58 protein-coding genes and 1 tRNA gene (2 of these 59 only partly in view) are annotated in these 55,285 nt (G+C 61.3%); 22 read left to right on the forward strand and 37 right to left on the reverse strand.

Going from position 1 to position 55,285, the window contains the following annotated elements; translation table 11 throughout:
- From ACMDCR_RS15385 to ACMDCR_RS15395, 3 genes are all read right to left on the reverse strand, one after another.
- Window positions 1-982, reverse strand: partial view of a glycosyltransferase gene (locus tag ACMDCR_RS15385; RefSeq protein ID WP_413993344.1) — the 5' portion only. Its footprint begins 830 nt before the window's first position; only the first 982 of its 1,812 coding nucleotides appear in the window; the start codon lies at window positions 980-982; its stop codon lies off the left edge, out of view.
- 29 nt (window positions 983-1,011) lie between these two features.
- Entirely contained in the window at window positions 1,012-1,401 is a 390-nt protein-coding gene (locus ACMDCR_RS15390; protein WP_413993345.1) for a DUF3224 domain-containing protein, read from the reverse strand.
- 100 nt (window positions 1,402-1,501) lie between these two features.
- Window positions 1,502-2,203 (reverse strand): ArsR/SmtB family transcription factor, encoded by a 702-nt coding sequence (locus tag ACMDCR_RS15395; RefSeq protein ID WP_413993346.1) that lies wholly within the window; start codon window positions 2,201-2,203, stop codon window positions 1,502-1,504.
- Window positions 2,204-2,321: 118 nt separating this feature from the next.
- Between ACMDCR_RS15395 and ACMDCR_RS15400 the strand changes: the two genes are divergently transcribed.
- Complete coding sequence (locus tag ACMDCR_RS15400) at window positions 2,322-3,458, forward strand: MFS transporter (RefSeq protein ID WP_413993347.1); 1,137 nt, start codon at window positions 2,322-2,324, stop codon at window positions 3,456-3,458.
- On the forward strand, window positions 3,458-3,682 hold the full coding sequence (locus ACMDCR_RS15405; RefSeq protein ID WP_413993348.1) for a hypothetical protein: 225 nt from the start codon (window positions 3,458-3,460) through the stop codon (window positions 3,680-3,682). The genes ACMDCR_RS15400 and ACMDCR_RS15405 overlap by 1 nt, the downstream gene beginning before the upstream one ends.
- Before the next feature lie 99 nt (window positions 3,683-3,781).
- On the opposite strand, the gene ACMDCR_RS15410 is transcribed toward ACMDCR_RS15405, so the two are convergent.
- Entirely contained in the window at window positions 3,782-4,036 is a 255-nt protein-coding gene (locus ACMDCR_RS15410) for a hypothetical protein (protein ID WP_413993349.1), read from the reverse strand.
- Between the two features lie 136 nt (window positions 4,037-4,172).
- On the opposite strand from ACMDCR_RS15410, the gene ACMDCR_RS15415 reads away from it, so the two are divergent.
- On the forward strand, window positions 4,173-4,370 hold the full coding sequence (locus ACMDCR_RS15415) for a hypothetical protein (protein ID WP_413993350.1): 198 nt from the start codon (window positions 4,173-4,175) through the stop codon (window positions 4,368-4,370).
- 37 nt (window positions 4,371-4,407) lie between these two features.
- On the opposite strand, the gene ACMDCR_RS15420 is transcribed toward ACMDCR_RS15415, so the two are convergent.
- The 3 genes from ACMDCR_RS15420 to ACMDCR_RS15430 form a co-directional block, all read right to left on the reverse strand.
- Window positions 4,408-4,493: transfer RNA gene (locus tag ACMDCR_RS15420), tRNA-Leu, on the reverse strand.
- A gap of 34 nt (window positions 4,494-4,527) precedes the next feature.
- Window positions 4,528-5,697 carry an FAD-dependent monooxygenase gene (locus ACMDCR_RS15425; RefSeq protein WP_413993351.1) on the reverse strand — a complete coding sequence of 390 codons (1,170 nt, stop codon included), beginning with the start codon at window positions 5,695-5,697 and terminating at the stop codon, window positions 4,528-4,530.
- Window positions 5,698-5,732: 35 nt separating this feature from the next.
- Window positions 5,733-5,978 (reverse strand): zinc-finger domain-containing protein, encoded by a 246-nt coding sequence (locus ACMDCR_RS15430; protein WP_284316747.1) that lies wholly within the window; start codon window positions 5,976-5,978, stop codon window positions 5,733-5,735.
- Between the two features lie 96 nt (window positions 5,979-6,074).
- On the opposite strand from ACMDCR_RS15430, the gene ACMDCR_RS15435 reads away from it, so the two are divergent.
- From ACMDCR_RS15435 to ACMDCR_RS15450, 4 genes are all read left to right on the forward strand, one after another.
- Window positions 6,075-6,830 carry an alpha/beta fold hydrolase gene (locus tag ACMDCR_RS15435; RefSeq protein WP_413993352.1) on the forward strand — a complete coding sequence of 252 codons (756 nt, stop codon included), beginning with the start codon at window positions 6,075-6,077 and terminating at the stop codon, window positions 6,828-6,830.
- A 143-nt stretch (window positions 6,831-6,973) separates the two neighbouring features.
- Window positions 6,974-7,831 carry a serine O-acetyltransferase gene (cysE, locus tag ACMDCR_RS15440; RefSeq protein ID WP_413993353.1) on the forward strand — a complete coding sequence of 286 codons (858 nt, stop codon included), beginning with the start codon at window positions 6,974-6,976 and terminating at the stop codon, window positions 7,829-7,831.
- 130 nt (window positions 7,832-7,961) lie between these two features.
- The gene (locus ACMDCR_RS15445; RefSeq protein ID WP_284316750.1) at window positions 7,962-8,174 is read left to right on the forward strand and encodes a DUF3126 family protein; all 213 of its coding nucleotides are present in this window, start codon (window positions 7,962-7,964) and stop codon (window positions 8,172-8,174) included.
- 23 nt (window positions 8,175-8,197) lie between these two features.
- Entirely contained in the window at window positions 8,198-8,728 is a 531-nt protein-coding gene (locus tag ACMDCR_RS15450; protein ID WP_413993354.1) for a gamma carbonic anhydrase family protein, read from the forward strand.
- A gap of 83 nt (window positions 8,729-8,811) precedes the next feature.
- Here the strand turns inward: ACMDCR_RS15450 and ACMDCR_RS15455 are convergent, their stop codons facing one another.
- Both ACMDCR_RS15455 and panC read right to left on the reverse strand, forming a co-directional pair.
- Window positions 8,812-9,450 (reverse strand): transglutaminase-like cysteine peptidase, encoded by a 639-nt coding sequence (locus ACMDCR_RS15455; protein WP_413993355.1) that lies wholly within the window; start codon window positions 9,448-9,450, stop codon window positions 8,812-8,814.
- 280 nt (window positions 9,451-9,730) lie between these two features.
- Entirely contained in the window at window positions 9,731-10,597 is an 867-nt protein-coding gene (gene panC / locus ACMDCR_RS15460) for a pantoate--beta-alanine ligase (RefSeq protein ID WP_413993356.1), read from the reverse strand.
- 118 nt (window positions 10,598-10,715) lie between these two features.
- On the opposite strand from panC, the gene ACMDCR_RS15465 reads away from it, so the two are divergent.
- Window positions 10,716-11,414 carry a DnaJ domain-containing protein gene (locus tag ACMDCR_RS15465; protein WP_413993357.1) on the forward strand — a complete coding sequence of 233 codons (699 nt, stop codon included), beginning with the start codon at window positions 10,716-10,718 and terminating at the stop codon, window positions 11,412-11,414.
- Window positions 11,415-11,566: 152 nt separating this feature from the next.
- Here ACMDCR_RS15465 and ACMDCR_RS15470 read toward each other — a convergent pair whose 3' ends face one another.
- The 11 genes from ACMDCR_RS15470 to ACMDCR_RS15520 all read right to left on the reverse strand — a co-directional run bounded on the left by ACMDCR_RS15470 (window position 11,567) and on the right by ACMDCR_RS15520 (window position 21,378).
- Window positions 11,567-12,136: a chorismate mutase gene (locus ACMDCR_RS15470; protein ID WP_413993358.1), complete on the reverse strand. Its 570-nt coding sequence runs from the start codon at window positions 12,134-12,136 to the stop codon at window positions 11,567-11,569.
- Window positions 12,137-12,665: 529 nt separating this feature from the next.
- Window positions 12,666-12,884, reverse strand: a complete 219-nt coding sequence (locus tag ACMDCR_RS15475; RefSeq protein ID WP_413993359.1) for a LacI family DNA-binding transcriptional regulator — start codon at window positions 12,882-12,884, stop codon at window positions 12,666-12,668.
- A 48-nt stretch (window positions 12,885-12,932) separates the two neighbouring features.
- Window positions 12,933-13,766: a 3-methyl-2-oxobutanoate hydroxymethyltransferase gene (locus ACMDCR_RS15480; RefSeq protein WP_413993360.1), complete on the reverse strand. Its 834-nt coding sequence runs from the start codon at window positions 13,764-13,766 to the stop codon at window positions 12,933-12,935.
- A gap of 33 nt (window positions 13,767-13,799) precedes the next feature.
- Complete coding sequence (locus tag ACMDCR_RS15485; protein WP_413993361.1) at window positions 13,800-14,108, reverse strand: MocE family 2Fe-2S type ferredoxin; 309 nt, start codon at window positions 14,106-14,108, stop codon at window positions 13,800-13,802.
- An 11-nt stretch (window positions 14,109-14,119) separates the two neighbouring features.
- A complete protein-coding gene (locus ACMDCR_RS15490; protein WP_413993362.1) occupies window positions 14,120-15,079 on the reverse strand; it encodes a sugar phosphate isomerase/epimerase family protein in 960 nt (319 codons plus the stop codon).
- Window positions 15,076-16,080: a Gfo/Idh/MocA family oxidoreductase gene (locus ACMDCR_RS15495; protein ID WP_413993363.1), complete on the reverse strand. Its 1,005-nt coding sequence runs from the start codon at window positions 16,078-16,080 to the stop codon at window positions 15,076-15,078. The genes ACMDCR_RS15490 and ACMDCR_RS15495 overlap by 4 nt, the downstream gene beginning before the upstream one ends.
- A gap of 198 nt (window positions 16,081-16,278) precedes the next feature.
- A complete protein-coding gene (locus tag ACMDCR_RS15500) occupies window positions 16,279-17,100 on the reverse strand; it encodes an ATP-binding cassette domain-containing protein (RefSeq protein WP_413993364.1) in 822 nt (273 codons plus the stop codon).
- A gap of 10 nt (window positions 17,101-17,110) precedes the next feature.
- Window positions 17,111-18,109, reverse strand: a complete 999-nt coding sequence (locus tag ACMDCR_RS15505) for an ABC transporter permease (RefSeq protein ID WP_413993365.1) — start codon at window positions 18,107-18,109, stop codon at window positions 17,111-17,113.
- Between the two features lie 10 nt (window positions 18,110-18,119).
- Complete coding sequence (locus ACMDCR_RS15510; RefSeq protein WP_413993632.1) at window positions 18,120-19,070, reverse strand: ABC transporter permease; 951 nt, start codon at window positions 19,068-19,070, stop codon at window positions 18,120-18,122.
- Between the two features lie 222 nt (window positions 19,071-19,292).
- The gene (locus ACMDCR_RS15515; RefSeq protein WP_413993366.1) at window positions 19,293-20,255 is read right to left on the reverse strand and encodes a sugar ABC transporter substrate-binding protein; all 963 of its coding nucleotides are present in this window, start codon (window positions 20,253-20,255) and stop codon (window positions 19,293-19,295) included.
- A gap of 100 nt (window positions 20,256-20,355) precedes the next feature.
- Entirely contained in the window at window positions 20,356-21,378 is a 1,023-nt protein-coding gene (locus tag ACMDCR_RS15520) for a sterol desaturase family protein (RefSeq protein ID WP_413993367.1), read from the reverse strand.
- On the opposite strand from ACMDCR_RS15520, the gene ACMDCR_RS15525 reads away from it, so the two are divergent.
- Window positions 21,377-22,588 carry a LacI family DNA-binding transcriptional regulator gene (locus tag ACMDCR_RS15525; protein WP_413993368.1) on the forward strand — a complete coding sequence of 404 codons (1,212 nt, stop codon included), beginning with the start codon at window positions 21,377-21,379 and terminating at the stop codon, window positions 22,586-22,588. The two genes, ACMDCR_RS15520 and ACMDCR_RS15525, sit on opposite strands and share 2 nt — an antisense overlap.
- 233 nt (window positions 22,589-22,821) lie before the next feature.
- Here the strand turns inward: ACMDCR_RS15525 and ACMDCR_RS15530 are convergent, their stop codons facing one another.
- The 5 genes from ACMDCR_RS15530 to ACMDCR_RS15550 form a co-directional block, all read right to left on the reverse strand.
- A complete protein-coding gene (locus ACMDCR_RS15530; protein ID WP_413993369.1) occupies window positions 22,822-23,112 on the reverse strand; it encodes a hypothetical protein in 291 nt (96 codons plus the stop codon).
- 57 nt (window positions 23,113-23,169) lie between these two features.
- Window positions 23,170-23,685: a MarR family winged helix-turn-helix transcriptional regulator gene (locus ACMDCR_RS15535; protein WP_413993370.1), complete on the reverse strand. Its 516-nt coding sequence runs from the start codon at window positions 23,683-23,685 to the stop codon at window positions 23,170-23,172.
- Entirely contained in the window at window positions 23,682-23,903 is a 222-nt protein-coding gene (locus ACMDCR_RS15540; protein ID WP_413993371.1) for a hypothetical protein, read from the reverse strand. The genes ACMDCR_RS15535 and ACMDCR_RS15540 overlap by 4 nt, the downstream gene beginning before the upstream one ends.
- A 25-nt stretch (window positions 23,904-23,928) precedes the next feature.
- Complete coding sequence (locus tag ACMDCR_RS15545) at window positions 23,929-24,810, reverse strand: NmrA family NAD(P)-binding protein (protein WP_413993372.1); 882 nt, start codon at window positions 24,808-24,810, stop codon at window positions 23,929-23,931.
- Between the two features lie 382 nt (window positions 24,811-25,192).
- Window positions 25,193-26,626, reverse strand: a complete 1,434-nt coding sequence (locus ACMDCR_RS15550; protein ID WP_413993373.1) for an SPOR domain-containing protein — start codon at window positions 26,624-26,626, stop codon at window positions 25,193-25,195.
- Window positions 26,627-27,332: 706 nt separating this feature from the next.
- Here ACMDCR_RS15550 and clpS point away from each other — a divergent pair.
- From clpS to ACMDCR_RS15570, 4 genes are all read left to right on the forward strand, one after another.
- Window positions 27,333-27,665, forward strand: a complete 333-nt coding sequence (clpS, locus tag ACMDCR_RS15555) for an ATP-dependent Clp protease adapter ClpS (RefSeq protein WP_413993633.1) — start codon at window positions 27,333-27,335, stop codon at window positions 27,663-27,665.
- A 10-nt stretch (window positions 27,666-27,675) separates the two neighbouring features.
- On the forward strand, window positions 27,676-30,099 hold the full coding sequence (gene clpA, locus ACMDCR_RS15560; protein ID WP_413993374.1) for an ATP-dependent Clp protease ATP-binding subunit ClpA: 2,424 nt from the start codon (window positions 27,676-27,678) through the stop codon (window positions 30,097-30,099).
- A 145-nt stretch (window positions 30,100-30,244) separates the two neighbouring features.
- A complete protein-coding gene (locus ACMDCR_RS15565; RefSeq protein ID WP_413993375.1) occupies window positions 30,245-30,724 on the forward strand; it encodes a ferritin-like domain-containing protein in 480 nt (159 codons plus the stop codon).
- 116 nt (window positions 30,725-30,840) lie between these two features.
- Complete coding sequence (locus ACMDCR_RS15570) at window positions 30,841-32,025, forward strand: mandelate racemase/muconate lactonizing enzyme family protein (protein ID WP_413993376.1); 1,185 nt, start codon at window positions 30,841-30,843, stop codon at window positions 32,023-32,025.
- A gap of 10 nt (window positions 32,026-32,035) precedes the next feature.
- Here the strand turns inward: ACMDCR_RS15570 and ACMDCR_RS15575 are convergent, their stop codons facing one another.
- The 3 genes from ACMDCR_RS15575 to parE all read right to left on the reverse strand — a co-directional run bounded on the left by ACMDCR_RS15575 (window position 32,036) and on the right by parE (window position 34,997).
- A complete protein-coding gene (locus ACMDCR_RS15575; protein ID WP_413993377.1) occupies window positions 32,036-32,446 on the reverse strand; it encodes a hypothetical protein in 411 nt (136 codons plus the stop codon).
- Window positions 32,439-32,699, reverse strand: a complete 261-nt coding sequence (locus ACMDCR_RS15580; RefSeq protein ID WP_413993378.1) for a type II toxin-antitoxin system Phd/YefM family antitoxin — start codon at window positions 32,697-32,699, stop codon at window positions 32,439-32,441. The genes ACMDCR_RS15575 and ACMDCR_RS15580 overlap by 8 nt, the downstream gene beginning before the upstream one ends.
- Before the next feature lie 171 nt (window positions 32,700-32,870).
- The gene (parE, locus tag ACMDCR_RS15585; RefSeq protein WP_413993379.1) at window positions 32,871-34,997 is read right to left on the reverse strand and encodes a DNA topoisomerase IV subunit B; all 2,127 of its coding nucleotides are present in this window, start codon (window positions 34,995-34,997) and stop codon (window positions 32,871-32,873) included.
- Window positions 34,998-35,248: 251 nt separating this feature from the next.
- Here parE and ACMDCR_RS15590 point away from each other — a divergent pair, with 251 nt between their 5' ends.
- From ACMDCR_RS15590 to ACMDCR_RS15605, 4 genes are read left to right on the forward strand one after another with little or no spacing between them, the layout of a single operon-like run.
- Window positions 35,249-36,145 carry a cell envelope integrity EipB family protein gene (locus tag ACMDCR_RS15590; RefSeq protein WP_413993380.1) on the forward strand — a complete coding sequence of 299 codons (897 nt, stop codon included), beginning with the start codon at window positions 35,249-35,251 and terminating at the stop codon, window positions 36,143-36,145.
- Between the two features lie 43 nt (window positions 36,146-36,188).
- A complete protein-coding gene (locus ACMDCR_RS15595; RefSeq protein WP_413993381.1) occupies window positions 36,189-36,998 on the forward strand; it encodes a phosphatase PAP2 family protein in 810 nt (269 codons plus the stop codon).
- Window positions 36,999-37,014: 16 nt separating this feature from the next.
- A complete protein-coding gene (locus tag ACMDCR_RS15600) occupies window positions 37,015-37,764 on the forward strand; it encodes a glycosyltransferase family 2 protein (RefSeq protein ID WP_413993382.1) in 750 nt (249 codons plus the stop codon).
- A complete protein-coding gene (locus ACMDCR_RS15605; protein WP_413993383.1) occupies window positions 37,754-38,119 on the forward strand; it encodes a lipid-A-disaccharide synthase N-terminal domain-containing protein in 366 nt (121 codons plus the stop codon). The genes ACMDCR_RS15600 and ACMDCR_RS15605 overlap by 11 nt, the downstream gene beginning before the upstream one ends.
- Window positions 38,120-38,835: 716 nt before the next feature.
- Here the strand turns inward: ACMDCR_RS15605 and metC are convergent.
- The 5 genes from metC to ACMDCR_RS15630 form a co-directional block, all read right to left on the reverse strand.
- Entirely contained in the window at window positions 38,836-40,029 is a 1,194-nt protein-coding gene (gene metC / locus ACMDCR_RS15610) for a cystathionine beta-lyase (protein ID WP_413993384.1), read from the reverse strand.
- Between the two features lie 88 nt (window positions 40,030-40,117).
- Window positions 40,118-40,855, reverse strand: a complete 738-nt coding sequence (locus ACMDCR_RS15615) for an amino acid ABC transporter ATP-binding protein (protein WP_413993385.1) — start codon at window positions 40,853-40,855, stop codon at window positions 40,118-40,120.
- Between the two features lie 20 nt (window positions 40,856-40,875).
- A complete protein-coding gene (locus ACMDCR_RS15620; protein WP_413993386.1) occupies window positions 40,876-41,568 on the reverse strand; it encodes an amino acid ABC transporter permease in 693 nt (230 codons plus the stop codon).
- Window positions 41,568-42,305: an amino acid ABC transporter permease gene (locus ACMDCR_RS15625; protein WP_413993387.1), complete on the reverse strand. Its 738-nt coding sequence runs from the start codon at window positions 42,303-42,305 to the stop codon at window positions 41,568-41,570. The genes ACMDCR_RS15620 and ACMDCR_RS15625 overlap by 1 nt, the downstream gene beginning before the upstream one ends.
- A gap of 201 nt (window positions 42,306-42,506) precedes the next feature.
- A complete protein-coding gene (locus tag ACMDCR_RS15630; protein WP_413993388.1) occupies window positions 42,507-43,409 on the reverse strand; it encodes an amino acid ABC transporter substrate-binding protein in 903 nt (300 codons plus the stop codon).
- Window positions 43,410-43,748: 339 nt separating this feature from the next.
- On the opposite strand from ACMDCR_RS15630, the gene ACMDCR_RS15635 reads away from it, so the two are divergent.
- From ACMDCR_RS15635 to ACMDCR_RS15645, 3 genes are all read left to right on the forward strand, one after another.
- Window positions 43,749-44,456 (forward strand): amino acid ABC transporter ATP-binding protein, encoded by a 708-nt coding sequence (locus tag ACMDCR_RS15635; RefSeq protein WP_413993634.1) that lies wholly within the window; start codon window positions 43,749-43,751, stop codon window positions 44,454-44,456.
- A 226-nt stretch (window positions 44,457-44,682) separates the two neighbouring features.
- Window positions 44,683-45,681: a prolyl aminopeptidase gene (pip, locus tag ACMDCR_RS15640; protein ID WP_413993389.1), complete on the forward strand. Its 999-nt coding sequence runs from the start codon at window positions 44,683-44,685 to the stop codon at window positions 45,679-45,681.
- 1,274 nt (window positions 45,682-46,955) lie between these two features.
- Window positions 46,956-48,011, forward strand: coding sequence for a hypothetical protein (locus ACMDCR_RS15645; protein WP_413993390.1), 1,056 nt, complete (start codon window positions 46,956-46,958; stop codon window positions 48,009-48,011).
- Window positions 48,012-48,237: 226 nt separating this feature from the next.
- On the opposite strand, the gene istB is transcribed toward ACMDCR_RS15645, so the two are convergent.
- Window positions 48,238-49,032: an IS21-like element helper ATPase IstB gene (gene istB, locus ACMDCR_RS15650; protein ID WP_413989052.1), complete on the reverse strand. Its 795-nt coding sequence runs from the start codon at window positions 49,030-49,032 to the stop codon at window positions 48,238-48,240.
- Window positions 49,022-50,545, reverse strand: coding sequence for an IS21 family transposase (gene istA, locus ACMDCR_RS15655; protein ID WP_413989053.1), 1,524 nt, complete (start codon window positions 50,543-50,545; stop codon window positions 49,022-49,024). Before istA ends, istB begins: the two co-directional genes overlap by 11 nt.
- Before the next feature lie 114 nt (window positions 50,546-50,659).
- On the opposite strand from istA, the gene ACMDCR_RS15660 reads away from it, so the two are divergent.
- Entirely contained in the window at window positions 50,660-51,961 is a 1,302-nt protein-coding gene (locus ACMDCR_RS15660; protein WP_413993391.1) for a glycosyltransferase family 2 protein, read from the forward strand.
- Between the two features lie 274 nt (window positions 51,962-52,235).
- On the opposite strand, the gene ACMDCR_RS15665 is transcribed toward ACMDCR_RS15660, so the two are convergent.
- Both ACMDCR_RS15665 and ACMDCR_RS15670 read right to left on the reverse strand, forming a co-directional pair.
- A complete protein-coding gene (locus ACMDCR_RS15665) occupies window positions 52,236-53,393 on the reverse strand; it encodes a Gfo/Idh/MocA family protein (RefSeq protein WP_413993392.1) in 1,158 nt (385 codons plus the stop codon).
- Complete coding sequence (locus tag ACMDCR_RS15670) at window positions 53,380-54,348, reverse strand: hydroxyacid dehydrogenase (RefSeq protein ID WP_413993393.1); 969 nt, start codon at window positions 54,346-54,348, stop codon at window positions 53,380-53,382. Before ACMDCR_RS15670 ends, ACMDCR_RS15665 begins: the two co-directional genes overlap by 14 nt.
- A gap of 195 nt (window positions 54,349-54,543) precedes the next feature.
- Between ACMDCR_RS15670 and iolD the strand changes: the two genes are divergently transcribed.
- Window positions 54,544-55,285 carry the 5' end (the start) of a 3D-(3,5/4)-trihydroxycyclohexane-1,2-dione acylhydrolase (decyclizing) gene (gene iolD / locus ACMDCR_RS15675; protein ID WP_413993394.1) on the forward strand. It continues 1,106 nt past the right edge of the window, so only the first 742 of its 1,848 coding nucleotides appear in the window; the start codon lies at window positions 54,544-54,546; its stop codon lies beyond the right edge, outside the window.

The following is a 55,285-nucleotide window of genomic DNA, read 5'->3' on the forward strand; positions in this document are numbered from 1 at the left end:
CGATGCTGAGGCGCTTAGGGGGACGGGCCATGGCGAACTGTACAGAGGCCGCGTCGACCACCACCCGCTCGGACAGGCCGGCAGCTCCCGCCGGTGGCCTTGATAACCGTGGCTTCAGCAGGCGCGCGAGTCCCGACGGATCCAGATCCGCCCGAAGGAAGTTATGGACGAATTGATCCAGAAAACCCGGAAGCTGCTTGTAACTACCGAACCGCAGCAAGACCGCCGGCACCGTGCGGGCAAAGTCCGCCAGATTTTCCCAAGCTGCGCTGGAGAGGGAATGGTCCGGATGCACGGCCTGCTCGAGGAAGAAGCGGAGCTGCCCGGCCGGGATGGGTTCGAGCGCTGGCGCGGCTCCTTCATGAAGCAGCGGTACGAGGATCAGCCCACAGGACGGCTTCTGGGGACGATCGGGCGCCACGGTCCCGGGCCTGATGATAGCTCCGTGGCTGGTGAGCGTGGCATGGACGTGCGCGAATCCGGGCCAGGACAGGATCTTCGGGGCGACTGTCGCATGGGGAGAAAATGCAAGGGCGATGGGTTCGAGCTTGCCCCTGCCACCCGCAACGGCAACCAGATCGTCGGCCAGGAACTCGAAGCCTTGCCCGACCAGCCAGGCGGCGAGCCCGGTCTTGCCGGAGCCCGGCGGGCCGGCGATCAGCACGGCCTTGCCATCGCCTCGCACGGCAGCGGCTCGCAGCAAGGGCTGGGCCGACATCGCCGCGAGGACGCGGCCGATCTCGTCGAGGATCGGGTGGAATGCATCGGGCCAGGTCAGCCCGCGCCAGACCAGCCTGTCATCATTGCAGAGGTCGAAGCAGCTCTCCGCGGCCGAACGCAGGTGCAAGGTCGTGGCAGGCTCGCCCTCCGGAGCTGCGGGCAAATGCGAGAAATAGGGCCAGATCTCCCGGTCCAGCGCTTCCGGATAGCGCAGAATGAAATTGATGGGTCCGAGCCGGAAGGCGATTCTGCAGTCGTTCATGCCGTCGTGTCCGCCGCCCTCCAAGTCTGTCAGCTTTCCGGAAGGCTATAGTCGAATATATAGAAGTGCTGGCCGTCGGTAATCTCGATGGCCAGGCTGCCGTTGAGGCCGGCAAGAGCATCTGTGCCGGAGTCCGGCACGACCGTGATGACGAGGGAAGGCAGGCCGCGATCCATGCTGCCGCTATGCTGCAGGGCGAAGGAGCCTTCTCGCCCTTCGAGCGAGCCCGTCACCTTCTCCATGGCGACATAGCCGGCCGAGCCCTCGACCCCGCCATGCACCGCCAGCATCTCGCCGCTGCTGCTGCCGCTGAGCGGGCCGTGGAAGCGCTTGGCGAGCGACAGACGTCCGACGGGGACCTCCGCGCCGGTCTGCGGCGTCATCGTGACCTCGAATGTGCCACGCACCTGCTGGGTCATGAGCGCTTCTCCTCCACCGATTCCGATCGCCGCAATACGAACGGAAGTCATTCGGGGCCGTCGATCACAGTCGAAGCCTGCGAAACCTCGGGCCAGCGTGTCACATAGGGCAGGGTGGATCCATGCCGAATTCCTGCTTGAGCCAGATCCACCCGGCGGGCGTCACCTCGATCCGGCGCGATTCCTGGCCCCGGCGCATCCAGCCTCTGGCGCACAGAAGGCGCAGGAACTGCACGCCGAGTGGCCCGGCGAAGTGATGCTGGCGCTCCGTCCAGTCGAGACATTGCCGGGCGAGGCCGCGGCGTGTCGGCATGATCGCGGCGACGTCGAGACCCGCGCGGCCGAACCAGGCGACTCCCTTCGGCGTGACGACGAACTGCTTTTCCGGCGCCGCCTGCAGATAGCCATGCGCCTGCAGGCCTTGCGTTACGGCGACGCCAACCTGTCCTGCCAGATGATCGTAGCAGCAGCGCGCAAGGCGCAGCCGCTCCGCCTCGCGGCCGCGGGGCTTCACCCGCACACCCCCAGCCGGTGCAATCGAGGCGAGGATCTCCAGCGCCTGCGCGACCTGCGGACCGGCAAGGCGATAATAGCGATGGCGGCCCTCCGCCTCGACCTTGATGAGGCCGCCGGCCAGCAATTTGGCAAGATGGCTGCTCGCGGTCTGCGCCGTCACGCCGGCGGCATAGGCCAGTTCGCCCGCCGGCTTGGCGCGGCCGTCCGCTAGCGCCATCAGCATGGCGGCGCGCGCGCTATCGGCGATCAGGAAGGCAACCGAGGAGAGGTTTGGGTTGGCGGGCATGGCGATTTCTCCCTGCTGATGCCGATATACACCTGCCGAAGACCGGATGTTTCGCCACGTATCGAAACATCGCCGAAGCGCTTCCTTCATGCTGGCCGGACCGGCAAAGGAGGAGCCAATGGATCGGATGGTTCGCCAGCGGCGCGTCCTGGCCGCGACCAGCATCAGCTACGTCATCGTCATCCTCGATACCTCTATCGTCAATGTCGCGCTGAAGCCGATCGCGACATCGCTCGGCATCGACATCGCAGGCCTGCAATGGATGGTGAGCGCCTATACGCTGACCTTCGCTAGCCTGCTGCTGACCGGCGGCACGCTCGGAGATCGGCTGGGCGCCCGCAATGTCTACGGAGCCGGCCTGGCCGCCTTCACCCTCGCCTCGGCCCTGTGTGGGCTGGCGCCTACGCTAGCGACCTTGATCGCTGCCCGCACGCTGCAAGGGCTCGGAGCAGCCCTGCTCGTGCCGTGCTCGCTGACGCTGATCAACAATGCCTATGAGGATCTGCAACGACGCTCCGGCGCCTTCGGCCTCTGGGCGGGGTTGGGCGGTGTCGCCATGGCGGCGGGACCGTTGATCGGGGGCGTGCTGATCCATCTTCTCGGCTGGCGCAGCATCTTCCTGGTCAATGTCCCCATCGGCGTCGCCGGGCTGGCCATGCTCGGGCAGGTCGATGCGGACAGGCCCGCTACCGGCTCCCGTCATCTCGATCTCGCCGGCCAAGCGAGCGCCATTCTCGCACTCGGCCTGTTCACCGCCTTCCTGATTGCGGGCCCGAGCCTCGGTTGGCGATCCGCGCTGGCCCTCTCCATGCTTGCCGTGAGCCTGGCGGCGGGCGCTGCCTTCCTCGCTATCGAGAGCCGGCAGTTCCAGCCCATGCTGCCGCTGGCCTTCTTTCGCAACGGGATGTTCTCCGGCTCGGTCGCCGTCTCGATGATCTCGGCCCTCACCTTCTACGGGCTGATCTTCGTGCTCAGCCTCGATCTGCAAGAGCAGCGCGGCTTTCCGCCATTGTCAGCGGGCCTCGCCTTCCTCCCCCTGACGGCCCTGATCTCGGTCGGCAGCTTGCTCTCGCGCCGCGCCACTGCCCTGGTAGGGCCGCGGAGACTGGTGAGCGGCGCCTTCCTGATGGCGGCCTGCGGCTTTCTTGGCATGCTGGCAGTCGGCCCGGGGAGCCCGTTGTGGCGCCTGCTGCTGCCGATGCCTCTCATCGGCCTCGCCGCCAGCCTGATCACGCCCGCCGCCACGACGCGCTGATGGCGACGGTGGATGGCGATCGGGCCGGCATCGCCGCCGGCGTCCTCAACGCCGCGCGCCAGACCGGTGCCGCTCTCGGCGTCGCCGGCTTCGGCGCTCTCGCGGCCGCACTTCATCCATTTGCGCGAGGCATGGAAGCGGGATTGCTCCTGGCGGCCGGCCTGTCGGGTCTGGCTGCGCTAATCTGGTGGCGGGCCAAGGATCGACCCGTCTGTTCCCGATAACCACCGCGCTATTGTCGCGATCAGTGGTGGCATGAGAACAAAAGGACCAGCTCGACGATGACGAACTGGGAACCCCGCGAGGGGATGCTTGGCGCACCCTCATCGCGACAGGTAGGTTTCGAGACGCTCGGGCAGTTCTCCCAGCGCTGCAAGAACCTCGCCTTCCTGAAAGTCGCCCAAGTCCAGGTCCCCCGTCCGAGAGAACGCTACGCCGCCCTTTCCGCTGTCCGCGAGGAGGCGGACCTTGAAGCGGGCCGAGTCGGCGCTGCGGACCTCGAGGGCCTTGCCCATGACGAACTCGCCATCCTCGTTCCGCTCGAACGGGACCACCACGAAATAGGTGACACTGACCATCGCTCACGGTCTCCTCGGAGCTCACCGCAACGCTACTATAGCGCAATCCCACTACTAGAACAAGACGTGAACAAAAGACTCGCCAAGCCCGGCCTGTGAGGCTACCGTCTACCGACAGAGCGAACGGAGCCGAGCGATGAAAATTGACCCGAGGGTGTTGTTCTCCAATGAGGTGGTGCCCCCGACGCCCGAGGAATGGGAAGCACTGGACGCCATCATCCGGGATTGCGAGGGGAGCCCCTACAAGGCAGCCCTCACACTCCTGCGCCTCTTCGCCCTGCAGTCATCCATTGTCGAGTCCAAGGAGGCCCGGCGGCGGCGCAACTCGGCCTGAGGGCCGTCCAGGGTGTCGTGAATTGCGTTCAGGTCGTTGGTGCGGACGGCGGGACTCGAACCCGCACCCGGTTTCCCGAAGCAGATTTTAAGTCTGCTGCGTCTACCATTTCGCCACGTCCGCGATATCGCCTCCTTAGGGGGTGAATCGAGCGGGCTCAAGCCGTTTCTGCGGGTTTCCAGCCATAGAGCCAGTCATAGCGCTCCAGCATGCGTCGGCCGCCGAGGGTGGCGAGACCGAGGTCGCGGGCGGTGGAGAGAGGCCAGCGCCAGTGGTAGCGCTCGCCATTGGCGTGGGCCTCGGCCTGGATGCGGCGCACACGGGGCAGGCGCAGGGCGGACCAGGCTTTCAGGCGGGCTATGTCGTCGCCGGGCGTAGCGAGCTGGCAGGCGAGTTCGGCGGCGTCCTCGATGGCCGCGCCGCCGCCCTGGGCCAGGAAGGGCAGCATGGGGTGGGCGGCGTCGCCGAGGAGGGCGATGCGTCCATGGGCCATCGAAGTGCCGGGCCGGCCTTCGTAGAGCGGCCAGGTGCGCCAGTCGGCAACGCCGGCGAGCAGCGTGTGCACCCGGGGATCCCAGCCCTGGAAATGGGAGAGGAGCCCATGAGAGGGCTGCGGCTTCGACCAGCCCGGGCTGTCGTCACGGTCCTGCGTGATAGCCACCAGATTGAGAGCCTCGCCGGCGAAGACGGGGTAGTGCACCAGATGGGTGCGTTCGCCGAGCCACAGGCCGGTGACCTTACCGTTGAAGAAACCCGGCACAGCGTGCAAGGGGAGCACGGCGCGCCAGGCACGCTTGCCGGCAAAGCGGGGCAACTCGCTAGGGATAACGCTCTTGCGGACGGATGACCACAGGCCATCGGCGCCGATCAGGAGGCGGGCTTCGACGTCGGGCTGGCCGGAAGCGAAAGAGAGGCTGACGCCCGTCTTGTCTTGCGCCACCCCGCCCACCTCGTGGCGGAGAGCAAGGGGAATGCCCTGCTGCCGCACGGCGTTGAGCAGCACCGCCTGCAAGTCGGCACGATGGATGACGCCATAGGGCGCTCTCCAGCGCTGCTCGCAGATTTCGAGCGGCAGGCGCTGGATCAGCTTGCCGCTCCTGGCCTGGCGAATGATCACCGCATCCAGCCGCACCATGGTGTGCTCAAGCGACGGGCGAAGCCCAAGGCCGAACAGCACATTGAGGGCATTGGGGGTGAGCTGGATGCCAGCGCCGGCCGTTTCCAGCTTGGCAGACCGCTCATAGACAGCGACCTCCAAGCCGCGGCGATGGAGCGCAAGCGCAGCCGTAAGGCCGCCGATGCCCGCGCCTGCGATCGCAATCGTCATGTCGCAATCGTCATCTTGCAATCATCTTGCCGCCCTCAGGCGGCGTCGGCGATCACCGTGCATTCGGCCGGGTCCGAGGTGCCCTCATGCAGCTTGGGATCATATTTGTAGAGCGTCGAGCAATAGGAACAAACCGCTTCGTCATCTCCTCCGAGATCGATGAAGATGTGGGGATGGTCGAACGGGGCGCTGGCGCCCTGACACATGAACTCCTTCGAGCCGACGCGAATGACCTTCAGGCCGAGATCGTTCTGAAAATGGGGGATGGAATGGCCAGCCATGTTTCAAGTCCGCTATTTGCTGTGCGCGGACCATAGCGGCGCCGCGTGCGATGCGATAGGGCCTAATGGGTTTGAGGGCAAAGGAAAACAGTGCCGATGCTGCGCTTTGATCACAAGGGTGTCGAAATCGCTTATATGGACGAGGGGGAGGGCGAGCCGATCCTGCTCATCCACGGCTTCGGTTCGAACCATGACGTGAACTGGGTGGGAACCGGCTGGGTCGATCTCCTGACGAAACAGGGCCGGCGGGTGATCGCGCTCGACAATCGCGGCCATGGCCAGTCCAGCAAGCTTTATGACCCTGCTGGTTATCATCCCGCCGTGATGGCCGGCGATGCGGTGGCGCTGCTCGACCATCTGCGCATCGGCTCGGCGGTGGTGATGGGCTATTCGATGGGCGCGCGCATCACCGCCTTCATGGCCCTCGAACATCCCCAACGCGTTGATGCGGTGATCCTCGGCGGCCTCGGCGTGCGGCTGGTGCATGGCGACGCCCTGCCGCCGACCATCGGGCCGGCGATGGAAGCACCGACCCTCCACGACGTGGCGGATCCGATCGGGCGCATGTTCCGGGCCTTTGCGGACAAGAGCGGAGCGGACCGGCGCGCGCTCGCGGCCTGCATCCGCGGCTCGCGCGTCCAACTCAACCGCGCCGAGGTCGGCCGCATCCTGCAGCCGGCACTGATCGCGGTGGGAACACGGGACCCGATCGCGGGTTCTGCCAGAGAGCTGGCGGACATGATGCCCAATGCCAGCGTGCTCGACATTCCCAACCGCGATCACAATCCGGCGGTGGGCGACAAGGTCTACAAGCAGGGCGTCCTGGCATTCCTGGTGGAACAGGGTCTCTAAGCCAGGACTGCGTGGCGGTCAGCGAGGGCGGCGTCATTCCGCCTTGTTAACCCGAGTTTGGAGCCCTGCTAAATCAGCATTGGCACTCGCAGGTGCCCTGCGCTAAAACAGCGTAAGGAAGCGTCTAAGAAGCGGATAGGCAGATGAATCAGTCAAAGCGCCTGGTCTCTCATGGGCTCGAGGTCGTGGATCCGATCTGGAGCCGCGTCCGCATGGAAGCGGAGACGGTCACCCATGCCGAGCCTCAGCTCTCCAGCTTCATCTTTGCCAACATCCTGCAGCTGAACTCGCTCGAAAGCGCGATCGTGCAGCGCATCGCCTCGCGCCTAGACCATTCCGACATGCCAGCGACCCTGATCGCCCAGGCCTTCGGCAAGGCGCTGGAAGCCGATCCCGGCATCGCCGCGGCCTTCCGGGCCGATATCGCCGCCGTGATCGACCGCGATCCAGCCGCCAACCGCTATATCGAGCCGATCCTTTATTTCAAGGGCTTCCATGCCCTGCAGACCCACCGCCTGGCCCATTGGCTCTGGCAGGCCGGTCGCAAGGATTTCGCGCTCTATCTGCAGAGCCGCTCCTCGGCCGTGTTCCAGTGCGACATCAATCCCAACGTGCCGATCGGCCGAGGCATCTTCCTCGACCATGCCACGGGCCTCGTCGTCGGCGAGACGGCCGAGATTGGCGACGACGTTTCCATCCTCCAGGACGTTACGCTCGGCGGCACCGGCAAGGAGACGGGCGACCGCCATCCCAAGATCATGCGCGGCGTGATGATCGGGGCGGGCGCCAAGATCCTCGGCAACATCGAGATCGGCCAGTGCGCCCGCGTTGCCGCCGGTTCCGTGGTGCTCAAGCCCGTACCGCGCAACACTACCGTGGCGGGCGTGCCGGCCCGCGTGGTGGGGGAGGCCGGCTGCGCCGAACCTTCGCGCAGCATGGACCAGATTCTGCACGGGCCACTGCCCATCGATGATGTCTTCTGGCACGATGTCGGCCTGTAGGCTCGTCGCGCTGTCCCCCTTTTAAAGCTGATTGGCGCCTGCTTCGGCTTGCGAAGCGGGGTCTGGCGTGGCAAACCGCGCTGATCGCGGGGCGCCAAGCCGGCCCCGCTCAGACAATCGAGGAAGTCACGTGGACAAGAAAGACATGCAGCGCGTCGAATCCTATCTTCGGCGTACCTTCGGCAATGCCACCATCCGCGTGGTGCCGCGTGCCCGCAAGACCGACAGCGCCGAGGTCTATATCGGCGAGGAATCGATCGGCCTGATCTCCGAGGACAAGGAAGACGGCGAGACCTCCTACGACTTCCACATGGCAATCCTCGACATCGATCTCGAGGACTGATCCTCCCTCCTGGAGACGTGGGCATGCCCCTTTACGCGCTCGACGATGTCTCGCCCACCGTGCCGGCGGAGGGTCGCTATTGGGTCGCGCCTGACGCCCATGTGGTCGGGCGGGTCACGCTCGGGGAAGATGCCAATATCTGGTTCGCTGCGGTCCTGCGCGGCGACAACGAGCCGATGACCGTCGGCGCCCGCAGCAACATTCAGGATGGGGCGGTGCTGCATTCCGATCCCGGTTTTCCGCTCACCGTGGGCGATGATTGCACCATCGGCCATTCCGCCATCCTGCATGGCTGCACGATCGGCAGTGGCAGCCTGATCGGCATGGGGGCGACGGTGCTGAATGGCGCGAGGATCGGCGAAGGCTCGCTGGTGGGGGCCAACGCGTTGGTGACCGAAGGCAGGGAATTCCCGCCCCATTCGCTCATCGTGGGTGCGCCCGCGCGCGCATTGCGCACGCTGGAGCCCGGGGATATCGAGAAGCTGCTCCAATCGGCGGCACATTATGTCAGCAATTCCAAGCGCTTCGCCAAAGGGCTGAAGAGGGTGGATTAGCGCTGGGAGCGCGGACGTCCTCGTCCCCTCTTCCTTTAGAACAGGCGCATCGTTTCCAAGAGCGGACGAGGACGTCCAGCAGATCAATCCCCCTTGGACGACACGATAGAGGTCGTCTGCGTGTCGCCCAGTGACACCCAGACATTCTGGTCCGATTGCGACTGGCGCTTCACATAGCGATAACCCGTGGCGCGCCAGGACAGGATCTTCGGTTCCTGGTTGTCGAGCACGAACTCGCCGCGGTCGGTCTTCACCATCAGCACCGCATGTCCCTCGCCCTTCTTGTCGCGGACGACGGTGATCAGGAGAGCGGAGCGCGGCCAGCCGGCATCGATCAGGAGCTTGCGCTTGAGCAGCACATAGTCCTCGCAATCGCCATAACCGTCGGTGGGGTAGGCCCACCATTCGACCTTGCCGTAGTTCTCAAGGTCCGTCATCGGCTTGACGGATTGGTTCACCTGGTCATTGAGGGCAATCAGGTCTTTCCAGGCCTGGCGGGAGAGCACGATGTCACGCGCTTCCTCGGCTCCGGCCTTGCAATCGGATGGGTTGTCCCGGCAGAACTGGAGGTAACCGGAAGGCGGGGTCGTGACATCGCCCACCGGTGCATACACGGGCATCGCGCTGCCGGCCTGGGCCGCCATGGCTACCGAGCCAAGCACAGGTACCAAAGAGAGCGCAACACCGGCAAGTGCTGACTTGAAGTTGATCCGGATGCGCATTGCCATCTTCAGACCCGTTATGCCCTGTTCCGGTTAACGTCCGGAAATTGAGCCAGTTACCCGTTCCCGAGGTCAACTTCGCATAAGGGCAGGGGCCGCACAACGCTGCTGCCGCAGAAAAACCAAGATCGGAATACTCTGGAAATTGATCTAACTTATTGTTATCCCTCAAGTTAACGCCATATTAACCATGGTTTTCCGTTTTCCCTCTTCACGCTTTGGTGAGCGGGAGAGTGGCGATTCTGCCACGCTTTCGTCACGATTCGCGGAGCCATTTTGGTTAATTCCTGGCCGGGGCCAGCGCGATGTTGTCGATCAGGCGCGTGGCGCCCAGCCGTGCCGCGACGAGTAGCCGGCCTGGCGCCGGCCCGATGCCGCCCAGCGGGGCGAGGTTGTCGGCCTGGCGGGCCTCCAGATAGTCCAGCTTGAAGCCGGCCGCCTCAAGGGCCGTCCGGCCTTTCGCCAGCTCGGCCTCAAGGTCTGCGCCGGCGAGTGCCGCATCGGCGATTCCACGCATGGTGCGGTGGAGCAGGGGAGCCAGCGTTCGCTCCTCCGGCGAAAGGAAGCGGTTGCGCGACGACATGGCGAGGCCATCCGCCTCGCGGACCGTGGGATGGCCCACCACTTCGATCGGCAGGTCGAGATCGCGCGCCATCTGCCGGACCACGCAGAGCTGCTGGTAATCCTTCTCGCCGAACACGGCGACATCCGCGCCGCTCATGGTGAAGAGTTTGGCGACGATGGTGGCGACCCCCGCGAAATGGGTGGGCCGAAAACGGTCCTCGAGGCCCGCCACTGCGGGCCCTTGGAGCGTGACGGTGGTGGCGAAGCCCTGCGGGTAGACTTCGCCCACGCCGGGCGCGAACAGAATGTCGCAACGCGCTTCGCGCAGGCGTGCAAGATCGGCTTCCTCGGTGCGCGGATATTTGGAGAGGTCCTCGGTGGCCGCGAACTGGGTGGGGTTCACGAAAAGGGTGGTGACCACTCTGCCAGCCCGCTTTCGGGCCTCCTGCACCAAGGCGATGTGGCCATCATGCAGCGCACCCAGGGTCGGCACCACGCCGATGGTCTCGTCGCCCCTTCGGAATTCCCGCACGGCCCGGCGCAATTCGGCCACCGTACGCGTTATGATGACATCGGCCACCACCGTTCACTCCATACCGACATTCCAGCACCCCTCTCTTGACCACGGACGGCGGAAGGGCCAAGTGGCAAGGAAGCGGCAAGGCTGCTGTTTTCACCGCTCTTTCGCAGATCGGACCGCCGTGGGCCAGTTTATTTTTGGATGCGTGATCCTGATCTGCCTCTGGCCGTTCCTGAAGCCGGGCGCTCTGTCGAAGACGCCGTTTCTCGACAGGCTGATACGCAATGGCGGCAGCTTCCTCGCCTTTTCCCTGGGACTCCTTCTGCTCACCCGTGGTGAGTGGGGCATCGGCATCCCCTTCCTGATTCTGGCCACCGCCATGCGGGGCTGGCTGCCGCAAATGCGCAAGGGTGCGATTCCTGGCACAAGGGCACGCACCGCCTATGTGCGCACGATCGATCTCGTCTTTATGCTCGATGCGGCGAGGCAGCCCGTGGACGGGCAGGTAATCCGGGGGACTTTCTCAGGGCGCCGGCTTTCGAGCATGCAGGCCGCGGAACTGCTGGCGCTGCGCGGTCAGATCGCGGCCGATTTCGTCGGCCGCTCAATCCTTGAAGCTTATCTGGACCGCCGGCTTGCCGGATGGCGTGAACACTTCAAGGACAATGCGAACGCGGGGTACCGCCGCGGGACGACGACCGACGCGATGTCCAAGCAGGAAGCTTACCAGATCCTTGGGGTGCAGCCGGGGGCGAGCCCCGAGGAAATTCGCCGGGCGCACCGCACGCTCATGAAGAAAATCCATCCCGACAAGGGGGGCACGACGCAGATGGCTGCTCGTGTCAACCGAGCCAGGGACATTCTTCTTGAAGGCCATTGACCCCAACTCCACACAACGCGGATGAATCGGATGGGAACAGGCTCGCAGAAGATGGTTACGTAAGGATTAATGGGGCGGTTGAGGCCGCGAGCGTCCGTGGATGGTCCGAGACGAGCTTCGTCGAGATCATTGGCGTGACATCGCTGAAGGATCTATTTTTTTGCCATCCGCACTACCAACAATGCATTGAACAATTGCTGTTTGTCCGGATCTTTCAGGTTATGCTCGCGAATGGTCTTGAAAAAGTCGGTGCTATCGCTCGTCCCGAATGGTCCGCTTTTCAAATCTTGAGCCACCTGCTGCAGAATCTCCTTACTCAGTTCGGCAATCTCCTGGCGTACTTCATCGAGCGGGCGCGGCTGCCAACCCGCCTCAGGTTCCGAAAGCCAATCTGCCTCGTAGCGATACTCAATGGCCTTGGCCGCGTTTATCTGGGCTCGGATCAGTGGCTCCACTGAGCCAGGGTCGAGCCCCAGTTTCTCAGCCTCGGCCTTCGCGCTCGCCAGTACTTTAGCTTCTTGAGCCAAGTCCTCGATTGGCAGGTGGTTTTGTGCTTTGAACCCCGCAACATCCTTCATATACGACAGACGCTGGCTGATCTTTTCCGCCAAGGGAGTGATTTCCGCCGCGAAAGAAGCCTCAGAAATTATGAGGCATGTACTTAGCAATACTGCCAATTGACAAAACGTCGTATGGTTCAGTCTCACAGATGTTCCTTTCACCGTTCCAGTTTGGCGTCCTCCAGTGACAATGCCCGTCGCTAGGATTTGTTTGGACGACCGACAGCGTCTAGCAGTAGTAGGCCATAACTGGACCTTCCGCCGCCACCAAGCTCACGTCTATGCTAGGAGCGTTTTACCTTCAGATCGAATCATCAAGAACTGCAATATTTTGTGATATCAACGCGTTCTTTTGGAGATCCGCCCCGGCGTGAACGCAATTTGCTCAAGGAGGGAGCATTCGCCGCCTGCTTACTCGGACATTTGGCTGAGCGCGATCAACATGACCAATTGAGACTAAAGCAAAATGCGTTCACGCCGGGGGGGGACTACGAAATTAACTTATTGGTACCAAAAGCATTTTGCGATTCTTGGTGTTTCGATCTGAAAGTAAAACGCTCTAGCGATGGATCGCGAGCGAGCTGCGCGAATGTGTAACTGGACTCCTGGGGCTCGATGAAGGGGCTTAATTCGCATGGCGCATGACGCCGGATACCCTTAACTCAGCTGGCGGGAAGGTTTGGAAGATCTACTAGCCGGCTTCGATGAACTCGAGCGAGGCCCGTCGAATCGCTGTCGAATTCAACTCAATTATCGCCATTTTAACGGCGTTTCGACTGTCTGCCCGCACAGCTTTGGCTTTAAGTACACGGTGGACAGTTGCGACGCCGACCTGCGCTTTATCTGCAATTTCCTTAATCGTGCAGAGACGATAAAGCCCAAGCTCGTCGGGTGTGTGTTTGCCGCCCATCAAAGACGTCCTCCCTAAGCTATCGACGAAAGTCGTTCTGCCCGACCCTCAACTATTTCCGAACCCAAGGTCGGCCCTGAAACTTTCGAATTCTTCGTCAACAATCGGCACGACATGCCCAGGTGCCGGATAGGCTCCGCTCTGCACGTCGGCGACAAACTCACCGAAGGCCGCTATGCGCTCCTGCTGCAGCCGTTCGAATTCGGCGGCGAAGTTGCGATAGGTCTTGGCGTGGCGCGGCTTGTGGCCGTCGGTATGGCCAAGCACATCCTCGGCGAACAGATATTGTGCGTCGGCGCCTGGACCCGCACCCATTCCGAGCATGATCAGGGAGGTATTCTTCGAGATCAGCTCGCCTACCCGGTCCGGCACCACTTCGAGTTCGGCTCCAAAACAACCGATGGCCTCGAGTCGCTTGACATCGTGCCAGACGCGGAGCGCCTCCTCCGCAGTCTTTCCAACCGCGCGAAAACCGGTCCAGGTGATGTAGGATGGGATCAGCCCGACGTGAGCAACAATGGGAATGTGGTTGTCGCAGAGCACCTTCTGAATGTCGTAGGAGGCGGCGCAGTAGAAGCAGTCACCCCCCAACTGACTGAAGTGAAAGGCGGCGCGAAGGTAGTCCTCGGCGGTCGCGAGTGGCCGACCCTGAAGGCTGCCCCAGGCGCCGAAAGGCAATCCGACCTGGACGAAGCATTTCCCGGCGGCTATGCGCATCTCCGAGGAGAAGAACCGGCCCTCGATCGACAGCATGTCGATGCCGGCGGCATTCGCCGCCGCGGCTTCCTCAGGCGTAGTGACGTAAAGCATGGAGATCTTCTGGCCGCGCGCTTTCATGGCGCGAATGTCGGCAACTGTCGGGCGGGTGTTCTTGGCGACCATGGCGAACGGACCTCGAAGGATGACGACCTGGATTTAGATCTCGATCAAGACACGACCATTTTCGATTTTGGTCGTGTATGTGCGAAGGTTTTCGCAGGCCGGTGGCGTGTCGACCTCACCGGTGGAGAAGTCGAAGATCGAAGAATGTTTGGGGCACGAGATGGTGTTTTCGACCACGAGTCCGTCGGCGAGGTGAATCGCCTCGTGGGTACAAAGCCCGTCAGTGCAGAAATATTCGTCCTGATGATTGCGATAGATCGCAAAGGTTCGGCCACCGTGATCGAAGCGGCGCGCTTCTTCGGCGTCGAGGTCGGTTGTGGAACAGGCGTCAATCCAGGGCATGGCAGGCTTCTTTAGATGGCTTGGGGTTTGTAATCGGCGGGTGCGGCCGGCATGACGGACTTGAGGAGGGCCACGGATTTCTCCAGCCCTTCGAGAGAATTCAGCACCACGTCTTCGTGCTCGATGCTGAGCCAGCCATCGTAGCCCGCCATCTTCAAGCGGTAGCAGAACTGCCGCCACCATTCCTCGCCATGACCGAAGCCAAGCGTTATGTACGACCAGCTGCGCGCCGGGATATTCATGAGCGAGCCGTTTTCGAGGAGGCTGGTCACGGCCTGCACGGGCGCGTTCAGCAAGGTATCCTTGGCATGCACGTGATAGATCGCGGGACCGAGCGCCTCGGCAGCGATCAGGGGATCGGCTCCCATCCAGAAAAGGTGCGAAGGATCGAGGTTTGCACCGATCACGGGCCCGATGGCATCGCGAAGTTTCAGAAGCGAGGGGACATTGTAGACACACTGATTGCCATGCAATTCGAGCGCGATCCGCTCGACACCGTTCTCCTGGGCCAGTGCCGCTATCTTCGACCAGAACGGCAGGAGCTTTTCCTCCCACTGGTAGCGCAGGATCGCCTGCGTCTCAGGCGGCCAGGAAGAGACGACCCAATTGGGCATCGTGTCAGCGGCACCGCCAGCGGGCAGGCCGGACATGGCGCAGACAGTTCGGATGCCCATCTCGCCCGCAACGCGAATAGTGTCCTTCAGACCTTCGCCCTGCGTCGGGTCGGTTGGATGAAGGGGGTTGCCGTTGGCGTTAAGGCTGATGACTTCCAGCCCGTGATCAGCAAAGGCCTTAAGGAACGCGTTCTGCTTGGCGCCATTGCCCAGCATCGCTTTCAGGTCGAAATGCGGCGCGGTGGACCAGCCGCAGGTATTGACCTCGACGCCGGACACGCCCAAGCGGGCCGCGTGGTCAAGCAGCTTTTCGAACGATATCCCACCCAGGCTGTCGGATACGAACCCTAGTTTCATGCGTAGAACTCCGGTCTGGCGATCATTTCGACGGGTATTTTGCGGCCCTCGCTCAATGCGCGGACCCCAGCCTCGGCCACCACTGCCGCGCAGTAGCCGTCCCAGCTGCTTGAAGCGACCTGTGGGAAGGTGCCGGTCTCGACAAAACGAAGGAAGGCCCGGTTCTGGCGGCGGTAGGCCTCCGCGTAGCGGCTGCGCCAGTCGACGTCATAGCCCGCGGCCTGGCTTCGGCTGTGGTCGAGACGCGTATAGGCCACATGATTTGTAGCGATGGCCGCGTTCTCGCCGACAAGCTCGGCGCGGACGTCGTAGCCATAGGCCGCATTGTTGTTGATCTCGATGTTCACGATCTGCCCGTCAACGGTCTCCAAAACCATGAAGACCGGGGCGACCAGCGCGTCTGAACGCTTCGGCTGCCAAGCAGTGATCGTGGCGTATTCGGTGCCGAGGACATGCCGCGCCACATCGAATTCGTGTGGCGCCGAATTGGTGATGGCCATGGCGCCCGTGAAATCGGCTGCGGGGGTCGCCACGTTGCGGTGAAAGTTGTGCATCATCAGTGCTCGACCGAGCTTGCCCTGCAGCAGCGCCCGCTTGATCTCGATGTAGGACTGGTCGTAGCGGCGCATGAAGCCCAACTGGATGAACTTCTTGCCGGCTGCCTGCTCGGCCTCCATCACCCGGAGGCAATCGGCCGAAGATTGCGACAGCGGCTTTTCGCACAGCATCTTCTTGCCAGTCTTGATGCAAACCATGGACAGGGGGGCATGTGTGAAGTCCGGGCTGGCCACGATCACTGCATCCACGTCAGTGCGGGCGATGGTTCCCTCGGGGTCGGTTCCCGTGTCAGCCGCGCCGTAGGCGTCGGCAACCGTGCGGGCCCGCGTGCCGTCCATGTCACATACGACCTGGAGGGCAGCCCCGGACAGATCCTCCGCCACGATTTTCGCGTGATCCGCTCCCATGAGCCCTGCGCCAATTACGGCGATACGAATTGTCATTTTCATCCTGTTTGATGCTTTTCCAGCAGGACGCCCCGACCCGGTCCAGCGTTCTGGGCACACCCTCTGCGGTGTTCTGAAGGCGGTCTGGGCCGGACGAAATTCCGGCCCAGACCGTCGGAGTGCCCGTCGCACGGGAGGATCGCGTGACGGGGCCGAATAAGGTGATCGAAAGGTCTCGCCCTTGAGAGATTCCCTTCATGAGACGGGTGGCGGATTGCCCGCGTGGCTTTCCATGTAACCTTCAATCGAGGCCTCGAGGTCGGCCATGGTTTCCCCACCCGCCATGAGGTCGGTGATTTCCTCGCGAGTTCTTTCACCCTTGCGAAAATCGGCCGCGATGGCGCCACGGATGAGCACTGCGAAGTGGTCCCCTACGGTCATGGCATGCATCACCTGGTGGGTAATGAAAATCACCGCCAGGCCTCTGCGTTTGGCTTCATTCACGATTCGGAGCACATGGGCCGCCTGCTTGACGCCGAGCGCGGCGGTCGGTTCGTCAAGGATCAGTACCCGGGCACCGAAGTAGACCGCACGCGCGATGGCCAGCGCCTGCCGCTCGCCGCCCGAGAGTCCTCCGACCAGCCGGTCACCGTCGTCGATCCGGGTGATTCCGAAGCCCTGCACGGCCTTGACGGCGATATCGTTGGCGCGCCTGCGGTCGAAGGCCTTGAACGGACCCCAGCCCTTCGTCGGCTCGACGCCGACAAAGAAGCTGCGCCCGATGCTCATCAGGGGAAAGGTGCCCCCGAACTGGTGCACGGTAGCAATGCCCCGCGCTGCGGCTTCCTTCGGACCCTTGAACTGGATCTCCTCGCCGTCCATCAGGATCTTGCCGCCTGTGGGCCGGTGCACGCCCGCCAGCGTCTTGATCAAGGTGGACTTGCCGGCGCCGTTGTCGCCCAGAAGGCAGAGTACTTCGCCCTCATGCACTCTCAGGGAGATCTTGTGTAGCACGTCGATGGGCCCGAAGGATTTATCGACGTCTTGGAGTTCCAGAATAGGTATCTTGCCAGTCATATTCGGACCCTCACTGTGTCTTCTTCGGACCGGAATAGCCGAGCGCCAGCCGTCGGAAAGACTCGTTCATGGCGACGGCGATCAGAAGCGTCGCGCCAATGATCAGGTTCGACCAATTCCGGTCGATGTGGGTGAAGTAGATGCCTTGGCTCACGACCGCGAACGTCAGCGTGCCGAAGAAGATGCCGAGGACGGATCCGAAACCACCGGTCAACAACACCCCTCCAACAACGACGCTGACAATGACGTTGAAGATAAAGCTCATGCCACCCGAGACCTGCGCCGAGTTGAACAGGATCGCCTGGCACATTCCGACGAAGGCGGCGCAAGTAGCCGAGAGTAGGAAGAGAGTAATCGTTAGCCTTGCTGTGGGAATCCCTGCGTTTCGGGCACTTTCCTTGTCGCCCCCCATGGCGAAGATCCAGTTTCCGTAGCGCGATTTGTGCACGACGAATGCAAAGACGATCGCCAGCCCGATCCACCAGAGAATAATGACCTGGTGGCTTTCACCCATCAGATGGCCGAACAGGAACTTCGCCCAGTCCGGTGCTGTCAACGCAACGCTGGCATTGCCGGTCAACAGCACCGACGCGCTCAGCACGATGCCCTGCATGGCGACGAGCGTGCCCAGCGTGATGATCAGGGACGGCACGCTGGTGCGCACGGTCAGAAGGCCATTCACAAGGCCCACCAGGATACCGACGGCGAGTGCGCCCAGCATTCCGACCGGGATGGGCAGCCCATAATAGCCGGAAAGAATTGCAGTCGTCATCGATCCAGCGGGGATCATGGCGCCGATGGAGATGTCGATTTCGCCAGCGATCATCAGGAGACCGACCGGGAGCGCCACGATACCCAGGTTTGCGGCGAAATTCACCCAGCTCGCCGCGCCCACAAGGGTACCGAAATTGACGCCGCCGATGAGCACGAAGAAGGCAACGACCCCGATCAGGCTGAGAATCGATCCGGCTTCGGGACGGCGCATGAAGGTTCCAAACAAACGGTTCATGGTGCCGCCCTCACTGCTTGCTCTTCCGGGACGCGCTCGACGAATAGCGGAGCGCCATCTGCCGGAAGGTATCGTTTGTCAGAACGGCGAGTAGCAGCAATGCGCCTATGATGATGCTTCCCGCATCGGGAGTAATGCTCGTGAAGTAGATGCCTTGGTTCACGACGGCGAAGGTTATCGTGCCAAAAACTATGCCGACGATGGACCCGAAACCGCCCGTCAGGAGCACGCCGCCGATCACCACGCACATGATCGAGTTGAAGATGAATGACTGGCCCGCGAGGACTTGCGCGCTTTGGTAGACCAGAACCTCGCTAACACCCACGAAGGCGGACGCGAATCCACTCAGCATATACAGGCCCATGGTCAGCCCGGAGGTCGGGATGCCGGCATTGCGTGCGCTGACACGATCGCCGCCGAGGGCGAAAATCCAGTTGCCGATCGGAGAGACGTGCAGCAGGTAGTAAAGGACGGCGCAGAACAGACCCCACCATAAGATGGTGACCTGGAACATGCCGCCGACATACTGGCCCAGGATCGCCTTCGCCACGGGGCCCGGCACAAGAGTTACGCCGGTGCTGCCGGCGATCATCACCGTAAGGCCCAGCGTCAGCCCCATGACCCCGAACATCGTGCCGATGGTGATGATAAGGGAGGGGATCGACGTTCGGGTGACGAGATAGCCGTTCACAAATCCGACCACGAGACCGACACCCAGCCCCGCCACGATCCCGACCAGATCCGGGTAGTGGTAATAACCGGAGACGATGGCAACCGCCAGTGACGAGGCCGGGATTACCGCACCCACCGAGATATCGAGTTCTCCCGCGATCATCAAAAGCCCGACGGGCAGTGCAATGATGCCGACTTCGGAGGCAATATTCAGCCAGCTCGAAAACCCCGCGGCGCTCACGAACTGCTGCCCCCCGGCCGCTGCGAAGAAGGCAAAAACCGCGACCATTCCAAGAAACGAGCCGGTCTCGGGGCGCCGGGCCAGCCGGCCGAACGCAGCACCGCGACTGCTCGAAGCGGTGCTGGCTGTGTCTGATGTCGCCGTGGAATGCGTGACCATGGATGTCCCCAGGGTTCGCAACGGCCGTGGGCCGTCGCCAGGAGCAGGTCTGCAGTGGTGGGAACGAAGCTGCCAGTTCCTGCTTGCGATTCAGGCAGCTTCTGGGCTGCCTCAGCGCGTACCCGCCTTCACACCGGCCAGCGTCGCCTCGACATTCGACTTGTCGACGACACCTGGGCCCGTCAGGATCTCGCGGGTCGGGACCGACATGCCGTAGTTTGCATGGGTGTTCAGGATCGAAACGGCCAGATAGCCCTGCAAGTAGCCCTGCTGGTCGATAGCGCAGTCCTGCTTGCCGTCCTTGATGTTGTTCAGGACCGTCTCGTCGAAGTTCATGCCGCAGAGGTGAACCTTGCCCGCCTTGCCCGACTGGGTGATGCCGTTCATCGCCGAGTTCGCGTCGACATTGCCGATGGTAAAGACGGCGTCGATATCAGGATGCTGCAGCAAATAAGCCTTGACGGCTTGCGCGACGGCCGTGGCTGAACCGAAGGAGGTCGCTGGCAGCGGCAGCGCGTCAGATTTACCGCCGCCCTTGGTTTCGCCGTCCGCGAAACCCTTGCAGAACGCCTCGATATTGGCGGCGCCGGGCAGCGTATTGATGCAGACGCCGTTCTTGTATCCGGCCTTGGCGAGGTATTCGCCGGCGGCGACGCCGCCCTTGTAGTCATCGGAGCCGACATAGTTCATCGCGCCCAGACGATCGGCTGCGCCAAGGCCACCTGCGTTATATACCACCAGAGGAATGTTGGCGGCGACAACGGCCTTGAACGCCGGGTCCATTGCTTCCGGCACCCAGTCCGGACCGACGATGGCATCGGCGTGCTGGTCGATTGCCTGGCGGATCAGTTCGGCAGCGTCGACACCGAGATTGTCGTAGTTCTGGGGTCCGAGCCAGGTAACCTTGCCCCCCTGGGCCTCGACAACCTTGCCGGCATCCTCGGCGCCGCGCTTCACGATCGACCAGAACGGATCGTCGGGCTTGCCGCCGATCACGAAAATATTGGCCGCCAAAGCCGCGTGCGACGTGAAGGCCAATGCGGCCGCGGTCGCAAGAATCTTGCTCAATTTCATGTCAGGTTTCCTCTCTGGTTGAGATGGCCGCTCTGCGGCGGGCATCGAAAGCCTGTTTTTTGATGCAGCGCGCCTGGCGATACGCACCTGCTTGTTTGGGTCATTCTGCTGGGGTTGAAGAAGCCTTCCGCCGGTTCAGCCGCTCTTTCTTCCTGCGGAACCGCTCCTTCATTCGCTCGTCGGCTTGCTTGGTGCCGTCGTGCCAGGTGCCGAACCACTTATCGAGCGGGACCACGCCATCGGCACCGTAGTTCACCTCGAAATACTTATGGTGCATGTAGTGGGTGTAGGCGTGGCTGTTCATGGCACGCTCATCGGTCAGTTCGAGCTTGTCGAAGCCGATGTGCCCGACGATCGCGCCGTAAGCGGTGCTGGTCAGTTGGAACATCGCGACGAAAGGGGCCGACGGAAGCAGGAGGTGCCACAACATCTCCGAGAAGAAGATGGCCGCCTCCACCGGGTGCATCGACATTGATGACCACGGGCTCGGGTTGATCGAGTTGTGATGGATGGAGTGGATCCATTTGTAGAGTGGGCCTTGATGAATCAGCCAGTGCCCGCAGTAGAAGTGGACCTCATGGATCGCCGGAACGAGGAAGATCAGAACGGCAAGCCACAGCCAGTGGTCTTTCGGGTCAACCCAATGCGCGTAGCCATTGGCGAAGCACCATAGCGTGAAGACTTCGATAAGCGTCCAGATCGGAATCGAAATCAGGAAGCTGCGCAGGAAATTGTCGATGTTCTGGCTCTTGAACCAGAACACGTCCGAGGGCTTATCGGAGGGGAAGTTGGGGTTATACTTGAACCGCGTGCCCTGGATGCGCTTGAAATAGTAGAAGAACTCGACGGAGCCATACATCACGAAGATGCCGGCCGCGTTCACCGCATAGAGCCACAGACTCCAGTCCCAGGTCAGTTCCTTCATTTTGGTCCAGTCCGGCAAAATGAAGTACCAGTAGGCCAGCGTGACGAGCATGAAGATCGTGTTGTGCGGCCACACATAGGCCACGAGCCATTGGCCGATCTGGTTGAATTTGCCGCTCCAGAAGGGAGCGACCTCCAGAGGCTCGCTGGGCGCCCAGTTGCCGCGCTTATCGCGAATCCCATACTTGAGATCGTCCATGGCGCTTCCCCCTGCCTCGGAGACTGGCTCCGCCTTCTGCACGAGATTTTTTCAACTTTCCGCGCAGAATTTTTATATCATTTATGAAGGAAAACAGAATATATGTTTCGGAGGAATGCTGCATTTCCCTTCTTTTCTATCATTTCGCTGCAGCGCAGAAATGAAAGAATCTTTCAGGGAGGTTTTGATGGTAGGCCGCGCCACAATTGCAGACCTCGCCGAGCAGGCAGGCGTCAGCGTCTCCACGATCGACCGCATCCTGAACGGTCGAGCGAATGTTCGGTCGGCCACGGCCTCGCGCGTGCTGGCTGCTGCCGAGGAGCTCCGGTTCTACGCTCTGCCAACACTGCGGGAACGGCTAAGGACTGACAAGCCAACGATCCGTCTGGGGTTCATACTTCAGCAATCGCATCGAACCTTCTACCAGATGATCGCGGAGGCGTTGCGCCTCGCCGGATCGGAAAACTCCGAGCCGGTCGAGGTTGTGGTCGAACATATGGACGATCTTTCGCCCGAGGCCGTTTCGAACCGGATGCTGCAGCTTGGTGGGCAGGTGCAGGCGCTTGCTGTCGTCTCGGCCGAGCATCCGCGCGTTACCCACGCCATCGAGACTCTTGCAGGCAGCGGCGTGCCCACTTACGGGCTGATTTCGGAGCTGACCGCACCTTGCGGGGTCGGGTATATTGGACTGGACAATTGGAGGGTAGGCCGCACAGCAGCCTGGGCAATGGCGGGATTGAGCAAGAAACCTGGGCGGGTCGGGATCCTGGTCGGGAATCATCGATATCGCTGTCAGGAACTGAACGAATCCGGCTTTCGGTCCTACTTTCGCGAATACGCGCCTCAGTTCACCCTGCTTGAGCCCGTTCAGACCTTCGAGGACAAATTGGTCGCCCGCGAAGTTACGGAACAGCTGCTTCAGCGCGAGCCCGACATGGTGGGTCTCTATATCTCCGGAGGGGGCATGGTCGGAGTACTTCAGGCGCTCAAGGCGTCCGGTCGAGGACCTTCGATCGTGGCAGTCGGCTATGAAATGACGATCCACACGAGGATGGGACTGATCGACCACGATCTTGCGCTGGTACTGGCGCACCCGATTGCCAGGATGGCGGCCGACGCCGTCGCCCAGATGCTCCACGATCTGCGTACCGAAGCGCCTCCAGGAAAGCGCGTCATTGGTTTTGATATCTACACACCCGAGAACATCTGAGGAAGCACCTCAAGCAGCCGGAGCTTCGACGTGTCCGCCTCGCCGGCTAACTGGGCTTTGATGCCTGACATTACCGGCCCGAGAACGAACGCTCCCACATTCCGCCATGGAGCAAATCCTAGCAACGCCTGCGACGAAGCAAAAGTCCGCCAAGGCAATTCAGACGACACGAACCTGGCAATCGGCATTTCGCCTCTGACCGGACCTTTGGCGACACCATTGTCGCCAGGCGCTCACTTGTCCTGAATGAGCAAGCCCAGCGGGCTGAGCGGCGTGACGGGGAGATACTCGTAGGACATGAGCTTTTCTTCAACCAGAGGCAGCGTGTTCAAGATGCTTTTGGCTTCGTCGACAGATGAAACGTTCAGAAGGAAGATTGGGCCGGCGTTTTCGCGAAACCAGAACTGCTCGATCTTGCCATCGAGGTAAAGCTTGAGCGTAGCCGGCACTTCGCTCGGCAAATGCTTCCGTACGTCCGGAGTGGTGACGCCGGCGGGGATCGAGGCGATTGCGAATACTTTCATATTGGGTCTCCCATACAAAGATGGCGGATTGGTTCGATGACAAAAGAGGTTGGCAGATCACTCGTCGGACGTCGCCGTGCCGGCCTCGCCAACTTTTATTTCGGCAAGTTCATGCCGAAGTGAAGCGACGCGCGCTGCACCATTCAACTGCTCGAAGTCCCGCTGCGCTCCCAACCATAGCGGCAAGGCTTCGTCGAAGAGGCCTTGCCCCTGAGGGGTCAGTTCGACAACGCGGCTTCGAGCATCGACCGGGGAGGGCTTGATGGTGACGACGCCATCGCGCTCGAGAAAGCCGACCATCTTGCCCATGGCCGTTCGTTCGACATCGAGACGTTCGGCGAGAAGGTTGATCGTGGTGCTACCCAACTCGTTCAGGGCCGCGATCGTCAGAAATTGCGTGATCTTCAGGCCCGCCGACTGAAGATGATCATCATAGAAGCGGGTGATCCGTCGGCTGGCCTTGCGGAGGGTGAAGCAGTTGCATTGATCGATTCCAACAGGCTTTTTGACCGTCAACATTTCCTTGCCCTCTTCATTCGAGTCGTCCGCCGGAGCCTCGAGAACATGAGTCATATGAAGGGCTCAAGGTACTCTGCGACGAAAGCCACGCGAAGGTGCCACCCGCCATCCGCCACGCTCAAGGACCTGGCGGCGGCGCGATATGTATTGACGACCAGCCCGATCGCATTGCGCCCGACGGCAGGTTCACGCAGCACCGAACTGGTCAGTTCGGCGTCAACAGCCAGGTCATTCAGGAACGAATGACGATCCTCGATGTGCGAAATCTTCAATTCTCCCCATGGTCAGGGACGGCGCTCAGGCAAATACGGCTCGATTGAGAGCAATGAACTGTTCGACGGAGAGTGCAGGCTTCCCGGTGACCTTTTCGACGACGTCGTTCGTGCCCGAGAAGATGCCGTTGCGGTAGTTCTGGGCAACCTCGACCAAATGCTGCGTGAGGAAGGGCGGGAATTTGTAGAGAGTCTCCATCTTGCTTTGGAATGCCTCAATTGAGATCGGCGCATACTCGATCTTCGTATTCAGGACATCGCTCATCACTGCAGCGATCTGCGTATGATTCATTTCGACCGGCCCGTGGAGCGTGTAAGTCTTGCCTGCATGAGCTTGCGGATTGGCGAGGATATGAGCGATGACTCGCCCCTGGTCGCCGCTCGCGATGGGCGCGTGGCGGCCATTCTCGAAAGGAAATTCGATCTTCTTCTTGGCCCAGATCTCTCTCGCGAAATGCGGATAGACGAGCCAGTCTGCAAAAAAAGTCGGGCGGAGATGCGTGGTAGCGACGCCTGACCAGTCAAAAACTCGCTCGGAGATCCAGTGATCCTGTGCGGCATGGCTCGCCGACTCCCGGCGTGCCGAAATCTGCGACATGTTAACGATCGCCGAAACGCCAGCCTCCTTCGCGGCCTGTGCGAAATAGGCGGCGGCGCCGATAATCCCCGGTGCGATCGGATGAAGAAAATAGGCCGAGCGAACACCCTCCATGGCCGCACGAATGGCATCGATGTTGGTGAAATCGCCGATGGCGATCTCGACGCCGCGCTGCCTCAATGCGGCAGCCCTCTCATCCTCCGAACGCACATAGGCCCGTACGCGCCTGCCCATCTTGAGCAGTTCGTCGATTGCAGCCCCTCCGGTACGACCGGTCCCACCGCTGACCAGGATGCTCGCCTCGTTCATGGTTTGGCTCCTTCGATCAAATGAAAGCATATGCTCTTATCAATTGATATGGAAGCATATGCTCTTATATTCAAGTGCCTTCAGCGGCGGGATTGGATGCTTCTCGAAATCATTGTGCGGCTGAGGGCGTAATAGCTCGCTGGCAGGACGAACGTTCAGTGTCTGGCCAGCGTGCCCAGCTTGTGCCAACAGGCGGAAACCTCCGGTCGGACGCCGGTTCTGCCTTCCAGCTCAGACACTCGTTGGCAAACTGATTGCTTAGGCCCGCAATGGGCTCCCATGGTCTCGTTGCGGTTGGCGGAAAACAGACGCCTCACCCAATGAAAAAAAAACGCGGCCGCCGAGGCAACCGCGTCAAATTCCATACGATCCGTTCGAAGGATCAGAGTTTCACAGCCACGCAGCTGAAGGATGCAGCCTTGAGGGTCGAGCAGGCGGTCTGGGCCTGGCGCTGGTCGGCGAAGCCTCCGAAGCGGGCGCGATAGAGCGTGGCGCCATTGCGGTTCACAGTCTCGGTGAAGGGGCGGGCGGAGGCGAGGGCCTGGCTGCCTGCTGCCCTGGCGCTGGAGAGGAGCTGGCGGGCGGCGCCCTCGTTGTCGGTGGCGCCGATCTGGATGATCCAGCCGCTGCGCTGCGGGGAGGCGAGGTCATCGGGCTTGTAGGCGACGGTGCGGACCGTCTGCACGGTGGCGGTGGTGTCGGGGCTGACCTCATCGGCGCGGCCGGCGCGCACCGGCGGGGTAGCCGGAGCGGTGGTGACGGGCTGCGGGCCCTGCACCCAGCGCATCGTCGGGCCGCTCGGTGCGGTAGCGGCAATCGCAGGCCTGGCCGGCACGACTTGCGGGCGGGACTGTTGCGCGGGAGCCGCCTCGGCGTCGGCCTGATCGTCATCAACCGGCTGCGGCGGCAGGGGAGCGGCGACGGGAGCGGCGAGGCGTGATTTCGGCGCTTCGGCTACGACGGCCGGACGCACAGTCGGCAGGCGCTGCGGCGCCATCGCAACGGAAGAGGCGCCGGCATCCTCGTCATCGGTCTGGGCGACCTCAGCCTGGGGCACCGAACGGTCGGCTGCGCCGGCATAGGCGGAAGGCATGTAGGTGTCGATGAGGCGGCGGACCACGACGTCACGCGAGGCGGCGCTGCGCCCCCCCATCACCACGGCAATGAGCTGGCGGTTGTCGCGGCGGACATTGGTCAGGATGTTGAAGCCGCTGGCGGTGGTGTAGCCGGTCTTGATGCCGTCGACACCATCCACCGAGCCCAGGAGATGGTTGTGGCTGCCGATCTCGCGGCCACGGAAGACGAAGCTCTTGGTGGCGAAGAAGCGATAATAGGCCGGAAACCGCTTCTGGATCGCCATGCCGAGGATGGCGATGTCGTGGGCGGTGGTGATCTGCCGGTCATCGGGCAGGCCCGAAGCGTTGACATACTGCGTCCGGACCATGCCAAGCGCCCGGGCCTTGCGAGTCATGATCTGCGCAAAATTGGCCTCGCTGCCACCCAGCGCTTCGGCGACGACCACAGCCGCGTCATTGGCCGATCGGGTGACGATACCCTTGATGGCGTCGTCGACGCGGATGGTTTGCCCCGCGCGCAGGCCGAGCTTGGTGGGCGACTGGGACGCGGCATGGGCCGAAACGGGCAGGGGGGTCGCCATGGTGATGCGGCCGGCCTGGAGCTGTTCGAACAACAGATAGAGCGTCATCACCTTGGTGATGGAGGCGGGATGGCGCAGAGCTTCAGGCGCCGCCTCATAGAGAGTGCGCCCCGTCTTGACATCGACCACGATCGCCGCGTAGCGCGGATTGCTCATCATGTCCGCCGGCAGTCCGCCCGTTGACTGTGCCGCTGCGCGCACCCGCTTGCCGCGCAGGTGCTTTACAGACTTGCTCTGGGTCGTTGCATGATGAACGCGGCGCCTGGCGTCCGCATCTCCAGGATGAAAGGTCATTGTGGCCGTGAATGCTACAATGCCGGCTGCAACCATTGTGGTGGTCCGGGCAAATCCGCCCCCGATCCATCGCGATAGCATGCAAAGTCCCCAATACTCACCGGCGCGAAAGACGCCGTCCACTTACCTGTACCCGCTTGGCCGGCGGCCATGCTCGCCCTTCGTCTCGGGGCTTATCCCTTTGTCGCAGGACACCGGGCTGATCACGCCGTGCCGTGCAGGAACGACACAGTCAACAAACCTAGAAGGACGCGGTTACGGATCGGTTAAGTGCCGGATGCGATCATGCTCGAAGATTGTCCTTCCTGCGGCATTTTAGCCGCACTATGGCCTGAAAGCCTAGGGGCCCTCGAACCAATGGGTTTCACGACGTGTTCAGATCTGGGAGCCTATAATTGCGGCTTGTTGCACTAGCGAAATACAGGGGGTGATCCTAAATTGAGGCAATGGAAGCTCTTTTCCCCCGCGCATATCGTGTTAGGCTGCAGAGACTGCGGTTGTCGAAATGGAAGATTCACCAATTTCTAATTCTGAGAAAATGGCCGCGCGGGACGAGGGCGTCCTGATCGGCATGGCGCGCGAGCCGCGGGCCCCAGGGGGCGGCGACGGAACAGGCGCTGCCGTCATTACCAAAACCAAGCCCGTTACCAAACGCCCCAAACTCTACCGCGTTCTGCTCCTGAACGACGACTACACGCCGATGGAATTCGTCATCGAGGTGCTGGAGCGTTTCTTCAACAAGGACAGGGACGGCGCCACGCACATCATGCTGCATGTTCACCACAATGGTGTGGGAGAGTGCGGCGTCTACACCTATGAGGTCGCTGAGACCAAAGTGACACAAGTTATGGATTTTGCACGTAAGCACCAGCATCCGCTGCAATGCGTTATGGAAGAAAAGTGAGGAACTGATCGTGCCATCCTTTTCAAGACACCTCGAACAGTCCCTCCATCGCGCCCTGGCGGCTGCCAATCAACGCCACCACGAGTACGCGACCCTGGAACATCTGCTGCTTTCCCTGATCGAGGATCAGGACGCGGCCGCGGTGATGCGCGCCTGCAATGTCGATCTCGACATTCTCCGGCGCAACCTCGTCGAATATATAGACACCGAACTCGAGAACCTGGTTTCGGATGGGCGTGACGACGCCAAGCCGACGGCCGGATTCCAGCGCGTGATCCAGCGCGCCGTCATTCACGTTCAATCCTCCGGCCGTGAGGAAGTCACCGGTGCGAATGTGCTGGTGGCCATCTTCGCCGAGCGCGAGAGCCATGCCGCCTATTTCCTGCAGGAACAGGACATGACGCGCTATGACGCCGTGAACTACATCTCGCACGGCATCGCCAAGCGCCCGGGCCTCTCGGAAGCCAAGCCCCCGCGCGGCGCGGACGAGAGCGAGAGCGAAAGCGCCAAGTCGTCCAGCAACAATGGCGAGGATCCGTCCAAGAAGAAACAGGACGCGATCGATGCCTATTGCGTCAATCTCAACAAGAAAGCCCGCGACGGCAAGATCGATCCCTTGATCGGGCGCGACATGGAGATCACGCGCACCATCCAGGTGCTGTGCCGCCGCCAGAAGAACAACCCGCTCTTCGTCGGCGATCCCGGCGTTGGCAAGACGGCGATCGCCGAAGGCCTTGCCCGTCGCATCATCGAGGGTGATGTGCCGGAAGTGCTGCGCGGCGCCACGGTGTTCGCGCTCGACATGGGCACGCTGCTCGCCGGCACGCGATATCGCGGCGATTTCGAGGAGCGGCTGAAGCAGGTGGTGAAGGAGATCGAGGCCTATCCGGGTGCGATCCTGTTCATCGACGAGATCCATACGGTGATCGGAGCGGGGGCGACCTCGGGCGGGGCAATGGATGCGTCCAACCTCCTGAAGCCGGCTCTTGCCGCCGGCGCCCTGCGGTGCATCGGCTCGACCACCTACAAGGAATACCGCCAGTATTTCGAGAAGGACCGTGCGCTGGTGCGTCGCTTCCAGAAGATCGACGTCGCCGAGCCTTCCATTCCGGACACGATCGAGATCCTCAAGGGCCTCAAGCCCTATTACGAGGATTATCACAAGCTGCGCTATACCAACGAAGCCATCAAGGCAGCGGTGGAACTGTCGGCCAAATACATCAACGACCGCAAATTGCCCGACAAGGCGATCGACGTCATCGACGAGACTGGTGCCTCGCAGATGCTGGTGGCCGAAAGCCGCCGCAAGAAGACAATCGGCGTGAAGGAGATCGAGGCGACCATCGCGACGATGGCCCGCATCCCTCCCAAGTCGGTGTCGAAGGACGATACGGAGACGCTTCGGAACCTCGAGACCAATCTCAAGCGTGTCGTCTACGGCCAGGACAAGGCGATCAAGCAGCTTTCGGCGGCGATCAAGCTCGCGCGTGCCGGCCTGCGTGATCCCGAGAAGCCGATCGGCAACTATCTGTTCTCAGGCCCCACGGGCGTCGGCAAGACGGAGGTTGCCCGCCAGCTGTCCGAGGTGCTCGGCATCAAGCTGCTGCGCTTCGACATGTCTGAATATATGGAACGCCATACGGTCTCCCGCCTGATCGGCGCGCCTCCCGGCTATGTCGGCTTCGACCAGGGTGGCCTGCTGACCGACGGAATCGACCAGAACCCGCATTGCGTGCTGCTGCTGGACGAGATCGAGAAGGCCCATTCGGACCTCTTCAACATCCTGCTGCAGGTGATGGATCACGGCAAGCTGACCGATCACAACGGCAAGGCCGTCGATTTCCGCAATGTGATCCTGATCATGACCACCAATGCGGGCGCGGCGGATCTCGCCAAGTCGGCCTTCGGCTTCACGCAGTCCAAGCGTGAGGGCGACGACCTGGAAGCGATCAACCGCCTGTTCACGCCGGAATTCCGCAACCGTCTCGACGCCACCATCCCCTTCGACCATCTGTCGCAGGAGATCGTCACCCAGGTCGTCGACAAGTTCATCGCCCAGCTCGAGGTGCAGCTTGCCGACCGCCACGTCACGGTGGAACTCGCGGACGACGCCCGCACCTGGCTGGTGGCCAATGGCTATGACGAGTTCATGGGCGCCCGCCCGATGGCCCGTCTGATCCAGCAGGCCATCAAGACGCCGCTGGCGGACGAGGTGCTGTTCGGTCGCCTGAAGTCGGGTGGCCTGGTGCGCGTCACCGTGGTCAAGAAGGAAGACGGCAAGCAGGAACTCGGCTTCGAGTATCCCGCGGGTCCGGCTGAGCCCAAGCCCGAGCCCGTGGTGGCCGAGGGCGGCAAGGCGCCGGCGAAGAAAGCAAGGGTCGCGAAGCCCAAGCCGCCGGAGCGCGAACCTGATACGCCGCTGGGAGCGGATTGAAACAAGCGGAGGCCGGTCGTGAGACCGGCCTTTCCTTTGTGATTGTGCTTCATTTCTCTGATGCGAGAGGTTCCCGCGCTGACTGGAACGATAACAATCAGGCTGCGTTGATCCTGCCTAAGCAAGCCTTGCAAGGAGGAAGCGCATGCCTGACTCGAAAATGGACAAGTCCGAGAAGACGATCACCCGCGATCGCCTGGCCGAACTCTTGAATGAAGACCTGTCGCGCGAATACCAGGCGATCATCGCCTATACCGTCTATTCACAGGTGCTGAAAGGCGCTGAATACATGAACATCGCCGACCAGCTCCAGGTTCATGCCGGCGAGGAACTCAAGCACGCACTCATCCTCTCTCGTCAGATCGATTATCTCGGCAAGATGCCGACCGTGACGCCGAAGCCCGTGAAGACGTCCGAGGACGCCCGCCAGATGTTGCGGTTCGATCTCGACAACGAGAACGACACCATCCGCAATTATCGCGAGCGGGTCCGCCAATGCGAAGCGCTGGGCGAGTTCGCCATGGCCGAGCAGATCCGGCAGATCCTTGTCGACGAGCAGGATCATCAGATCGACCTTGCCACCGCTCTCGGCGAGGACGTGCCGGACCTCAGCAGCAAGCGCTGAGATCCCTGCTATCCAGCCGCGAATACGGGAATGAGCAAAACGAAGGTCGCGTCTGCGCGACCTTTCCTGTGTGTTATGCCTGACCTTCTCCTTTTTCCGACTCAGGCAGCCCCATCATGAAGATCACCGCCATACGCGCCACGCCGATCAATTTGCCGATCGAGGCGCCATACTGGTGGTCTTTCGGCTGGCTTCCCGGTTCCTCACGCTGCGTGGTCGAGGTGGAGACCGACGAGGGCATCACCGGCCTTGGGGAGGCGGCGTCCTGGCATGCCTGCGGCATCATCGAGCAGCGCCTTGCGCCATTGCTCATCGGGCGCAACGCCCACGATATAGCCGGCGCCGAACTCGTCTGCCTGCCGAGCTGGCGCGGTGTTTCCTCCAACACCGATTTTGCCGCCATCCGGGCCTTTGCCGCCATCGAGACGGCGCTGTGGGACATCAAGGGCAAGGTGACCGGTCTACCGCTCTACGATCTCCTCGGCGGCGCCGTGCGCAAGGAGATCGCCTTCGCCGACTATTTCGGCTTCCGCCAAAAGAAGAACGGCAAGGGCGGTGAACTCACGCCGGGGGCCGTGGCGGATTACTGCGTGAGCCTCAAGGAGCGTTTCGGCACCACCATCTTCGAGGGCAAGCTTTGCACCAGGGATCCCGAGCCGAGCATCGAAGCACTGCGCCTGATGCGCAGGAAGCTGGGGCCGGAGGCGATCATCCGCATCGATTCAAACATGGCCTATTCGCTCACAGAAGCGCGCCGCATCGCCGCCCGCATCGAGGAACTCGACATCCGCAACTGGGAGGAGCCCTGCGTCACCTTCGAGGAGATGGCGGCGCTACGCCGGCACACGGCGATCCCGTTCTCCGGCCACAACGTCGATATCCAGAAGGCCGTGGCGCTCGGCGTGCCTGACGCCTTCGTCACCGACGTCAATGTGCACGGCGGTATCGGCCGCACGGTCCGCTTCATTGGCGCCTGCGAAGCGATGGGCATCGACTTCTGGTGCTACAGCGCCAATACCGGCATCGGCAGTGCCGCCTACCTGCATCTGTGCGCCGCTTTCCCGCATATCCGCGAGCCCAACCAGTCGCTCTTCCGCATGCAACCCTATGATGTGGTGGAAGAGGGCGTGTTCGCGCCCGTGAACAACATGGTGGCCGTGCCCGAAGGGCCGGGACTGGGCGTGACACTTTCGAAGGATAAGCTGGCGTTCTGCCACAAGCTGTTCGTGGAGGAGGGGCCTTACACGCAGCACCATGATCCGGAGGAACCAGGGCGGTATAAGAGGCTGCCGCTGCGGTGAACAAAGCGCCCTAGCGCGTCATTCGCCTGGCGCGACGAGTTCGAATATTGTTTGCCAGCAGCCGAGCTACTCTTTCTGTGAACGAGCGGCTGAAGCGGCCGAAAGACCGGGAATTTGGGTCATAGCTCGTTGAGAATGGAAGTGTATCGAGATTGTATTCGCTGACATGGACAAAGGCCCTACGAGCGAAATTCAGTCCACCTCGCCGAAGTTCAATTTCCGGTACCTCGATAGCGTCTTCTGAATCGACAGGTGCTTGGTCGCTAATCGCAAGAATGACGAGCTGGGTAACACCCGGATTCGTTTTCGTCTGAAACACGAGGCAGGCCGTACGATCCTTTGGATTGTCTATGCCCTTCGCGTGATCATGAGCCCAAAGATAGGGATAATGAAAAACGTCACCCGGTTCGCGATCAGCCATTCGTGACATCCTCGCCATCGGCGAAACGATCGAGCGCCGGGAGAAGCCACTCGGCAACTTCTTCGGGTGTGTTCTCCACTGTAAAGACACGCCGTGTCTGGGCCGCCGACGCGGCGAGCTTCTTGTAGTCCTCGATAGACATCAGCACGTAGCGCGGCTTGCGGTGATGGGTAAGGGTGACCGGCTCCCGGTTTGCCACGCTCGTGACATCGCCCGAGTGACGACTGAGTTCGGCAAGAGAAAATTCGCGCATCGATAGCCTCCTGACTTCGTACAAAATATACGAATATTTCGTATGAAGTCAAAGGGCTCCTTGCCGCATTTGTAGACCGCATCTCAAAGCGAGAATGCGTCTGCGTCTTCTCCTGGAAACAGTGCAGTTTACAAGAAAGCAAGAGCGGACGAGGACGTCCGCGCTCCCAGATCAAATATCCACCAGCTCGCTCGCGAATGCCGCGCGTTCCTGGATGAAGGTGAAGCGCGCCTCGGGCTTGTTGCCCATCAGGCGTTCCACCGAACCCGATGTGTCGGCGCGTTCCTCGTCCTCCACCATTACCTTCAGAAGAGTGCGCTTCTTGGGGTCCATGGTGGTTTCCTTCAACTGCGCCGGCATCATCTCGCCCAGGCCCTTGAAGCGACCGATCTCAACCTTCTGGCTGCCCTTGAACTCGCTGGCCAGGATTTCGTCCTTGTGGGCGTCGTCGCGGGCGTAAAGGGACTTGGTGCCCTGGGTCAGTCTGTAGAGGGGCGGGGCGGCCAGGAAGAGGTGGCCGCGCTCGATCAGGCGCGGCATCTGCCGCCAGAAGAAGGTTATCAACAGTGACGCGATGTGGGCACCGTCGACGTCGGCGTCCGTCATGATGATGATCTTCTCGTAGCGCAAGTCGTCGTCGCGGTAATGCGAGCCCATGCCGCAGCCGAGCGCCTGTCCGAGGTCCTGCAACTGCTGGTTCTGCGCAAGCTTGTCCCTGCCGGCAGCAGCGACGTTGAGGATCTTGCCGCGCAGCGGCAGCACGGCCTGGCTCGCGCGATCGCGCGCCTGCTTGGCGGAGCCGCCGGCGGAGTCGCCCTCGACGATAAAGAGTTCAGAGCCTTGCGCGGCATTGTTCGAGCAGTCTGCGAGCTTGCCAGGCAGGCGCAGCTTGCGTGTGGCCGTCTTGCGGGCGACGTCCTTTTCCGCCCTGCGCCGCAGACGCTCCTCGGCGCGCTCGACCACGAAATCGAGCAGCTTGAGGGATTGCGAGGGCGTCGAGGCGAGCCAGTGGTCGAAGGCATCCTTCAGGGCCTGCTCGACGATGCGGCTGGCTTCCGTGGTCACCAGCTTGGCCTTGGTCTGGGAGGAGAATTCCGGCTCGCGGATGAAGACCGAAAGCATCGCCGCCGAGCAGGCCATCAGGTCCTCGGTGGTGATCTGCGCGGCGCGCTTGTTGCCGATGCGTTCGGCGTGATCCTTCAGGCCGCGCAGCAGGGCGATACGCAGGCCAGCCTCATGCGTGCCGCCCTCGCGCGTGGGCACCGTGTTGCAATAGGAGGAGACATAGCCTTCATCTTCGGCGAACCAGCCGATCGCCCATTCGACGGAACCATGCCCTTCTGCCTTGTCGACCTTGCCGGCGAAGATCTGCTCGGTGACCAGTTCCAGCCCCTCGCTGGCCGAGCGCAGATAATCCTCCAGGCCACGCGGGAACTTGAAGCTGTCCTCGGCCGGCACGTCGCTGACGCCCAGCAGCAGTTCGGGCGCGCATTTCCAGCGGATCTCGACGCCGCGAAAGAGATAGGCCTTCGAGCGCGACATCTTGAACAGGCGCTTGGGATCGAAAGTGGCGCCGTGCTTGAAGATCTGGATGTCCGGCTTGAAGCGTATCCTGGTGCCGCGCCGGTTGGGGGCTGCGCCGACATGCTCGACAGGCCCGAGGACCATGCCACGGGTAAAGCGCTGCCGGTACAGTTCGCGTCCCCGCGCAACCTCGACCTCGACCGTCTCGGACAGGGCGGTGACTGCCTTGATGCCGACGCCATGCAGGCCACCGGACGTGTCATAGACGTCGGAGTTGAATTTGCCGCCGGCATGGAGCTTCGTCATGCTGACTTCGAGCGTCGACATCTCCGGAAATTGCGGATGCGGGTCGACCGGAATGCCGCGGCCGTTGTCGGTGACGCACACGAAGCCGTCGACTGTCAATTCCACCTCGATGAAGGTGGCGTGGCCGGCGACCGCCTCGTCCATGGAGTTGTCGATCACCTCGGCGAAGAGGTGATGCAGGCCGTCGCCATCCGGCCCGGTCGAACCGATATACATACCCGGGCGCATGCGAATGGCCTCGATGCCTTCCAGAACGCGGATCGAGGAGGCGCCGTAACCGTCCTCGCCCGCCTTGGACGGAGGCGCCTTGGTCGTTGGTAGCTTGCCGGCCGCCTTGGCCGCCATCTCGGCCTTCAAGGCAGCGGCGATCGACTGGGTCGACAATTTCTTGCCATCGGTGGATTTGTCGGCTCTGCCCTTCGAGGAGGCAGACTCATCGCCGCCGAAAAGATCGGAATTATCGCTCATTCAAAAACGGTCTCGCGGAAGCGTCGCGCACAGGCGATTCGCAATTTGGTTTATTATGGCACGTTCGCATGGCAGCCGCGAACGGACCGTAAACAGCCTTGTTGATGGATGTGAATTGGCGCGAGAATCAGGACGACGTCAGGCCCTAGTTCCGTCACGATTCACAGGCTCTTTGTGCATTGCGGGGACCCAGGCTGCTGCCTATAACTGCTTCCACGCCATTACGGACTTCTGAAACGGATTATTGCTTCATGCCGATGACACGTGCGGCCAAATTCGGTGCCATGGTACTTCTGGGTACGTTGGGCTTGACGATACCGGCTCTGGCGCAAGACGCTTCCAACCCGCAGCGGGTTTCCGCTGCAACGCCCGTCAAGCCGGTAACCACGGTGCCCTTCGTGGCCCATCGCGCGATCTATGACCTGCAGCTCGACGGCCGCAAGCAGTCCACCAGCGTCGACAGCATGCGCGGTCGCATCGTCTATGATTTTTCCGGTAATGCCTGCGATGGCTACGCGCTCAATTTCCGGCAGGTCACCGAGATCGGCCTGAGCGGGGGCGGCGTCAACACCTCGGACCTGCGTTCGGCCACTTTCGAGGACGACAAGGGCCACAGCTTCCGCTTCAATTCGCAGAACTACACCAACCAGAAGGTCGACGGCGTGGTCGACGGCCAGGCGAGCCGGGCGGACAGCGGTGGCATCGCGGTGGCGCTGAAGAAACCGAAGACGACCAAGTTCGACCTTTCCAAGGAAGTGCTCTTCCCCACCGGGCAGATGAAGGCGATCGTGGCGGCCGCACAGGCCGGCCAGCATGTGTTCGAAAGCCAGGTCTATGATGGCTCGGATGGCGGCCAGAAGATCTACGACACCCTGGCCGTGATCGGCTCCGCGATCTCGCCGGACAAGCCTCGTGAGGGCGCCGCCATTGGCGCCAAGGAACTCGACGGCATCGATCGCTGGCCGGTGACCATTTCCTATTTCGATCCGAGCAAGAAGGTCGTGGGCGAGCAAACGCCGGTCTACACCATGTCCTTCGACCTCTATGCCGACGGCATCTCGGGCAATCTCACCTTGGATTATGGTGATTTCCGCCTGAGGGGTACCATGGCCTCGCTCGATTTCCTGCCACAGACCGCGTGCAAGTGAGCATGGCTCTTCAAATCGGCGCAACAGCCTCGCGCGTGCTGCCTTGAGGAATGCCGTCCGGCAATGGAGTCACACGCAAGCCTGGCGTGCGCTCTGGCGGCGCCTGCGCGGGCCCGCGCATTTTCCTTCAGCGCCGCTGTTTGGGCGAGTTTCCACTCCCGCCGCCCTGGCTTTCGGCGCTGTGCTGGTTGTCGCCCTGATCCTGTTGGCGGACCCGGCCTCGCAGCGCGTTTTGCCGGAATGGCCTCGCAGCGTCGTGCATGTCGCCTCCATCATCACCAATCTCGGGGACTCCGGCTATTATCTCATCCCTGTCGGCATCGTGCTGATCCTGCTGGCCATAGTTGATTTCGAATTGCCGCCACGTCTCGACGTGGCCTTGCGACAGTTCTGGCTGCAACTGGCTTTTGCCTTTACCGCGATTGCCGCCACCGGCCTGATCGTCAATATCGGCAAGCGCATGATCGGGCGGGTGCGTCCGCTGCATGTCGATCCCGGTTCCTATCTGCATTTCGAGCCGTTCTCCTGGCGCGCGAGCAATGCCAGCTTTCCGTCCGGACACGCCACGACGGCCTGGACGGTGGCTGCGGTGCTGGTGCTGTGCTGCGGTCCACGGCTGCGACCCTACGTCTTCGTCCTCGGCACGCTGGTGTGCATCAGCCGTGTTGTGATCGGCGCGCATTACCCGGCCGACGTGGTGGCCGGCGCGCTGTTCGGCTGGTTCGCAACTCTGTGGTTTGCGCAATTTCTTGCGCGGCGCAGCCTTGTTTTCCGGCAAAACGGCGACGGCACTCTTGCGTTGCGGGGGCAAGACGCGGCAAAGACGCTGCTTATGGCGTGGCGAGCGCGCTGATAAGGTCTGAGCCCCTATGACAACTGCAAGCAACGCGCCCGAGATCAGCGTCGTGGTGCCCGTCCGCAACGAGGCGGGCAATATCGAGCCGCTGATCCGGGAGATTGCGCAGGCCTTGTCCGGACGCAGCTTCGAGATCGTCTATGTCGACGACGGGTCGAGTGACGCCACGCCCGCTGAACTGGGACGTCTCAAGGCGGAATTGCCGTTCCTGCGCAGCCTCAGGCACGAGGCCTCCTGCGGCCAGTCCTGTGCAGTGCGTACGGGCGTGCGCAATGCGCTTGGCAGCCTCATGGTGACGATCGATGGCGATGGCCAGAATGATCCGGCCTATATTCCTGCACTTGTCGATGCACTCATGTCCGGCGGCCCGACCCTGGGCATGATTGCCGGCCAGCGGCTCGGCCGCAAGGACACCGGCTTTAAGCGCTGGCAGTCGAAGATGGCCAACAAGTTGCGCGCCTCGGTGCTGAAGGATGGCACACGCGATACCGGCTGCGGCCTGAAAGCCATCCGGCGCGAAGTCTACCTGGCGCTGCCCTATTTCGACGCTCTGCATCGCTTCATGCCGGCCCTGGTCAAGCGTGAGGGTTTCGATGTCGGTCATGTCGACGTGGTGGACAGGCCCCGGCTCACCGGCGTTTCGAATTACGGTTTCTTCGATCGGCTTTGGGTCGGCATTCTCGATCTCGTGGGTGTCTGGTGGCTGGTGCGCCGCCGGCGCCGGGTGCCTGTCGTCACCGGGGGAGCCAACGATGCTGGTTGAACTGTCCAACGCCCTCGGCGGCTATCTGCACAACGTCTTCTATACGAAGTTCGACTTCTGGCTCTGGCTCGGGCTGTTCGCACAAACCCTGTTCACGGCACGCTTCATTGTGCAGTGGTTGGCGAGTGAGCGAGCCGGCAAGAGCGTCATCCCGTTCAGCTTCTGGGTGCTCTCCATCGGAGGCGGCGCGCTGCTCTTCCTTTACGCGCTGATCCGGGCCGATCTCGTCTATATCATCGGTCAGGGCTCCGGCCTGCTCATCTATCTGCGCAACGTCTCCTTCGTACTGAAGGAGAGGGCAGCCGAGAAGGCGAGGGCGGAGGCGGAAGCCGCTAAGCAGGGCGGTGCTTCCTGAACCTCTGCGTACTGTCGGGCATTCGCCCGAGGTTGGCGGGCCCAGGGCGCAAAACAAGAGGCAATGCGCGTCGGGACAGCCAAAAGCCGTCCCTTCTTCCATGAGGGGCCAAGCCGTTTCGTGAGACTGCTGCCAGTCATTCGCCACTGGCCTTGCTTTCGAGGGCCGGGATACCACCGGACGTGATGGCTCCCGACATCCTCCTGACCCAGGCTGGGACAGTGTCTCAGTTCCCCTTTCAGCAGGGGATGGGCACGCCGAGGCGGTTAGAATTGGACCCACACACCGCTTCGCCAGTATCCGCGCCCCTCATGTTCGCGCCAGCGGTACTTGTCGTTTTGACTCCAACGCCAATCATCAGGATGTACGGTGAGCCTGAAGCCTGGCTGGTAGTCATAAGATTCCCTTACATGCCAACAATCACCGTTTTCATTGCAGATGATACGTGCGGTGGCGCCACTTGTCGCTAGGGCAAGTGTTCCGGCTCCAAGCAGTGCAGCTAAGGCAATCTTCCTAATCGAGTTCATGATATCCTCCATTGTGTGGTCGATATCTATGGAAAACTCCTCAGGGCAAGGTGGGTTCCCGCTTGTCATCCGCGTGTGCATTTGGATGGACACGAATTGCCTGCATCGTCGGTAACTGGCCGACCAGCAAAGTGAGGCGACTTTGACATCGCCAAAGACCCTCATTCCGTGTGTAAGCATCGGCCGCTTTCAGGGGACGCTCAGTGCCCTGAACCGCGCCAGGCCAGCATCGAGGTCGGCGATCAGGTCGGCGACATCCTCGAGCCCGACATGCAGGCGCACGCCCGGGCCCCCCGGATTCCAGTCCGTGGCCGTGCGGTATTCCTTGCAGTCGAAGGGGATGGCAAGGCTTTCATAACCGCCCCAGGAATAGCCAAGGCCGAAGAATTTCAACTCGTCCAGGAAGGCGGCGACGGCGGCATCCGGGGCGGGCTGCAGGATGATCGAGAACAGGCCCGACGAGCCCTTGAAATCGCGCTTCCAGATGGCATGGCCGGGATCGCTGTCCAGCGCCGGATGCAGCACGTGCTGGACCTCGGGCCGGGACGCCAGCCATCTCGCTACCCGCAGGGCGCTGTCCTGGTGCTGGCGCAGGCGTACCCCCAAAGTGCGCAGACCGCGCATGGCGAGGAAGATATCGTCCGGCCCGACGCACAGGCCCGAATCGCCATAATAGGCCTTGAGAGCTGGCCAGGCTTTGCGGGAGGCCGAGACCACGCCGAACATCGCATCGGAATGGCCGACGATATATTTCGTGCCGGCCTGGATGGAGAGATCGACGCCATGGCCGAAGGCGTCGAAGAAAAGCGGCGTTGCCCAGGTATTGTCGAGAAGCACGGTGGCGCCATGCTTGTGGGCGATGCCGGCGATCGCTGGAATGTCCTGCATCTCGAAGCTCTGCGAGCCCGGCGCTTCCAGATAGACCGCCCTGGTGTTGGGCCGGAGCAGTTGCTCGATGCCAGCGCCGACCAGCGGATCGTAATAGGTGGTTTCGATATTGAGGCGCGTCAGCACCCTGTCGCAGAAATTGCGGGTCGGCAGATAGGTGGTGTCGACCATCAGGAGATGATCGCCGGCCGACAGGCATGAGAGCAGGGCGGTCGAAACCGCGGACAGTCCGGATGGGCAGGTCACCACGCCGGCGCTGCCATCGAGCGCCCTCATCGCCTCGTCGAAAGCGTCGGACGTGGGCGTTCCGCGTCGGCCATAGGCATAGCGCTGGGTGTGGCCGAGCAGGTCCTTGACCGTCGGCGCCAGCACCGTGGAGCCGTGATAAACTGGGGGATTGACGAAGCCGTGATAGTCGGAGGGCTCGCGCCCGCCGATGACGAGACGGGTGTTTTCGCCAAACGTGGCAATTTCGCTTTTGCTGATTCTTTTCATACCAGGGAACTAGAAGGAGGAAATGACCAAAAGAAAACCTCCCCGCCGAGATGGCAGCGGGGAGGGCGAATATAATCAGCGGCTGGAGTTAATGCTGTAAAATTTTGTTGAGGAATTCGCGGGTGCGGGGCTGGCGATCCTCGATATTGCCGAAGAATTCGTCCTTGGTCGTGTCCTCCAGGATGCGGCCGCCGACATCCATGAAGATGACGCGGTCCGAAACCTTGCGGGCAAAGCCCATTTCGTGAGTCACCACCATCATGGTCATGCCTTCGGAGGCGAGGCCGACCATGACGTCGAGCACTTCGCCGACCATCTCCGGGTCGAGCGCCGAGGTAGGCTCGTCAAAAAGCATGACGATCGGATCCATCGACAAGGCGCGGGCGATGGCGACGCGTTGCTGCTGGCCGCCGGACAACTGGCCCGGGAACTTGTCCTTGTGGGCGATGAGGCCGACGCGATCCAGCATTTTCAGGCCGCGCTTATTGGCATCGTCTTCCTTGCGGCCAAGCACCTTCACCTGGGCGATGGTGAGGTTGTCCGTCACCGACAGGTGAGGGAACAACTCGAAATGCTGGAATACCATGCCCACGCGGCTGCGCAGCTTGGGCAGGTTGGTGGCCTTGTCATGGACGCCGACACCGTCGACCCAGATCTCGCCCTTCTGGATCGGCTCCAGGGCGTTGATGGTCTTGATGAGGGTGGACTTGCCCGAACCGGACGGTCCGCAGACGACCACGACTTCGCCCTTGTTGATCTGGACGGAGCAGTCATTGAGAACCTGCGTCGCGCCGTACCATTTGGAAACGCTCTTCATTTCGATCATTTTGATTGGCGTCCTTCAGTTCAGCGCACGATACGGATTTTCTTGTTCAGTCTCTTGACGAGCGTGGACAAGGAAAAACAGACGACGAGATAGAAGACGGCGGCCAGGAGATAGCTCTCGATCCGGCGGCCGAAGGTGTTGCCCATGATTTCGAAGCCCTTCAGGATGTCGTAGGCCCCTATGGCATAGACCAGCGAGGTGTCCTGGAAGAGCACAATGGTCTGCGTGAGGAAGACGGGCAGCATGTTGCGCAGCGCCTGTGGCAGCACAATGTAGCGCATGTTCTGCGCATAGGTCATGCCAAGGGCATAACCGGCGGCAGTCTGGCCGCGGGCCAGCGACTGGATGCCGGCGCGGACGATTTCGCTGAAGAAAGCAGCTTCGAAGACGATGAAGGTGATAAGGGCGCAGATCTCGGCCCGATACTTGTTGCCGATGCCGCCCGGGAACAGATCGTAGAAGCTCGAGGGAACCAGCAGGAAGAACCACAGGATCACCATCACCAGCGGCACGCTGCGCATCAGGTCGACATACAAGGTCGCGACATATTCGAGCGGCTTGATACCGGACAGGCGCATCAGGGCGATCATCGTACCCAGTGCAATGCCGCCGATCGTGGCCGCGATGGTGAGCGAGACGCTGAAATAGAGGCCGCTCAGCAGATAGTTGCCGATATTGGTCCAGGTGAAGAAGGAAAAATCAAGCGAAGGCATCAATGCGCCCCCTTTGCTTGCGGGTGCAGGCCGGGGATGCGCGTTCGTTTCTCGATATAGGACATCACCCGGTTAACCGTCAGCGCGGTGATGACATAGAGCACGGTGGCCGCCAGATAGACTTCGACCCCGCGCGAGGTTTCTTCCTGGGTTTGCATGGCGAAACTGATCAATTCCGGGATCGAGACCGCAAAGGCCACGGAGGAGTTCTTGACGATATTCATCGCCTCGCTCGTGAGCGGAGGAATGATGATGCGGAAGGTCTGCGGCAGGATCACATAGCGGTAGGCCTGTGCCTGCGTGAAGCCCATGGCATAGGCCGCGTTGCGCTGGCCACCCGGCAAGGCCAGGATGCCCGCCCGAACCTGTTCGGCGATCCGCGCCGAGGTGAAGAAACCGAGGGCACAGCAGGCCAGGACGAAGCCTGGAACGCTTTTCATGCCAGGCACCACCTCCGAGATCACGAAGAACCAGATGAAGAGCTGAACGAGAATAGGGATGTTGCGAAACAGCTCGACCCACGCGGTAGCGAGCGTGGAGATGATCCTGTGCTGCGCTACGGTGCGCAGCGTCCCGATGATGAAGCCAAACACCAGCGCGATCACGAGCGAGGTGAAGGCCACCGCGACCGTGTAGCCCCAGGCGGACATCATCCATTGAAAGTAGGTAATGCCGTCTCCCCGGTCATCCCAAAGGAATTGCCAGCGATCCCAGATATCCTGCCAATAAGCCATCATAGTTTGCCCAAGCCCATGCCCGCTCCCCGTCAGTCCTTGCAGGAAAGTCAGGGGACAGGGGTACCAGATCGTTCTTCTTATTTGAGCCCCGCAGGCGCTTTATGGTTGCGCCATTGCGGATGGAACTTTCAATCCGCCCCGGACGCTCTGCACCTGCAGTGCAGCGCGTCCGTTGCAGCAATCGGAGTACCTGCAAGGCGGTTATTGACCGGGCTGCTTATAGTCCTCGGCCGGCTTGTCGTTCGGGTTGGCCCAGGCGTTCTTGGTCGCTTCAGACGCCGGCATGTTCAGCGTGACATTGTTTGGCGGAATCGGCTGCATGAACCACTTTTCGTAGAGCTTGGCGATGGTGCCGTTCTTGATCTGCTCCGCGATGCTGTCGTCGACGACCTTCTTGAAGTCCGGATCGTCCTTGCGGATCATGATGGCGATCGGCTCAACAGACAGGACCTCCGGCAGGATCTTGAAGGCCTTGGGGTCCTGCGCCCTGGCGATGTTCGCCGCGAGGATCGAGGCATCCATCACGAAGGCGTCGGCCCGGCCGCTCTGCAGCAGCAAGAAGCTGTCGGCGTGATCCTTGCCATAGACTTCGTTGAAGGTGATGTCCTTTGCGCGCTTGTTTTTGCGCAGAGTCTGCACGGAGGTGGTGCCGGTTGTGGTGGCGACCGTCTTGCCGTTCAGGTCCTCGAGTTTGTTGATGGGCGAGTCGGCTCGAACGGCGATCTTCACTTCCTCGACATAAACCGTGTCGGCAAAAGCGACGTCCTTGGCGCGTGCCGTGTTGTTCGTCGTCGAACCGCATTCGATATCCACGGTGCCGTTCTGAACCAGCGGCACGCGGTTCTGCGAGGTGACAGGCTGATAGCGAATCTCGAGCTTCTCAAGTCCGAGCTTCTTCTTGATGTCCGCGATGATGTTCTGGCAGACGTCGTAATGATATCCCGTATAGATGCCGTTTCCGAGCGTATAGGCCAGACCGGAAGACTCTCTCACGCCTTGGGTGATGGAACCAGAAGATTTTACCTTATCCAACGTTCCATCGGCGTGTGCCGACGAACCAAGGACAGCAAAGGCGATCACTGCAGTGATGAGGAGTTTTTTCATTTTACTCTCCAGATTGAGTGCCGGGACTATGGTCTCATTTGCGTCATTTGCAAAGCGCTTGCGCTTTGAACGAGGCGAGATGGTGAAGCTTCCTGTGGAGCAAGCCGGATGATAGACGATGCAAGCAGCGGTTGAGAAGTGGCAAGGGGAGCGCCTCCTGCGTTGTGGGGAGGCAAGCGCTGGCGTTCCCCAAGGCGCTGCGCTAAATTATTACCGTCGACAGGAATAATTCCGCGTGATCTCGCGCGGAGAGAGCAAAGGAAAAGGCGTCCGATGGCTTCGATATCCCTGGCAGCTTCACCTCGCGATTCTGGCGAATCCGCCGTGCAGATCAGGGACATGAACAAGTGGTTCGGCGACTTCCATGTTCTCAAGGACGTCAACCTCGAGGTTCGGCGCGGCGAGCGCATCGTCATCTGCGGCCCTTCGGGCTCCGGCAAGTCCACCATGATCCGCTGCATCAACCGCCTGGAGGAGTTCCAGAAGGGTTCGGTCACGGTAGACGGCATCCCGCTCACCAATGACCTGAAGCGCATCGACGAGGTGCGCCGCGAGGTCGGCATGGTGTTCCAGCACTTCAATCTCTTCCCCCACCTCACCGTACTGGAGAACTGCACGCTGGCGCCGATCTGGGTGCGCAAGATGCCCAAGAAGGAAGCCGAGGAACGGGCCATGGCTTTGCTCGACCGCGTCAAGATCCCGCATCAGGCCAAGAAATATCCCGGCCAGCTCTCGGGCGGCCAGCAGCAGCGCGTCGCCATCGCCCGTGCCCTGTGCATGAATCCCAAGATCATGCTGTTCGACGAACCGACTTCGGCCCTCGACCCGGAAATGGTCAAGGAGGTGCTCGACACCATGGTCTCGCTCGCCAATGACGGCATGACCATGCTGTGCGTGACCCACGAAATGGGCTTCGCCCGCCAGGTCGCCGACCGGGTCATCTTCATGGACGCCGGTCAGATCGTCGAGATGAACGAGCCCAACGCCTTCTTCTCCAATCCACAGCACGAGCGCACCAAGCAGTTCCTCAGCCAGATCCTGCATTGAGGACGACATGCCAGGGAACCCTGCCCGACAGGCGTGGTTAACGGCCATCCGGAAGGTGAATCGCTCCGCTCGGATGAACGAGGCGTTTATCCAAGGTGAATTATCCCGAGCCGTGCCACCCGTCTTGACGGTGGTATTATTGGCGGTAGGTATGGACGGCCTTCTGGTCAGGCGAGAACCTTGCGGCTTCCCAGCCATTCTGGATCTATAGTGCAGGAATTTGATTATGGCGTTTGATCGCTCGAGCGAGCCGAACGGCACGCTGAGGCGGGGACTTTATCCCGAAATCGAGGCCTATCGGTCAGGCATGCTCGACGTCGGCGACGGGCATTCGATCTACTGGGAACTCGCGGGCAATCCGGACGGGCTGCCGGTCGCTTTCCTGCATGGCGGCCCCGGCGCAGGCTGTTCGCCCAAACATCGCCGCCTTTTCGATCCCCGGCGCTGGAACGTGCTGTTGTTCGATCAGCGCGGCTGCGGGCGCTCGCGTCCGCATGCCAATCTGGAAGCGAATACGACTTGGCACCTCGTCTCCGACATGGAGCGCCTGCGCAAGGAGGTGATGAAGGTCGGTCGCTGGAGCCTGTTCGGCGGCTCCTGGGGCTCTACCCTGGCCCTGGCGTATGCCGAGACCTATCCCGAACTGGTGTCTTCGCTGATGTTGCGCGGCATTTTCACCCTGCGCCGCATGGAACTCGACTGGTATTACCGGGAAGGCGCTTCCTATTTCTTCCCGGACAAATGGGAAGCCTTCCGAAAGGACCTGCCGCCGCAGACCTGGGCGGACCCGATCCTGACCTACCACCGCCGCCTGACGAGCGACGACGCGGCGCTACGCCTCGCGGCGGCGAGAGCGTGGAGCGTGTGGGAGGGCGAGACCTCCACCCTGATGCCCGAAGGACCGGCGACTGGCCACGCTCAGGAACAGTTCGCTCTCGCGTTCGCGCGCATCGAGAATCATTACTTCGTACACGGCGGCTGGATGGAGGAGGGGCAACTCCTGCGCGACGCCACCCAGCTTGCCAACATTCCCGGTACGATCGTGCAAGGCCGCTATGACATGGTTTGCCCCCCGATCACCGCCTGGGAGCTCTCCAAGCGTTGGCCGAAAGCTGAACTGCAATTCGTCGAGGATTCCGGCCACTCGTTCTCCGAGCCCGGCACGCTGCATCGGCTGATGGAGGCCACCGACAAATATGCGAGCCTGCTTGGCGCGGGAGCATGATCGGACCGCAGTGAGGCGTAGACGCTAGAGCAAAGCGCATTTAAGCGTAAACGCTGCTTTGCTCTAACTCTTTGTTTCGACGCGTCTTTGCGATTCTTGCCGATTCCGTCAAATCGCAAAACGCTCTCGCCACAGGCGAGCCTCGTCCCGCCTTGTAAGATAGCGGGAAGGCGTGCTCGCAGGGCTCGATCCCAAAAAGGCGGAGGCCCCGGCAAACGAGGATTGGTTTTTGTCGAATCTCCGAACCTTTGCATAGGGACTTGCATGCGCAGCATGCCGCCCTAGACGCCCCAACCTCCTTCGCCGATCTCGTCCCTTGCCGGTGGCTTGAGGGAGCTGTCGCGATGATCGATGCCGCGGGTTGCCGGTGCGCCATCGCCCCGGGAGATCCCGGATAAGAACGCCAACGATATTTCCGCCCACCAGGGCAAGCGGCAACGCCTGTCTTGGCGAGATGGGCGACTTATGCGGGTCCGCCGTATCTCGGATTCGCGCGCACTGGTAAATCCGGGTCCGGTCAAGCCACCTTCGAAACAAAAGGAGTACGTCCCGCGTGGGTCATTCTCAAATACAATGATCAATGGACAATCTACGGGCTGTCTCATGGAGACAGTCCCAATATTCGGATTCTCCCAAGCCGTGCAGGATGGGAATTTGCTGGGACGGCACGCCCTCTTCATCCTCAGACGTTTCTGGTCGTAGTCTGACATTCCTCATCATTTTCTGACGTTCCTCTCAGGTATAACCCAAGTGATCTTGGAATGAGATCGCGCGCGTGAGGAGCAGTTTCGTATGAGGATCGCCGTTCGACAAATTATTCGTTACATTCCCTAGAGAAATGAATCTGATAGATTGACACAATTCTCGCCTTCATTTAAGAGTACGAGAAACTAATCCGATAGGTAGCCGAATAATGTCAATACAATGCTGATTTCCTATAGGCATCTATGACCGAATGCAGCTTTAGTTAAGAGGTGAGCTGGCAATCATGTTGCATAATCTGAGCATCCTTCTTCCGTCCGGCGTTCTTGGCGGATGTGGGGGATTGCCGAACCTTGGGTTGCCTCAACGTTTCCCGATGCGCGACAGGGGCGTCCTCTGCGTCTCCAATGTGTCCTCGGCCGATATCGCCCTGTCTCTGCAATCGATCTTCAGTGGTGTCGGTATCGCAGGTGCAAGCACCGCCCAGACGTGCCGCCCATTTCTACTCTCCTTCGTTGTGATGAGGCGTCTACTCACCATTCTCTGCGAAGAGTCTTACTGTAGGAAATAGAATGAAATCACTCTTCGCGCGCAAGATATTTTGGATTTTGTTTGTGATTCCAAACGCTTTATCCGTATTGTATTTTGGAATTATAGCGTCTCCACAATATATCTCGGAGTCGCGGTTTGTGGTCGCTCAGGCCGACGATCGTTCCGCCGGTGCGCTGGCTGCACTTATGGGATCCGGGAGCTATTCACTAGGCGGAGCCTACATCATCCATGACTATCTTGAGTCGTGGGAAGGAATGCTGGCAGCAGCAAGGCAATTCCCGCTTCGCCAGGCCTATGGCAGCAACGCCATCGATCCAATTGGCCGCCTGGGAGGGTTGTGGTATTATGAAACCTCCGAAGTGTCGCTTTGGAATTATTTTCGCTCAAAGGTCGTCGACGGGGTCGACGATCGAGATAACGTCAGCACCCTGCAGGTTTACGCCTATGATGCGGCCTCCGCCAAAGCGCTGAACACTCTCTTGCTCGCTCAGAGCCAGGACCTTCTCAACCGGCTGAATCAGGAAAAGGCCGCCGAGGCGACTCAGGTTGCAGCCGCCAATGTCAAGACTGTGCGAGCGCGGTTGCAGGCCGACGGCGCGCGATTGGCGGATTTCCGGGATCAGCACCTGCTGTTCGATCCATCGCAGCAGGCAACAATCCAGATGGACATGGTGAGCCGTCTCAAGGAGGCTGTGCTGCGCAAGCAGTCCGAACTATCGACACTCGAGGCCGCGACCCCCAACAATCCGGGTATCCCGAATCTGAGAAACCAGATCGCCGCGATGCAGAGCCAGATTCAATCCCAGGGAACGGTGGTCAGCGGTTCTGAGAATTCCTTCTCAAGCCATGGTGTCGAATATGACGGCCTCGTGGCCGAGCAGGCCAACGACCGGCAGTTGCTGCTGTCGGCGGAGCAAGGCCTGCAGACCGCGCAACTGAATGCGCAGCATGGCCAGTACTACCTTGAGATACTCAGCCCTCCCAACCAACCTCCCGAGCCGCAATATCCCCGCCGCCTCGAATCTATGTTGATCGTCTTTGCCGTCACCCTCGTGTTGTGGAGCATCCTGCGATGACTCCATTTCCCCATTCACTGTGGGCGATCCCGGGCGCGCCAGGGGAGTGCAGCAGGCACAACACGATCCTTGAAAAGAAGCGCATGCGGAGTTGGCCCGAAACCCACTTCCGTCCGGCTATTTCCGGTGTGCGCAATTGCGTGCCTTTCCACGCTGTGTTGATTTCCGTTGAGAAGTGACCCGGGATTTCCATTGAGAACTGACCCGCCCCGATGATGTTTGTGTGTCAGGCTGAGGTCAAGTTTCGTGCCTTCTCCTTTGCTGGCTTTGGACTTTTCGCAGAGCTGTTTTTGAAGCGGAAGCTGTCGTTTCCGGTCTCCAGGATATGGCAGTGATGGGTGAGGCGATCGAGGAGCGCAGTGGTCATCTTGGCATCGCCGAAGACGGAAGCCCATTCGCTGAACCCGAGATTGGTGGTGATGACAACGCTGGTGCGCTCATAGAGTTTGGAGAGCAGGTGGAAGAGCAACGCGCCACCCGAGGCACTGAAGGGCAGGTATCCTAATTCGTCGAGGATAACGAGGTCGGAGTGGACGAGGCGACCGGCAATCTGACCGGCCTTTCCCTGGAGCTTTTCCTGCTCGAGAGCATTGACGAGTTCGACGGTTGAGAAGAAGCGAACGCGTTTATGATGATGTTCGATCGCCTGAACGCCGAGTGCGGTGGCGATGTGGGTCTTGCCCGTACCGGGGCCGCCGATCAGGACGATATTATGAGCGTCCTCGAGGAACTCACAGCGATGGAGCTGGCGCACGAGAGCCTCGTTGACCTCGCTGGAAGTAAAGTCAAAGCCGCTGAGGTCTCGGTAGGCTGGAAAGCGGGCGATTTTGAGCTGATAGGCCGTTGATCGAACTTCGCGTTCGGCTGTCTCGGCCTTGAGGAGTTGCGCCAGGATCGGCATGGCGGCCTCGAAGGCCGGGGAGCCCTGTTCGGTCAATTCGCCGATGGCCTGGGCCATGCCGTGCATCTTGAGGCTGCGCAGCATGATGACGAGAGCGCCGCTTGCCGGATTATGACGCATGGCGAGCCTCCCGGCGCAGGGCCTCATAACGTTCGACATTGGCCTTGGGCTCAGTGGTCAGAACCAGAGCCTGGGGAGCGTCCACGGTTGGTGGGGTGATCGGCTTGCCGTCGATCAGGCGATGCAGCAGGTTGAGGATATGGGTCTTGGTCGGAACACCTGCACTCAATGCCAGTTCGACGGCCGTCAGCACGACCTGTTCGTCATGCTGAAGCACGAGCCCCAGGATCTCGACCATCTCGCGGTCGCCGCCTGGCGTTTTGAGCAAGCGGTGTTGCAACGATCGGAAGGCATCCGGCAAATCGGCAAAGGGGGCACCGTTGCGCAGGGCTCCTGGTTTGCGCTGGATGACCGCCAGATAATGGCGCCAATCATAGATCGTCTGGCCCTGTTGGGAATGGGACCGGACAAAGACCCGCCGATGCTCGCAGATAGCCTGGCCCTCGGCTGCGACGACGATGCGGTCTGGATAGAGCCTGACGCTGACCGGTCGATTGGCGAAGGAAGCTGGAACGCTGTAGCGGTTACGTTCCAGATGGATCAGGCAGGTCGGTGAGACGCGCTTGGTGTATTCGACAAAACCATCGAAGGGGCGTTGGACCGGCATCAGATGACGGATCTCCTCGTTCCAGACATCGGCGACGGTTCCGGATTGGACGCCGTGCGGGGTCAAGGACCATAGGTCCCGGCAGCGTGTCTCAAGCCAGTCGTTCAGCGCCTCCAGGGACGGGACGTTCGGCATGGGCTGCCACAGCCGATGCCGGGCATCCTGGACGTTCTTCTCGATCTGTCCCTTCTCCCAACCTGAGGCGGGATTGCAGAACTCGGCCTCGAACAAGAAGTGGCTGACCATTGCCGAGAAGCGGATGTTGACCTGGCGATCCTTGCCACGGCCGACTTTGTCGACCGCCGTGCGCATGTTGTCGTAAATCCCTCGGCGCGGCACGCCGCCCAGGACACGGAAGGCGTGATTGTGGGCATCGAACAGCATCTCGTGGCTTTGCTGGAGATAGGCCCGCAGCGTGAAGGCGCGGCTGCACGACAGCTTGAAGTGGGCAACCTGCAGCTTGGTTCGCTCGCCGCCGATGATGGCCCAGTCTTCGGACCAGTCGAACTGGAACGCCTCGCCCGACACGAAGGCCAGCGGCACGAAGGTGCCACGACCGCTGGTGCGCTGCTCATGCTGGCGGGCTGCCTTCCATTCGCGCGCGAAGGCCGCCACCCGATTGTAGGAGCCTCCGTAACCAAGGACTGTCAGATCGGCATGCAACTGTTTGATCGTGCGCTTGTGCTTGCGGCTCTTGCCGGCTTCCACCCGCAGCATCGCCGACAGCTTGTCCACATAAGGATCAAGCTTGCTGGGCCGATCGGGAACAGCGAACCGAGGCTCAATCCGCTCGGCGCGCAAATACTTGCGAACTGTGTTCCTCGATAGCCCAGTGCGTCGGCATATCTCCCGGATCGGCAAATGGTCCCGGTAGTGCCAGCGTCGAATGACGCTCAATAACTCCATGTTGATCACTCCGTCGTCCCCTGCGCTAGCCGCACAGGGGGAGCTTCGAACATGGGTCAATTCTCGATGGAAAAATCCCCTCCGACTGGGTCACTTCTCAGTGGAAATCAACACATGATCCGGACCAAGCCGTTCCGCGAGCATTGCGCTCTGCCGGTTCTGCCTGGCAAGCAGCCTTTCGGCGGTCACCTGCTCAGCCACGATTTCGTCGAGGCCGCCCTTTTGGCCCGGGCAGGGTGGGACGTATGGTTCCTGCCTCAGATCGAGGGATCCTATGAGGAAAATCCTCCGACCCTTCTCGACGAGCTGAAGCGTGACCGCCGTTGGGCGCAGGGCAACACGCAGCATCTCGGGCTCTTGCTGGCGGACGGGCTGAGGTCGGCCCACAAGTTCCTGTTCTTCAATGGTGCAATGGCGTTTCTGGCTGCTCCCCTGTGGGGGGTGTTCCTGGTGCTAAGCGTGGTCTGGGCCTTTAATTGGAATGTGGTCGGGCATGGGCTGGCGCTCCTGCACTTCTTTCGCTCTTTTCCACTGCCACCCTGGTGGATGTTCGGTCTGACGCTCGTCTTCCTGTTTGCGCCGAAATTTCTTGCGATTGTCATCGCAGCCAGGAGCAGGTCAGCGTGGGATTATGGCGGCATCGATAAGATATTCATTGGCGTAATTGTTGAGTCCGCGTTGTCTATACTAATATCCCCGATCAAGATGCTTTATCACAGCCTGTTTGTTATTCAATCCTTGCTCGGCAAGAGCGTCAAATGGGGACCGCAGATACGCGACGATCGTGGTATGGTCTGGTCCGACGCAATCCATTATTTTGGCTGGTGCACAGGTATCGGTGTCGGCACCTGGATGATCCTCTATCGCTTGGTAGCCTCATCCAGGTTGTTCGAAATCATTTCGTTGTTGCGTCCCCACCTGATGGCGATGCAGTTCCTGATCTGGCTTGCACCGATACTGGGCGGCATGGCGCTATCTGTTCCCGTGGCAGTCCTGACAAGCCGGAACACCTGGGGCCAGTGGCTGCGACGAAAATCGATCTTTCTGACACCTGAGGAGAACAATCCACCCGACGAATTGAGCCTCCAGCCCTTCAGCGATGAGAGGCTTGAAAACGATCCGTTCGTGCAGGCCGTGGTTGATCCACAATTGAACGCTGTGCATGTCGCGCTGCAAAGGCCTCGTTCGCTCTATCCGCAATACCTCGCCAGGATTGTCGAGAAGGCGTTGACGGAAGGGCCGGGCAGCTTGACCGAGACCGAGCGCAACGTCGTTCTCTGCGATCGTCAGTCCATGATGGAACTGCACTGGGCGGTGTGGGGACTGACCAAAAACCGTCACCTCTGGCACGGCGCGGAGCTGCGCCAGACGGGTGCAAGGGGGCAGCAGGTCCAAAGCGTCTTGTCTTCACGGTAATCACCGAGAATCACAAAATGCACCTGATATCAAAGAGTTAATTTGGAGAGTCGCTCCGGTGCGAAGGCATTTTGCATTCCTGGACGCCAGGGTGGTGGCCTGCTGGAGATTGGCAACACAGAAGCAGTGCCCCGACCGGGCAGCCACATTTGGGCTCAGACGCTCGGTCGATTCCATGCGGGTAGCGTTGTTGGAGGGCTGGGAGTCCGGTACTGCCGGCCATATGGAGCACGAGGTTTTCGAGCGCCATGCCGGAGGCGGGCAGCAGAGCCGTTCATTCGAAACCGATAGTCGGCCCGCTGATCTTTAGGGGTGTCTCCACCCATCGTTTCTCCAGCGCGGATCTCTGTATCGCTTCCACCAGTTCCTGGATGCGCTGCCCGGATCTGAAGCCGAAAGGCTCGGGACCCTTGCCGGCGATGGCGTCGACGAAGCCGGCGATCTCGATGGCCTTGAGATCGTTGAAACCAAGCTGGTGGCCGGGGGCAACGCAGAACAGCCCATAGGGCGAATGGTCGGGGCCCGCCTCGATGCGCCGGAAGCCGCGCCGCCCCTGCTTGTCGGCTCCATCATAGAAGTTCAGCTCGTTGAAGCGCTCCTGCGTGAAGACGAGGGCGCCCTTGGTGCCGTAGATCTCGAAATCATGCTGCATCTTTCGGCCGGTAGCGATCCAGCTCGCTTCGAGGCTGCCGGAGGCGCCGTTGGCAAAGCGCAGGAAGGCTCGGCCGAGATCGTCAACCTCGACAGCCCGCCTCCCACCCTTGCCGTCGGGCCTGGCGTCGATGACGGTGACGGCGTCGCCCTGAACCGTCGTGATCGGACCGAGCAGATATTCCGCCGTCGCCAGTGCATGGCTGCCGATATCCGCAAGAGCGCCTCCGCCGGCCGGATCGTGCCGGAAGGTGAAGGGGCTGTCGGCATCCGCCATGTAGTCCTCGGCATGAATTCCGCGATAGCTGCGGATCTCGCCGAGGTCGCCGCCGCGGATCATGTCGCGCGCCAGGGCAAACAGCGGGTTGCACAGATAGTTGAAGCCGACCTGGGTGCGCACGCCAGCGGCCTCGGCGGCCTGCGTCATCTCGGCGGCGTCGGCTGCCGTGGTAGCCAGCGGCTTCTCGCAATAGACATGCTTGCCGGCGGCCAACGCGGCGAGCGCCATCTCCTTGTGCAGAGCGTTGGGCGAGGTGATGTCGATCACATCGATGTCGGGATCGGCTATCAGGCTCTTCCAGTCGCCGGAGGCTTTCTGGAAACCCAGCGCCTGCGCCGCCGCTGACGCGAGCTCGTCGGTGCGGTCGGCAACCGTATGCAGCAAGAGTTCATAAGGGAGATCGAAAACGCGTTGTGCCGCAGCGAAACCGAAGACGTGGGTCTTGCCCATGAAGCCGGTGCCGATGAGGCCGATCCTGAGCTGCCCTTTATGACTTGGCATTGAGATATTCTCTGTTGACGACGAGTGCGGGATCGATCGTGCCGGCGAAGAAATCGAGCACGTTCTGCACGGAGGAAATGGCCATCCGCTCGGCGCATTCGGCCGTCAGGCCGGCGATATGCGGCGTCAGTATCACCTGGTCGAAGCCGAACAGGGGATGGTTGGCGAGGGGGGGTTCGTCGTCGAAGACGTCGAGGCCCGCGGCCGAGATCTTGCCGCTGCGCAACGCCTCGACCAGTGCGGCTTCATCGACGATGCCGCCGCGCGCCGTGTTGACGAGAATGGCCGAGGGCTTCATGGCCGCCAGCTCCCGCGCGCCGATGGCGGGGCGCTCTCCCCTCGGCACATGGACAGACACCGCATCCGCCCAGCCGAGACCGGCCATGAGGTCGCTGAGGGGGGCAATCGGGCCCTCCGGCCAACCCGTCCTCTGAAGGTAGGGGTCGAAGGCCCTGACCTCCATGCCGAACGCCTCGGCAAGCCTGGCCAGTCGTCGTCCGGTCCTGCCGAAACCCATGACGAGAAGATGCTTGCCGAAGAGCTCAGTGGCCTCGAGCCGGTTGCGCCAGCTCCAGCTGCCTTCCCGGGTGGAATGGTCCGAGCGCAACAATTGCTTGGCACAGGCAAGCAGCAGCATCATCGCGTGCTCGGCCACCGATATCGAATTCACATCGCCCACGATCGAGAGGGCGATGCCCCTGCTGTTCAGCGACGGAAGATCGACGGCATCGTAGCCGACGCCGTGGCGGGAGACGATGCGCAGCCTGTCCGCACGCGCGAGCGTGGGCGCCGAAAGGGGCTGGGTGCGAATGACGAGGCCGTCCGCTGGGGCGATGAGAGGCGCATAGCTGGCTTCCGAGACCTCTTCGACATAATCGAACGTCACGCCGGGCGCGGCATGCAAAAGCGCAATTCCGCTCGGATGCAGTTTGCCTGCGACGAGGATGTGCGGCATCGTTTCCTCCGGCCAATTCTAACGACTGGCTGTCTCGATTGTGTCATGGCCAGTCATTGAAAGGAGCCGCGCCAGCTTGGCGACAGGCGGCTGTTGCTCCCCTCAAACAGCACATGCAATGGTGATTGCAATTATCTTGCTTTGTCAATAATCATTTCGTAAGCAATACGAAAATCGCATTTGCGAGGGAGGAATATGATGTCCGCCACCATTCGTCTCACCATGGCGCAGGCCCTGGTGCGCTATCTGTGCAACCAGTTCACAGTCGTGGACGGCGCGAAGGTGCCGCTTTTCCCGGGCGTCTTCGCCATTTTCGGGCATGGAAACGTCACCTGCCTTTCGGAGGCGCTGGAGGCCGTGCAGGATACGCTGCCGACCTGGCGGGGCCAGAACGAACAGTCGATGGCGCTCGCCGCGATCGGCTTCGCCAAGGCCAGGCGTCGGCGCCAGATCATGGTCGCGTCAACCTCGATCGGGCCAGGCGCCCTGAACATGGTCACGGCTGCCGGCGTCGCCCATGCCAATCGCCTGCCTGTGCTGCTGCTCTCGGGCGATACTTTCGTCAATCGCCGGCCGGATCCCGTCATGCAGCAGGTGGAGCATTTCGGCGACCCCACCATCAATGTCAACGACGCCTTCAAGGCGGTGACGCGCTATTGGGATCGCATCGTGCATCCCGAGCAGATCATCTCCTCCTTGCCGCAGGCGGTCGGCGTGCTCCTGGATCCCGCCGACTGCGGGCCGGCCTTCATCGCGCTTCCCCAGGACGTGCAGGAAATGGCCTGGGATTACCCGGAAGTGTTCTTCGAGCCTGTCGTGCACCGGATAGCGCGAGCCCGGCCCGATCGCGATCGCGTCAAGGAAGCTGTCAACATCCTGAGGCAGGCGAAACGCCCCCTGATCATTTCCGGCGGCGGGGTCCGTTATTCGGGTGCGG

The sequence above is a fragment of the Labrys okinawensis genome (genome assembly GCF_047345005.1).
Taxonomy (GTDB): Bacteria; Pseudomonadota; Alphaproteobacteria; order Rhizobiales; family Labraceae; genus Labrys; species Labrys okinawensis.

Coding starts and splice junctions, on each gene's coding strand:
- ACMDCR_RS15390 (WP_413993345.1), bottom strand. CDS start 1,401: ATGACCCAGCAGGTGCGTGGCACATTCGAGGTCACGATGACGCCGCAG.
- ACMDCR_RS15395 (WP_413993346.1), bottom strand. CDS start 2,203: ATGCCCGCCAACCCAAACCTCTCCTCGGTTGCCTTCCTGATCGCCGAT.
- ACMDCR_RS15400 (WP_413993347.1), top strand. CDS start 2,322: ATGGATCGGATGGTTCGCCAGCGGCGCGTCCTGGCCGCGACCAGCATC.
- ACMDCR_RS15405 (WP_413993348.1), top strand. CDS start 3,458: ATGGCGACGGTGGATGGCGATCGGGCCGGCATCGCCGCCGGCGTCCTC.
- ACMDCR_RS15410 (WP_413993349.1), bottom strand. CDS start 4,036: ATGGTCAGTGTCACCTATTTCGTGGTGGTCCCGTTCGAGCGGAACGAG.
- ACMDCR_RS15415 (WP_413993350.1), top strand. CDS start 4,173: ATGAAAATTGACCCGAGGGTGTTGTTCTCCAATGAGGTGGTGCCCCCG.
- ACMDCR_RS15425 (WP_413993351.1), bottom strand. CDS start 5,697: ATGACGATTGCGATCGCAGGCGCGGGCATCGGCGGCCTTACGGCTGCG.
- ACMDCR_RS15430 (WP_284316747.1), bottom strand. CDS start 5,978: ATGGCTGGCCATTCCATCCCCCATTTTCAGAACGATCTCGGCCTGAAG.
- ACMDCR_RS15435 (WP_413993352.1), top strand. CDS start 6,075: ATGCTGCGCTTTGATCACAAGGGTGTCGAAATCGCTTATATGGACGAG.
- cysE (WP_413993353.1), top strand. CDS start 6,974: ATGAATCAGTCAAAGCGCCTGGTCTCTCATGGGCTCGAGGTCGTGGAT.
- ACMDCR_RS15450 (WP_413993354.1), top strand. CDS start 8,198: ATGCCCCTTTACGCGCTCGACGATGTCTCGCCCACCGTGCCGGCGGAG.
- ACMDCR_RS15455 (WP_413993355.1), bottom strand. CDS start 9,450: ATGCGCATCCGGATCAACTTCAAGTCAGCACTTGCCGGTGTTGCGCTC.
- ACMDCR_RS15475 (WP_413993359.1), bottom strand. CDS start 12,884: ATGGGCGGCAAACACACACCCGACGAGCTTGGGCTTTATCGTCTCTGC.
- ACMDCR_RS15480 (WP_413993360.1), bottom strand. CDS start 13,766: ATGGTCGCCAAGAACACCCGCCCGACAGTTGCCGACATTCGCGCCATG.
- ACMDCR_RS15485 (WP_413993361.1), bottom strand. CDS start 14,108: ATGCCCTGGATTGACGCCTGTTCCACAACCGACCTCGACGCCGAAGAA.
- ACMDCR_RS15490 (WP_413993362.1), bottom strand. CDS start 15,079: ATGAAACTAGGGTTCGTATCCGACAGCCTGGGTGGGATATCGTTCGAA.
- ACMDCR_RS15495 (WP_413993363.1), bottom strand. CDS start 16,080: ATGACAATTCGTATCGCCGTAATTGGCGCAGGGCTCATGGGAGCGGAT.
- ACMDCR_RS15500 (WP_413993364.1), bottom strand. CDS start 17,100: ATGACTGGCAAGATACCTATTCTGGAACTCCAAGACGTCGATAAATCC.
- ACMDCR_RS15505 (WP_413993365.1), bottom strand. CDS start 18,109: ATGAACCGTTTGTTTGGAACCTTCATGCGCCGTCCCGAAGCCGGATCG.
- ACMDCR_RS15510 (WP_413993632.1), bottom strand. CDS start 19,070: ATGGTCGCGGTTTTTGCCTTCTTCGCAGCGGCCGGGGGGCAGCAGTTC.
- ACMDCR_RS15515 (WP_413993366.1), bottom strand. CDS start 20,255: ATGAAATTGAGCAAGATTCTTGCGACCGCGGCCGCATTGGCCTTCACG.
- ACMDCR_RS15525 (WP_413993368.1), top strand. CDS start 21,377: ATGGCGCTTCCCCCTGCCTCGGAGACTGGCTCCGCCTTCTGCACGAGA.
- ACMDCR_RS15520 (WP_413993367.1), bottom strand. CDS start 21,378: ATGGACGATCTCAAGTATGGGATTCGCGATAAGCGCGGCAACTGGGCG.
- ACMDCR_RS15530 (WP_413993369.1), bottom strand. CDS start 23,112: ATGAAAGTATTCGCAATCGCCTCGATCCCCGCCGGCGTCACCACTCCG.
- ACMDCR_RS15535 (WP_413993370.1), bottom strand. CDS start 23,685: ATGACTCATGTTCTCGAGGCTCCGGCGGACGACTCGAATGAAGAGGGC.
- ACMDCR_RS15545 (WP_413993372.1), bottom strand. CDS start 24,810: ATGAACGAGGCGAGCATCCTGGTCAGCGGTGGGACCGGTCGTACCGGA.
- ACMDCR_RS15550 (WP_413993373.1), bottom strand. CDS start 26,626: ATGATGAGCAATCCGCGCTACGCGGCGATCGTGGTCGATGTCAAGACG.
- clpS (WP_413993633.1), top strand. CDS start 27,333: ATGGCGCGCGAGCCGCGGGCCCCAGGGGGCGGCGACGGAACAGGCGCT.
- ACMDCR_RS15565 (WP_413993375.1), top strand. CDS start 30,245: ATGCCTGACTCGAAAATGGACAAGTCCGAGAAGACGATCACCCGCGAT.
- ACMDCR_RS15570 (WP_413993376.1), top strand. CDS start 30,841: ATGAAGATCACCGCCATACGCGCCACGCCGATCAATTTGCCGATCGAG.
- ACMDCR_RS15575 (WP_413993377.1), bottom strand. CDS start 32,446: ATGGCTGATCGCGAACCGGGTGACGTTTTTCATTATCCCTATCTTTGG.
- ACMDCR_RS15580 (WP_413993378.1), bottom strand. CDS start 32,699: ATGCGCGAATTTTCTCTTGCCGAACTCAGTCGTCACTCGGGCGATGTC.
- parE (WP_413993379.1), bottom strand. CDS start 34,997: ATGAGCGATAATTCCGATCTTTTCGGCGGCGATGAGTCTGCCTCCTCG.
- ACMDCR_RS15590 (WP_413993380.1), top strand. CDS start 35,249: ATGCCGATGACACGTGCGGCCAAATTCGGTGCCATGGTACTTCTGGGT.
- ACMDCR_RS15600 (WP_413993382.1), top strand. CDS start 37,015: ATGACAACTGCAAGCAACGCGCCCGAGATCAGCGTCGTGGTGCCCGTC.
- ACMDCR_RS15605 (WP_413993383.1), top strand. CDS start 37,754: ATGCTGGTTGAACTGTCCAACGCCCTCGGCGGCTATCTGCACAACGTC.
- metC (WP_413993384.1), bottom strand. CDS start 40,029: ATGAAAAGAATCAGCAAAAGCGAAATTGCCACGTTTGGCGAAAACACC.
- ACMDCR_RS15615 (WP_413993385.1), bottom strand. CDS start 40,855: ATGATCGAAATGAAGAGCGTTTCCAAATGGTACGGCGCGACGCAGGTT.
- ACMDCR_RS15620 (WP_413993386.1), bottom strand. CDS start 41,568: ATGCCTTCGCTTGATTTTTCCTTCTTCACCTGGACCAATATCGGCAAC.
- ACMDCR_RS15625 (WP_413993387.1), bottom strand. CDS start 42,305: ATGATGGCTTATTGGCAGGATATCTGGGATCGCTGGCAATTCCTTTGG.
- ACMDCR_RS15630 (WP_413993388.1), bottom strand. CDS start 43,409: ATGAAAAAACTCCTCATCACTGCAGTGATCGCCTTTGCTGTCCTTGGT.
- ACMDCR_RS15635 (WP_413993634.1), top strand. CDS start 43,749: ATGAACAAGTGGTTCGGCGACTTCCATGTTCTCAAGGACGTCAACCTC.
- pip (WP_413993389.1), top strand. CDS start 44,683: ATGGCGTTTGATCGCTCGAGCGAGCCGAACGGCACGCTGAGGCGGGGA.
- ACMDCR_RS15645 (WP_413993390.1), top strand. CDS start 46,956: ATGAAATCACTCTTCGCGCGCAAGATATTTTGGATTTTGTTTGTGATT.
- istB (WP_413989052.1), bottom strand. CDS start 49,032: ATGCGTCATAATCCGGCAAGCGGCGCTCTCGTCATCATGCTGCGCAGC.
- istA (WP_413989053.1), bottom strand. CDS start 50,545: ATGGAGTTATTGAGCGTCATTCGACGCTGGCACTACCGGGACCATTTG.
- ACMDCR_RS15660 (WP_413993391.1), top strand. CDS start 50,660: ATGATCCGGACCAAGCCGTTCCGCGAGCATTGCGCTCTGCCGGTTCTG.
- ACMDCR_RS15665 (WP_413993392.1), bottom strand. CDS start 53,393: ATGCCAAGTCATAAAGGGCAGCTCAGGATCGGCCTCATCGGCACCGGC.
- ACMDCR_RS15670 (WP_413993393.1), bottom strand. CDS start 54,348: ATGCCGCACATCCTCGTCGCAGGCAAACTGCATCCGAGCGGAATTGCG.